55 protein-coding genes and 1 pseudogene (1 of these 56 cut by a window edge) are annotated in these 56260 nt (G+C 62.0%); 25 read left to right on the plus strand and 31 right to left on the minus strand.

What is annotated here, in order from left to right:
• The 9 genes and pseudogenes from ACIQUF_RS04460 to ACIQUF_RS04500 all read left to right on the plus strand — a co-directional run.
• Positions 1 to 360, plus strand: a 360-nt coding sequence (locus tag ACIQUF_RS04460) for a DUF2345 domain-containing protein (protein ID WP_403128910.1), incomplete at its 5' end; no start/stop codon positions are given.
• A 54-nt stretch (positions 361 to 414) separates the two neighbouring features.
• Positions 415 to 2112 carry an esterase/lipase family protein gene (locus tag ACIQUF_RS04465; protein WP_403128912.1) on the plus strand — a complete coding sequence of 566 codons (1698 nt, stop codon included), beginning with the start codon at positions 415 to 417 and terminating at the stop codon, positions 2110 to 2112.
• Between the two features lie 26 nt (positions 2113 to 2138).
• Entirely contained in the window at positions 2139 to 3119 is a 981-nt protein-coding gene (locus ACIQUF_RS04470; RefSeq protein WP_403128914.1) for a T6SS immunity protein Tli4 family protein, read from the plus strand.
• A 12-nt stretch (positions 3120 to 3131) separates the two neighbouring features.
• Positions 3132 to 3548, plus strand: a pseudogene (locus ACIQUF_RS04475) (contractile injection system protein, VgrG/Pvc8 family); the annotation flags it as partial.
• A 327-nt stretch (positions 3549 to 3875) separates the two neighbouring features.
• Positions 3876 to 4487: a hypothetical protein gene (locus ACIQUF_RS04480; RefSeq protein ID WP_403128916.1), complete on the plus strand. Its 612-nt coding sequence runs from the start codon at positions 3876 to 3878 to the stop codon at positions 4485 to 4487.
• Positions 4488 to 4513: 26 nt separating this feature from the next.
• A complete protein-coding gene (locus ACIQUF_RS04485; RefSeq protein ID WP_403130274.1) occupies positions 4514 to 4753 on the plus strand; it encodes a T6SS immunity protein Tli4 family protein in 240 nt (79 codons plus the stop codon).
• A 376-nt stretch (positions 4754 to 5129) separates the two neighbouring features.
• Positions 5130 to 6104 carry a T6SS immunity protein Tli4 family protein gene (locus ACIQUF_RS04490; protein WP_403128919.1) on the plus strand — a complete coding sequence of 325 codons (975 nt, stop codon included), beginning with the start codon at positions 5130 to 5132 and terminating at the stop codon, positions 6102 to 6104.
• Between the two features lie 263 nt (positions 6105 to 6367).
• Positions 6368 to 7207 (plus strand): T6SS immunity protein Tli4 family protein, encoded by an 840-nt coding sequence (locus ACIQUF_RS04495; protein ID WP_403128921.1) that lies wholly within the window; start codon positions 6368 to 6370, stop codon positions 7205 to 7207.
• A 50-nt stretch (positions 7208 to 7257) separates the two neighbouring features.
• A complete protein-coding gene (locus ACIQUF_RS04500) occupies positions 7258 to 7611 on the plus strand; it encodes a hypothetical protein (RefSeq protein WP_403128923.1) in 354 nt (117 codons plus the stop codon).
• 59 nt (positions 7612 to 7670) lie between these two features.
• Here ACIQUF_RS04500 and ACIQUF_RS04505 read toward each other — a convergent pair whose 3' ends face one another.
• Entirely contained in the window at positions 7671 to 7964 is a 294-nt protein-coding gene (locus ACIQUF_RS04505; RefSeq protein ID WP_403128925.1) for a hypothetical protein, read from the minus strand.
• Positions 7965 to 8153: 189 nt separating this feature from the next.
• On the opposite strand from ACIQUF_RS04505, the gene ACIQUF_RS04510 reads away from it, so the two are divergent.
• The 6 genes from ACIQUF_RS04510 to ACIQUF_RS04535 all read left to right on the plus strand — a co-directional run bounded on the left by ACIQUF_RS04510 (position 8154) and on the right by ACIQUF_RS04535 (position 14490).
• Complete coding sequence (locus tag ACIQUF_RS04510) at positions 8154 to 9803, plus strand: MFS transporter (protein WP_403128926.1); 1650 nt, start codon at positions 8154 to 8156, stop codon at positions 9801 to 9803.
• Positions 9800 to 10942, plus strand: coding sequence for an HlyD family secretion protein (locus tag ACIQUF_RS04515; protein ID WP_403128927.1), 1143 nt, complete (start codon positions 9800 to 9802; stop codon positions 10940 to 10942). The genes ACIQUF_RS04510 and ACIQUF_RS04515 overlap by 4 nt, the downstream gene beginning before the upstream one ends.
• A 103-nt stretch (positions 10943 to 11045) precedes the next feature.
• Positions 11046 to 11678 (plus strand): hypothetical protein, encoded by a 633-nt coding sequence (locus ACIQUF_RS04520; RefSeq protein ID WP_403128929.1) that lies wholly within the window; start codon positions 11046 to 11048, stop codon positions 11676 to 11678.
• Between the two features lie 484 nt (positions 11679 to 12162).
• Positions 12163 to 13467 carry an MFS transporter gene (locus ACIQUF_RS04525; protein WP_403128931.1) on the plus strand — a complete coding sequence of 435 codons (1305 nt, stop codon included), beginning with the start codon at positions 12163 to 12165 and terminating at the stop codon, positions 13465 to 13467.
• A gap of 111 nt (positions 13468 to 13578) precedes the next feature.
• Entirely contained in the window at positions 13579 to 13890 is a 312-nt protein-coding gene (locus ACIQUF_RS04530) for a hypothetical protein (protein ID WP_403128933.1), read from the plus strand.
• Between the two features lie 48 nt (positions 13891 to 13938).
• Entirely contained in the window at positions 13939 to 14490 is a 552-nt protein-coding gene (locus ACIQUF_RS04535) for a YbhB/YbcL family Raf kinase inhibitor-like protein (protein WP_403128935.1), read from the plus strand.
• 1 nt (position 14491) lies between these two features.
• Here the strand turns inward: ACIQUF_RS04535 and ACIQUF_RS04540 are convergent, their stop codons facing one another.
• Positions 14492 to 15424, minus strand: a complete 933-nt coding sequence (locus ACIQUF_RS04540; protein WP_403128937.1) for a LysR family transcriptional regulator — start codon at positions 15422 to 15424, stop codon at positions 14492 to 14494.
• Between the two features lie 130 nt (positions 15425 to 15554).
• On the opposite strand from ACIQUF_RS04540, the gene ACIQUF_RS04545 reads away from it, so the two are divergent.
• Positions 15555 to 15824, plus strand: coding sequence for a DUF2790 domain-containing protein (locus tag ACIQUF_RS04545; protein ID WP_400804187.1), 270 nt, complete (start codon positions 15555 to 15557; stop codon positions 15822 to 15824).
• A gap of 1 nt (position 15825) precedes the next feature.
• On the opposite strand, the gene ACIQUF_RS04550 is transcribed toward ACIQUF_RS04545, so the two are convergent.
• Positions 15826 to 16521: a tRNA (adenine(22)-N(1))-methyltransferase gene (locus ACIQUF_RS04550; RefSeq protein ID WP_403128939.1), complete on the minus strand. Its 696-nt coding sequence runs from the start codon at positions 16519 to 16521 to the stop codon at positions 15826 to 15828.
• 150 nt (positions 16522 to 16671) lie between these two features.
• Here ACIQUF_RS04550 and ACIQUF_RS04555 point away from each other — a divergent pair, with 150 nt between their 5' ends.
• The 3 genes from ACIQUF_RS04555 (at position 16672) to ACIQUF_RS04565 (ending at position 21408) form a co-directional block, all read left to right on the plus strand.
• Entirely contained in the window at positions 16672 to 17031 is a 360-nt protein-coding gene (locus tag ACIQUF_RS04555) for a RidA family protein (protein ID WP_403128940.1), read from the plus strand.
• A 67-nt stretch (positions 17032 to 17098) separates the two neighbouring features.
• On the plus strand, positions 17099 to 19198 hold the full coding sequence (locus tag ACIQUF_RS04560; RefSeq protein WP_403128942.1) for a TonB-dependent receptor family protein: 2100 nt from the start codon (positions 17099 to 17101) through the stop codon (positions 19196 to 19198).
• Between the two features lie 209 nt (positions 19199 to 19407).
• On the plus strand, positions 19408 to 21408 hold the full coding sequence (locus ACIQUF_RS04565) for a U32 family peptidase (protein WP_403128944.1): 2001 nt from the start codon (positions 19408 to 19410) through the stop codon (positions 21406 to 21408).
• A 113-nt stretch (positions 21409 to 21521) separates the two neighbouring features.
• On the opposite strand, the gene ACIQUF_RS04570 is transcribed toward ACIQUF_RS04565, so the two are convergent.
• The 3 genes from ACIQUF_RS04570 to ACIQUF_RS04580 form a co-directional block, all read right to left on the minus strand.
• Positions 21522 to 22904, minus strand: coding sequence for an aspartate aminotransferase family protein (locus ACIQUF_RS04570; protein ID WP_403128946.1), 1383 nt, complete (start codon positions 22902 to 22904; stop codon positions 21522 to 21524).
• 22 nt (positions 22905 to 22926) lie between these two features.
• Positions 22927 to 24417 carry an aldehyde dehydrogenase gene (locus tag ACIQUF_RS04575; RefSeq protein WP_403128948.1) on the minus strand — a complete coding sequence of 497 codons (1491 nt, stop codon included), beginning with the start codon at positions 24415 to 24417 and terminating at the stop codon, positions 22927 to 22929.
• Positions 24418 to 24486: 69 nt separating this feature from the next.
• Entirely contained in the window at positions 24487 to 25335 is an 849-nt protein-coding gene (locus ACIQUF_RS04580) for a LuxR C-terminal-related transcriptional regulator (RefSeq protein WP_403128949.1), read from the minus strand.
• Between the two features lie 122 nt (positions 25336 to 25457).
• On the opposite strand from ACIQUF_RS04580, the gene ACIQUF_RS04585 reads away from it, so the two are divergent.
• Complete coding sequence (locus ACIQUF_RS04585; RefSeq protein WP_346615500.1) at positions 25458 to 26369, plus strand: LysR substrate-binding domain-containing protein; 912 nt, start codon at positions 25458 to 25460, stop codon at positions 26367 to 26369.
• Positions 26370 to 26453: 84 nt separating this feature from the next.
• Here the strand turns inward: ACIQUF_RS04585 and madM are convergent, their stop codons facing one another.
• From madM to mdcA, 9 genes are read right to left on the minus strand one after another with little or no spacing between them, the layout of a single operon-like run.
• Complete coding sequence (gene madM / locus ACIQUF_RS04590) at positions 26454 to 27218, minus strand: malonate transporter subunit MadM (protein WP_403128951.1); 765 nt, start codon at positions 27216 to 27218, stop codon at positions 26454 to 26456.
• 5 nt (positions 27219 to 27223) lie between these two features.
• Positions 27224 to 27625, minus strand: coding sequence for a malonate transporter subunit MadL (gene madL / locus ACIQUF_RS04595; protein ID WP_403128953.1), 402 nt, complete (start codon positions 27623 to 27625; stop codon positions 27224 to 27226).
• A gap of 60 nt (positions 27626 to 27685) precedes the next feature.
• The gene (gene mdcH / locus ACIQUF_RS04600; RefSeq protein ID WP_403128955.1) at positions 27686 to 28606 is read right to left on the minus strand and encodes a malonate decarboxylase subunit epsilon; all 921 of its coding nucleotides are present in this window, start codon (positions 28604 to 28606) and stop codon (positions 27686 to 27688) included.
• Positions 28603 to 29217 carry a malonate decarboxylase holo-ACP synthase gene (locus tag ACIQUF_RS04605; protein ID WP_403128957.1) on the minus strand — a complete coding sequence of 205 codons (615 nt, stop codon included), beginning with the start codon at positions 29215 to 29217 and terminating at the stop codon, positions 28603 to 28605. The genes mdcH and ACIQUF_RS04605 overlap by 4 nt, the downstream gene beginning before the upstream one ends.
• Position 29218: 1 nt before the next feature.
• The gene (gene mdcE, locus ACIQUF_RS04610) at positions 29219 to 30010 is read right to left on the minus strand and encodes a biotin-independent malonate decarboxylase subunit gamma (protein ID WP_403128959.1); all 792 of its coding nucleotides are present in this window, start codon (positions 30008 to 30010) and stop codon (positions 29219 to 29221) included.
• Positions 30007 to 30855, minus strand: a complete 849-nt coding sequence (locus tag ACIQUF_RS04615) for a biotin-independent malonate decarboxylase subunit beta (protein ID WP_403128961.1) — start codon at positions 30853 to 30855, stop codon at positions 30007 to 30009. Before ACIQUF_RS04615 ends, mdcE begins: the two co-directional genes overlap by 4 nt.
• On the minus strand, positions 30848 to 31147 hold the full coding sequence (locus ACIQUF_RS04620) for a malonate decarboxylase subunit delta (protein WP_400804126.1): 300 nt from the start codon (positions 31145 to 31147) through the stop codon (positions 30848 to 30850). The genes ACIQUF_RS04615 and ACIQUF_RS04620 overlap by 8 nt, the downstream gene beginning before the upstream one ends.
• Position 31148: 1 nt before the next feature.
• The gene (locus ACIQUF_RS04625) at positions 31149 to 31991 is read right to left on the minus strand and encodes a triphosphoribosyl-dephospho-CoA synthase (protein WP_403130276.1); all 843 of its coding nucleotides are present in this window, start codon (positions 31989 to 31991) and stop codon (positions 31149 to 31151) included.
• 42 nt (positions 31992 to 32033) lie between these two features.
• Positions 32034 to 33695 carry a malonate decarboxylase subunit alpha gene (gene mdcA / locus ACIQUF_RS04630; RefSeq protein WP_403128963.1) on the minus strand — a complete coding sequence of 554 codons (1662 nt, stop codon included), beginning with the start codon at positions 33693 to 33695 and terminating at the stop codon, positions 32034 to 32036.
• Between the two features lie 317 nt (positions 33696 to 34012).
• Between mdcA and ACIQUF_RS04635 the strand changes: the two genes are divergently transcribed.
• Both ACIQUF_RS04635 and ACIQUF_RS04640 read left to right on the plus strand, forming a co-directional pair.
• Positions 34013 to 35083 carry an enoyl-CoA hydratase/isomerase family protein gene (locus tag ACIQUF_RS04635; protein ID WP_403128965.1) on the plus strand — a complete coding sequence of 357 codons (1071 nt, stop codon included), beginning with the start codon at positions 34013 to 34015 and terminating at the stop codon, positions 35081 to 35083.
• 16 nt (positions 35084 to 35099) lie between these two features.
• Complete coding sequence (locus ACIQUF_RS04640; protein WP_403128967.1) at positions 35100 to 36251, plus strand: acyl-CoA dehydrogenase family protein; 1152 nt, start codon at positions 35100 to 35102, stop codon at positions 36249 to 36251.
• 110 nt (positions 36252 to 36361) lie between these two features.
• Here the strand turns inward: ACIQUF_RS04640 and ACIQUF_RS04645 are convergent, their stop codons facing one another.
• The 5 genes from ACIQUF_RS04645 to ACIQUF_RS04665 form a co-directional block, all read right to left on the minus strand.
• Positions 36362 to 37318, minus strand: a complete 957-nt coding sequence (locus ACIQUF_RS04645; protein ID WP_403128969.1) for an AraC family transcriptional regulator — start codon at positions 37316 to 37318, stop codon at positions 36362 to 36364.
• Positions 37319 to 37499: 181 nt separating this feature from the next.
• Positions 37500 to 38555 (minus strand): GlxA family transcriptional regulator, encoded by a 1056-nt coding sequence (locus tag ACIQUF_RS04650; protein ID WP_403128971.1) that lies wholly within the window; start codon positions 38553 to 38555, stop codon positions 37500 to 37502.
• 123 nt (positions 38556 to 38678) lie between these two features.
• A complete protein-coding gene (gene proX, locus ACIQUF_RS04655) occupies positions 38679 to 39707 on the minus strand; it encodes a glycine betaine/L-proline ABC transporter substrate-binding protein ProX (RefSeq protein WP_403128973.1) in 1029 nt (342 codons plus the stop codon).
• Positions 39708 to 39764: 57 nt separating this feature from the next.
• Positions 39765 to 40718, minus strand: coding sequence for a glycine betaine/L-proline ABC transporter permease ProW (gene proW / locus ACIQUF_RS04660; RefSeq protein ID WP_403128975.1), 954 nt, complete (start codon positions 40716 to 40718; stop codon positions 39765 to 39767).
• Between the two features lie 22 nt (positions 40719 to 40740).
• Positions 40741 to 41901 (minus strand): glycine betaine/L-proline ABC transporter ATP-binding protein, encoded by a 1161-nt coding sequence (locus ACIQUF_RS04665; RefSeq protein WP_403128976.1) that lies wholly within the window; start codon positions 41899 to 41901, stop codon positions 40741 to 40743.
• A gap of 354 nt (positions 41902 to 42255) precedes the next feature.
• On the opposite strand from ACIQUF_RS04665, the gene ACIQUF_RS04670 reads away from it, so the two are divergent.
• The 3 genes from ACIQUF_RS04670 (at position 42256) to ACIQUF_RS04680 (ending at position 46045) form a co-directional block, all read left to right on the plus strand.
• Positions 42256 to 43230 carry a LysR family transcriptional regulator gene (locus ACIQUF_RS04670; RefSeq protein WP_403128978.1) on the plus strand — a complete coding sequence of 325 codons (975 nt, stop codon included), beginning with the start codon at positions 42256 to 42258 and terminating at the stop codon, positions 43228 to 43230.
• A gap of 82 nt (positions 43231 to 43312) precedes the next feature.
• Positions 43313 to 44842, plus strand: a complete 1530-nt coding sequence (locus ACIQUF_RS04675; RefSeq protein WP_403128981.1) for an FAD-dependent oxidoreductase — start codon at positions 43313 to 43315, stop codon at positions 44840 to 44842.
• 105 nt (positions 44843 to 44947) lie between these two features.
• Complete coding sequence (locus ACIQUF_RS04680; RefSeq protein ID WP_403128983.1) at positions 44948 to 46045, plus strand: alkene reductase; 1098 nt, start codon at positions 44948 to 44950, stop codon at positions 46043 to 46045.
• A gap of 61 nt (positions 46046 to 46106) precedes the next feature.
• Here the strand turns inward: ACIQUF_RS04680 and ACIQUF_RS04685 are convergent, their stop codons facing one another.
• The 11 genes from ACIQUF_RS04685 to ACIQUF_RS04735 all read right to left on the minus strand — a co-directional run.
• Positions 46107 to 46319, minus strand: a complete 213-nt coding sequence (locus ACIQUF_RS04685; protein WP_047229330.1) for a cold-shock protein — start codon at positions 46317 to 46319, stop codon at positions 46107 to 46109.
• A gap of 178 nt (positions 46320 to 46497) precedes the next feature.
• The gene (locus ACIQUF_RS04690) at positions 46498 to 47409 is read right to left on the minus strand and encodes a LysR substrate-binding domain-containing protein (protein ID WP_403128986.1); all 912 of its coding nucleotides are present in this window, start codon (positions 47407 to 47409) and stop codon (positions 46498 to 46500) included.
• A 67-nt stretch (positions 47410 to 47476) separates the two neighbouring features.
• Positions 47477 to 48178, minus strand: coding sequence for a TraX family protein (locus tag ACIQUF_RS04695; RefSeq protein ID WP_403128988.1), 702 nt, complete (start codon positions 48176 to 48178; stop codon positions 47477 to 47479).
• Between the two features lie 3 nt (positions 48179 to 48181).
• Positions 48182 to 49267 (minus strand): metal-dependent hydrolase, encoded by a 1086-nt coding sequence (locus ACIQUF_RS04700; protein WP_403128990.1) that lies wholly within the window; start codon positions 49265 to 49267, stop codon positions 48182 to 48184.
• A 92-nt stretch (positions 49268 to 49359) separates the two neighbouring features.
• Entirely contained in the window at positions 49360 to 50610 is a 1251-nt protein-coding gene (locus tag ACIQUF_RS04705; protein WP_403128992.1) for an OprD family porin, read from the minus strand.
• A 54-nt stretch (positions 50611 to 50664) separates the two neighbouring features.
• Positions 50665 to 51864: a benzoate/H(+) symporter BenE family transporter gene (locus ACIQUF_RS04710; RefSeq protein ID WP_403128994.1), complete on the minus strand. Its 1200-nt coding sequence runs from the start codon at positions 51862 to 51864 to the stop codon at positions 50665 to 50667.
• Positions 51865 to 51870: 6 nt separating this feature from the next.
• A complete protein-coding gene (gene catA / locus ACIQUF_RS04715; protein ID WP_403128995.1) occupies positions 51871 to 52785 on the minus strand; it encodes a catechol 1,2-dioxygenase in 915 nt (304 codons plus the stop codon).
• A gap of 39 nt (positions 52786 to 52824) precedes the next feature.
• Positions 52825 to 53115, minus strand: coding sequence for a muconolactone Delta-isomerase (gene catC / locus ACIQUF_RS04720; RefSeq protein WP_403128996.1), 291 nt, complete (start codon positions 53113 to 53115; stop codon positions 52825 to 52827).
• Positions 53116 to 53252: 137 nt separating this feature from the next.
• Positions 53253 to 54374 carry a muconate cycloisomerase family protein gene (locus ACIQUF_RS04725; protein ID WP_403128997.1) on the minus strand — a complete coding sequence of 374 codons (1122 nt, stop codon included), beginning with the start codon at positions 54372 to 54374 and terminating at the stop codon, positions 53253 to 53255.
• Between the two features lie 28 nt (positions 54375 to 54402).
• The gene (locus ACIQUF_RS04730) at positions 54403 to 55746 is read right to left on the minus strand and encodes an MFS transporter (protein ID WP_403128999.1); all 1344 of its coding nucleotides are present in this window, start codon (positions 55744 to 55746) and stop codon (positions 54403 to 54405) included.
• Between the two features lie 56 nt (positions 55747 to 55802).
• On the minus strand, positions 55803 to 56260 hold the 3' portion of the coding sequence (locus ACIQUF_RS04735) for a 1,6-dihydroxycyclohexa-2,4-diene-1-carboxylate dehydrogenase (protein ID WP_403129001.1). 304 nt of this gene lie beyond the right edge of the window; only the last 458 of its 762 coding nucleotides appear in the window; the start codon falls outside the window, past its right edge; the stop codon is at positions 55803 to 55805.

Genomic DNA, 56260 nt, shown 5'->3' on the forward strand with positions numbered 1-56260 from the left:
ATCGAAATTGCGGCCAAGGACGGGATTCTGCTCACCAGCGGTGGCGGGTATATCCGCATCAAGGGCGGCAATATCGAAATCCATGCGCCGGGGACTATTGATGTCAAAGGTGCAAAGAAGACCTTTAGTGGCGGTACCAGCCTGTCACACAGCTTCAACGAAATGCCCAAGACCGACTTTGCTGATCCTTATGTGATCAAGAAGCTCAGCACAGGCGAGCCTGCGTCGGGGGTGAAGGTCGAGATTACCAGGGCGGATGGCAGCGTGATGCAGTATGTGTCGGATGCGGCGGGGAAGATTCCGGTGCAGCAGAGTGAGATTGCAGAGTTCATTAAGATCAAAGTGTTGGGGGATGCATAGTGACTGGTCCCGCTAAGCCTCGTGCATCCACAGCTGGAAATAAGGAATCTTGCCATGGGAACTAAAACCTCGACGCCTAGAGATACCGCGTTGCACCTGCCTCAAGAATACGACGAGGATGGCATGCAGGCGGCCAATACCACACTTTCTTCATCCAAAGACTCCGTAGAGAAGTGTGTAACGTGCAAGCGTGACAAGGTAGTACCGATTATCTTCATTCCCGGGATCATGGGTACCAACCTTATGAACCTGAAGACCAAGAAGCGTGTCTGGGTTGCCCCAAACATGGATGGTGTATTCCCAGTGGTCAAAACACTCGGCCTGCTCTTCGGCAGCTGGTTCAAGTCGTCCAAACAGAGGCAAGCGGAACTCGACTCGACACCGGGGGCGGTGGGTGTCTATGAAGGAGGCGAGTTGGATGATGCCGGTAGTGGTCTTTCAAATGACCAAATGCGAATGCGCAAGTGGGGGGCAATCATGCGCTCTGCCTATCATCCGATCATGGGTGAGATGCAACGACAGATGAATGACATCATGCGCAACAACGATCTTCAGGGCGAATGGAAAGAGCGTGTGCACCAAGCACCGAGCGACTGGGGCGACTGGGAGAACAACCCCAGCCTTGAAGCATTGGGCGATGCAAGTGGGTTGAAAATTGCAGCGGAAACACAGTATGAGGTTTGGGCGGCGGGTTATAACTGGCTTCAGTCGAACCGCGACTCAGCAAAAGATATTATCAATTACATTAACAATATAGTGCTTCCGCATTACAACGGAAAAGCTGAAAAAGTAATCATCGTCACTCATTCAATGGGCGGATTGGTAGCCAGAGCAATTGTTGCATGCCATGGATTCAGCAAGTTATACGGGGTCATTCATGGTGCTATGCCCGCAACGGGAGCGCCTGCAAGTTACAAGCGAGTCCGAGCAGGCTTTGAGGCTCTTGCAGAGAAGAAAATTCTGGGGCGCGATGCCGCAGATGGGGTAGCGGTGATGGCATTCGCAAACGGCCCGCTTGAGCTATTACCTTCACACGACTATAACGACGGCGAACCCTGGCTCTTTACAAAAGACAAATCCAGCCTTGAGAGAGTGCTTCGCCTTCCCGAGAAGTGCCCTTATGAAGAAATCTACAAGTCTGAGAAATGGTGGGAATTGATCCCTGAACAAAATAATAAACTGTTCGATCCCGCAGGCATTATTTCTTCCAGGCAGCCAAAACCATCAAAATTGAAGCGAGTTGAGTCAACGCCGCCGTCTTTGCGACAAGAATTTTGCGACGTGATAGACGAAGTAAAGGTTTTTCACGCTGATATTGAGAAAAAATACCATACGAACACCTTCGTGCATTATGCTGCCGAATCGAAATCATCCAAACTTTATACGTGGGGAACAATTGAGTGGGCAGCTAATAACTTACAAGGCCTCGACATTAAAACTGCCAGCCTAAGCAGCGATAACCTGGACGCTGAAATCACGCTAAACGGCTTGTATACCTTGAGCATTGGGCCGGGCTACTACCCTGGCGACGGTACGGTTCCGGCATTTTCATCTACTGCACCTCGGGGTAAACCAGGTGTGCACGGCGCATTTGCTCACGGACAAAATGGCGGATTACTGAACCGTTACTGCAAGGAGGGAGCGTTCAATAATTCGGCGGGGTACGGCCACCAAGATGCTTACACTGATAAGGCGGGGCGAACGCAATTTGCCACCTTGTACAGCCTGATAAGAATTTCTAATAGCATTTAATATTTCGATAGCAAAAGGGGTCCAAGATGAATATAGCCTATCGATTGTTATTTGTTATAGCTTTAACATGCTTATCATTTTCCCTTTTCGCAGGCACCAGCAAAACAAGAGAGACCGACATGGCTGAAAACAACTGGAACACGCACTACTTTGGCCGCTTCCAATTATCGCTACCCCAAGGCTCGGAAATCGCTACTGACTACAAGATTTTTGATGAAAAACTTGAGTTAGTGAGCAAAAACGGAAAATCTCAACTGCCCGTCATTACTCAGCGCCTCATTGAAGATCTAGAAAAAGGAGTCGCTCGCGGGACAAGCAGCAAATACGAAAAAACAATTCAGCTCGACAATGGAAGCGTCCTTTTGCTTTCACGCCTCAGCACACTATACACTTTCAATGCATACTTGCTCACAAGTAAAAACACGCTGTATCACATGATGATCAAACGTGTCACACCAAACGGTGTGCCTGAAGCAGTAGAGAACATGCGGAAACTAAGCAATGCCATTTACTTCAGACGCCCTGATGCAGAGCCCCCGCGCGGCGCATTCGCATTGGAGGCGGGCTATTCGACGCTCCCAAATGATCAATTCTTCGAATCAATCTATATGGGTGCGCAAATTGAAGGCCATACAGGAAATTATGTAAGCCTTCTTACAAAAAGCATAACAGAGAAAGAGCCCAGCCTTCTGGAGCGATTCGAGCAAAAGGAATATGACCCCATAGTGGGTGAGTTGTCGAATAGTGGCCGCTTGCAAACCCTTCGAAAGAACAAACGAACTGCCGGCGGCATTGAAGGAGAAGAGGTGGCAGTTTGCACCATAATAGATGGCAAACCTTTTTATGCCTTCCAATTCGAATATGACGGAACATTAGAATCCAATACGCGCCCCTATATCGCAATTGAGTTAGGCACTCATGAGAACGGAAGCAACTTTAAATCGAATGAGGAAGCGCTGGCGTTTTGGGATGAACTGTTGCAGGGTTTCAAACCTCTTCCGGAGTGAATGGTGATTACGATGGCGAAGCAGTTATACATTTCGCCATACAGCCGCCTGATTCAGCTGACCACCCCTTTGGGCGCTGATCAGCTCCAGGCCCTGCGCGCCCACGGCGTCGAGCGCATCGGCCGCACCCCGCGCTACACCCTCGACGTGCTGGTGCAAGACACTGAGTACGACCCGGAAAAACTCATCGGCCAACCCGTCAGCATGGCCCTGCTCTGTGATGACGGCAGCCAGGCCCCGCGTCACGGCCTGGTCGAGAGTGTGCGCTACTTGGGCAGCGACGGCGGCCTGCATGACTGGCAGCTGGTGTTCGCGCCGTGGTTCAGCCTGCTCGAATACCGCAGCGACTGCCGCATCTGGCAGGACAAGAACCTGCCGGCGATCCTCGAGTCCGTGTTCGCTCATTACGAACAGGCCAAAGGCAATTATTCCCCAGGTGATGGTACCGTACCCCTCTGTTCGTCAGCGAGTTCAACAGACTTTCCTACCACACTGGCAGCCTTTGCAACGGCAGTAATAGCACACTTAATCCAGCGGCTTGTAGACAGGGAATCTACAATGACTCCACTGGCTACGAGCATCAAAGCTCATATAACGACACTAAAGGCCGCACGTTATTCGCCACTCTCTACAGTATCGTAAGAGTATCTCAACATGTCAAATTTTAGAAGCATAACAGACCACCAACGTTTTCGAGCAGTTATATCAATCACATTACTAACTTTGCTGTACTGCGTAGGCGCCGGGGCTCAAAACATGCCAAATGAGAAAAAAAACTTTTATTTCGGACGCTATTCTCTCGCAGTAGCTTCCGACGGACACGACATATGGTCCTCATATGAAGTTGTGAAAAAGAGAATTGAATTCATCAGCAAAAATGGCAAACGCGACCTTCCAAAAAATACCGCTAAAATAATTGCCACAATAAATAGCAAGCATGAAGCTGGCTACGATGACGCTTATGACCAAACACTTCCGCTTGACGGAGGCGGGGCGATTGTAATCTCAAAGGGTTATAATTACAATTTTTACATTTACTACCTAACCCAAAACAATACACTTTATCGCCAGCAAGTAGAATCCATACCATTTAGTGCTTTCGATAAAGCAATCGCTAGAGCAAAAGATCTAAACACTCTTGTCCATTATCGTAATCCTGCGGACCGGCCACCCAACAATACCTTTGCGATAGAAGCCGGATACATGAACTTACCTATAGACAAATTCGATGAGAAGGTTTCAATAGGTTTACCTGTCTCGTCGAGACCCGGAATCCACCTAACTTTCGACACACAGGTCATTGGAAAGCCAGAGCCGGGACTTCTCTCGAGATTTGAAGAAAGGTCAGGGGGGGCTTACCTCTTTTAAAAAACCTACTGACACGCTCGACCGTTATTAGGAAAGGCAAAAGAAATGTTGCTGGATTAAACTTTGAAGAACTATTATTAAAGACTAGCGCTGAAGGAAGAACCGTCTATGCGTTCCGGTTGGAATTCCCAGGCACACCCGAACTCAGCTTAGAACCGTATACGGTTCTTGAACTCAGCACAGTCGATGGTGGCCCGGGATTTGAGGGCGACGAGCAAGCCATCCAATTTTGGGATGAAGTAGTAGAAAGCTTGAAGCGAATATAAATACAGAAAAGTAGCCGCAGCGCGGGATGCAGTTTGAGGCCGTTTGCAGTCCCGCAGCTGATGGTAGGAATTCTTGACTATCCAAGGATTTATGGAATCGTACCGGGTGCGATGTCAGCAACCGGCGCTCCCTCCGTCACCCAGAAACGTATGTTCACCAAGAGAATGTTATGTATGTCCAGCAGGCTACCCGCGCCGGCCATTGTGGTGGGTTAAGGATACCAGGGCCAGTCCACCTAGGATTGGCAGGAGCGCGGTGACTGGCTCAGCCGAGTGAAGATGGAACAACGCGAGTTCCGAGGCCGTCAGCTTACAAGCTGCTAGGCGCCCGAACCTTACTTGCAAACACTCTTAAACATCGCGGGCATTCCCAACCATGTTAAATCTTAAAAGTAGACGCCCAAACAACGCAGAAATACTTATTATTTTTACGGCGATGTTATTAATGCCTTTCAGTGCAGCAGCGCAATCAGCGACTGAGTCAGCCTCCAGATTTTATTTTGGACGCTTTACCTTTGAAGCACCCAGTATTTCTCCGGAAATATGGTCTGCCTATAAAATTGGCGACAAAAAAATTGAATTGATCACCAAGAACGGGAAGAAAGAGATAGAGAACAAAATCACGACTACTATAAATGAGATAAACAAGCTTCACGAATCAGGATACCCAGCCTATGATCAAACCGTAAAACTCGAAGGCGGTGGGGCGGTGGTAGTCTCGAAATCCACCGACTATACATTTGACATTTTTTATTTAACAGCAAAAAACACAGCATACAAACAGCATGTCGAACTCATCGACTTTGACTCATTTGACAAAGCCATGTCCGTTGTAAGACAGATAAATTCCAGCATTCATGTTCGACCACCGGCTTCAAAACCCCCAACCAAAACGTTTGCCTTAGAAGCTGGCTATTTGGATATTCCTCTCGACAAATTTCCCGAGCAGGTATCCATAGGACTTCCAATAACGTCTAAACCTGGAATCCACTTGACTTTTGATACACAGATCATTGGCGTACCTGAGGAGGGTCTGATCACGCGTTATGAGAAGCGGTCATCAGGAGTAATCATGCCGCTTCTCAAAAGTGTTCTCTCACGAACAACTCTTCTACGAAAAAGCAAAAAATCAATTGCGGGACTGCCATTTGAAGAACTACTGCTCAAATCAAACGCTGATGGAAAAACACTCTATTCTTTCCGTCTTGAATATCCTGGCACACCAGAATCTAGTCTGGAACCCTACACTGTTTTAGAGCTAAGCACAGTGGAGGGAGGTCCTGGATTCAAAAATGATGAAGAGGCTTTAGGTTTTTGGGACGAACTGCTGGGCACCTTTGACCGCATCTAACTGTATGAAGCCTTTGTGCGAATCGCAGGATTGCTGAGGCGTGGACCGACTGACAAGCAGCCAACACCGTCAACGCTTGACACCGGCACTTGGAAGTGCCAAAAAGGTAGGATTTTCGTCCCATGTTGAAATTTAACAAAATTCAAGCAGCAGTGCGTACTACAGCAACCCACTGTGTAGTTGCAACTAGTCTTTGCTCAGGTGTCGTAGACGGCGCGCCTCATCCACAAACACCATAAACCCAATTTTATTTTGGCCGCTACATGCTTTCCGCACCCACAAACGGAAACGGCTCCTGGACATCTTACAAAGTAGTACAAAAAGACTTAGAGCTCATCAGCAAAAACGGCGCGCACGATATCAAATCAAAAGTTCAAGAATCCATATACGAAATAGAAAAATTGCACAAATCTGGTTACGAAGCTTTTGATCAAACCCTCCCGCTAGAGGGTGGCGGAATAATAGTCGCTTCAAAACTCTCAACGTACAACTTTAAGGTCTACTATCTAACATCGCACAACACGCTTTACCGTCAACGAGTAGAATCTATATCTCTTGACGCATTCAACAAAGCAGTCAAAGTTGCTCAAGACCTCAATTCATTCCTCCATTACCGCCACCCTGCTGAACGTCCGCCCCACGGGACTTTTGCGGTCGAGGCAGGCTATCTGACTCTACCTCTCGACAAATATCCAGAGCAAATTTCTATTGGCCTACCTATTTCAACGATACCCGGCATCCACCTAACTTTTGACACTCAGCGCGTTGGAAAGCCTGAACCGGGACTTATCGAACGCTACGAGCAGCGCACTTCAGGCATCATTACTCCAGCTTTGCACATGATTTTAACAAACTCAAAATTACTGAGAAAATCAAAGAGACAAGTTGCAGGATTATTATTTGACGAACTACTACTCAAAACAAGAACGAACGACAGGACTTTCTACACTTTTCGCATTGAGTTCCCAGGCACACCTAAATCGAGCAGGGAGCCCTATACCGTCCTCGAGATGAGCACGCTGGAAAAAGGCGAAAGCTTCAACAGCGATTCAGATGCCATTGAGTTCTGGGAAGCCTTAGTCAAAAGCATTAGACGAATTTAAACCAAGATCGAACTCCTCATCCATAATGACGCAGGAGAGGTATCCATAGTATGCGCATACTCAAGAATTCGATGATGCTCAAAATAACACCAGCCAAGACCTTTGCCGCTGTAGTGACCTTGTTATTCTGTGCCGAAAAGGTAGGTCAAAGCATGCCCTTTCCACCGAAAACCTTCTATTTCGGGCGCTACGCCATTACAGCCCCCACCAACGGCCTAGACATCTGGTCGTCATACGAAGTGGTCGAAGAACGCATCACACTGATCAGCCATAACGGGAAACGCGACCTCGCTGCACACACGACTGAATTGATTGCCACGCTTAACCGCGAGCATAACGCAGGCTACCTCGACGCTTATGATCAAACTGTACCGCTGGACACTTTTTTGGGATCAACTGGTTAACAGCTTGAGGCGCATCTAGCCCAATGCAGGTCGCGAGCTATCAGCGCCGCCTGCTGCACTCACCCTTCCACGAACAGCAACCCGATGCTCAGCAGCAACTGAATGCCCAAGGTCTTGGCGAGCCATCTGGGGCGCCTTCCGCACACCCAGACCAAGGCGTTCAGTACCAGCGTTATGGTGTTGGTGAGCCAGAAGAACGTCAGGCCCCACATGACGGGGTTGCTGTCAATCAGCAACGGCGAATAGCCGCCTGTTTCGAGTGCCGCATAAACCGAGAACAGCACACCCACTACCGCGATGGCGATGGATGTGAAACCGATGTAGCGGGTCAATCGTGATTGCAAAGGCGTCATGCGGGATCGTGCTCCTTGAAAAAAACACAGTCTACTCAGTAAGACTCGCTTCACAACCCGGTTCGCCTGCGCGTCTGGCGTTGGAATTCCTGCGCTGTAGGAACGGATTTATCCGCGAGGGGCCGGTGAAGCCACCGCGATCCATCAGGCATCTTTCAAGGTCCTCTCCCCTCAAGTACAGTCTGCGCCATGGACAAATACGCCCCCCGCCAGTGGCTGCCGCACGAACAGCCCAGCCTGCCCGGCTCCCCTTCCACGCCCCTGCACTCCCCGGGCAAACGCCTGGCCTTCGGCGTGGTGGGCTTGCTGGTGGCGATTACAGGCGGCCTGGGCAACGCGCTGGTCACCGCCAACCTGGTGTTCCTGCAGGGCGCCCTGGGTGCGACCACTGCAGAAATGGCCTGGCTACCCGCCGCCTATGTAATGACCAACGTGTCGATCAACCTGCTGCTGGTCAAGTTCCGCCAGCAGTTCGGCCTGCGCGCGTTCACCGAGGTGTTCCTGGTGCTCTACGCCCTGGTCACCTTCGCCCACCTGTTCGTCAACGACCTCAACTCGGCCATCGCGGTGCGAGCAGCCCACGGCATGGTCGGCGCCGCGCTCAGTTCACTGGGCTTGTACTACATGATCCAGGCGTTCCCGGCACAGTGGCGGCTTAAAGCAATGGTGCTTGGCCTGGGTGCTTCGCAGCTGGCACTGCCGCTGGCGCGGATTTTCTCCGAAGACCTGCTGCAGATTACCGAATGGCGCGGACTATATCTGTTTGAACTGGGCCTGGCGCTGGCCGCGCTGGGCTGTGTGCTGCTGCTCAAGCTGCCACCGGGGGATCGCTTCAAGACCTTCGAGCCTTTGGATTTTCTCACTTTCACCCTGATGGCCAGCGGCACTGCGCTGCTCTGTGCGGCGCTGTCGCTGGGGCGCATCGACTGGTGGCTGGACGCGCCGTGGATCGGCGTCGCGCTGGCGGCATCCATCGCCCTGATCTTCAGCGGCCTGGCGATCGAGCACAACCGCCAGAACCCGCTGCTGATGACACGCTGGCTGGGCAGTGGCGCGATCATCCGCCTGGGCCTGTGCGTGATCCTGATCCGCATGGTCACCTCCGAGCAGTCCACTGGCGCCGTCGGTTTTCTGCAAGTGCTGAACATGGGCAGCGAGCAGATGCGCACGCTGTACGGGGTCATGCTGCTCGGCGCGTTGGCGGGCCTGGCCAGCAGCGCGCTGACCATCAACCCCAATCACCTGGTGATCCCGCTGTTCATCTCGCTGCTGGCCATGGCCACCGGGGCGTTCATGGACAGCAGTTCGAGCAACCTTACCCGCCCTGAGCAGATGTACCTGAGCCAGTTCCTGCTGGCCTTTGGCAGCACGTTTTTCCTTGGCCCGTCGATGGCCCTGGGAATCAGCCACGTGCGCGCCAACCCGCGAAACCTGGTGAGCTTCTCGGTGTTGTTCGGCATCTGCAACAACCTTGGCGGGCTAATAGGCGCTGCGCTATTGGGCACCTTCCAGACCTGGCGCGAGAAGTTTCACTCCAGCCACCTGATGGATCGCCTCAGCTACCTTGAGCCGCTGGTCAACGCTCGCGTGCAAAGCGTTGGCGGCGGCTATGCCGGAATCCTCGCCGACCCGGCCCTGCGCAGCGAGGCCGGCATGCGTGTGCTGGCCAGCGCGGCAACGCGTGAAGCCAACGTAATGGCCTACAACGATGTCTTCATGTTGATCGGCTGCATTGCCGTGCTCACCATGATCTGGATTTGCATCCGCGGTTCCTGGCTGTGGTACTCCGCCCGCCAGGCCGCTTCACCTGACGCCACCCGCGGTACTGCCAACCGATGACCGACGATACCCGCACAACCACCACTACCGCCCTCGCCGAAACCCCGGAAGGCGCTACGCCGCCCAGCGAACCGACCAGCCCGGTGCGCACGCGGCGGGTGCGCATCCTGTCGTCGATCCTGTTCGCCAGCGTGGCCCTGGCCGGCATCCTTTTGGTGCTCTATGCCTGGCGCCTGCCGCCGTTCAGCAGTGCCATCGAAAGCACCGAGAACGCCTTGGTGCGTGGCCAGGTGACGATCATCGGGCCACAGCTGAGCGGCTACGTCGTCGATGTACCGGTGCACGACTTCCAGTTCGTCAAGGCCGGCGACCTGCTGGTGCAACTCGACGACCGCATCTACAAGCAGCGCCTGGCCCAGGCCATTGCCCAACTGCAGCAACAGCAGGCAGCGCTGGCCAACAACCTGCAGCAGCGCAACAGCGCCGACGCGACCATCGCCCAACGCCAGGCCGCCATCGGCGATGCGACGGCCCAGGCCGACAAGGCCCGTGCTGACCTGCGCCGCAGCCAGGCGCTGGTCAGCGATGGCTCGGTGTCACGCAGCGATTTTGACCTGGCCCGGGCCAGCCAGGCCGCCGCCGTCGCCACCCTGGCTCAGGCCAAGGCCGCGCTGGCCATCGCTCGCCAGGACCGCGAGACGGTGATCGTCAACCGCGCCGCGCTGGAAGCGTCGGTGGAAAACGCCAAGGCAGCGGTGGAGCTCGCTCGCATCGACCTGGACAACACCCGGGTGACGGCGCCGCGCGATGGTCAGCTGGGGCAGATCGGCACGCGCCTGGGCGCCTACGTCAATTCCGGCGCGCAACTGATGGCGCTGGTGCCCGATACCCTGTGGGTGATCGCCAACATGAAGGAAACCCAGATGGCCGATGTGCGCATCGGCCAGCCAGCGACGTTCACTGTCGATGCGCTGAACCACCTGAAGCTGCGCGGCCATGTGCAGCAGATTTCACCCGCTACCGGCTCAGAGTTCGCCTTGCTGCAGGCCGACAACGCCACCGGCAACTTCGTCAAGATCGCCCAGCGTATCCCGGTGCGCATCATCGTGGATGCCGACCAACCGGAAGCCAGGCATTTGCGACCCGGTATGTCTGTGGTGGTCAGCATCGATACGCGAATTGACGGCCAAGCCAAGTGAGAACCCCTTCCCGATGCCGACTTGCCACGATTGCGCCGCTCTAACCCGTGGGTTCTAATTCCGACCCATCGGTTTTATCTTCGCAATCCAAGGACGCTTGAACATGTACAGGAAGATCGTACCGCTGGCCCTGCTGGCCACCGTGGCCGGCTGCTCGGACAACAAGGGTGTCAGCGAAGCCACTTTCCACAAGGCCGCCCAGGCCTACCTCGACACCCAGTATCCACAATGCTTCGTGGTCAGTTCATTCCCTACCAAGACTCAGGACTTCGACGTCGACGGCACCAATAAAGCGCTGCATGCACTGGCGCAGGTCGGGGTGGTCAGCGAGAAGGAAATCTCCCGCACCGAGGTGCCAGAACGCCTGTGGCAACCCGCCCGCACCGACATCTATTACGCCTACGACCTGACCGACGAAGGCCGCAAGTACTACAAGGCCGACGCGCAGAAAATGCTCAACGGCAGCACCCGTGGCGGGCTGTGCTTCGGCAAGGCGCAGGTCACTGCGGTCGAAGGGTTCACCGAGCCGGCCGAGAAGATGGGGCAGACAATTTCCGAGGTGACCTATGCCTACAAGATCACTGGTTTGCCGGAATGGGCGGCCAGCACGGGAGTGAAGGCCAGTATTCGACAGTTGGGCGAGGCTGTGGCCACCAACGAAACGCCGGCCAAGGAAACGCGGGCAATGGTGCTGACCAACAAGGGCTGGGTACACGAGCGCTTGTTCGATAAATGATGGATGCTGCGCAACTTCTGCTGTAGGAGCGGCTTTAGCCGCGAAGCAAGCGACGCGGTGGATGGCACCGGCTTTGCCGGTGTTCGCGGCTGAAGCCGCTCCCACAGGGATGTGAGCTGCGCCCCAGATGTCGGATCCGGGCACAAAGCTGTCGCATTCCACCCTGCGGCGTCTGGTCGCAGCCCGTAACCTCTTGGGCAAATCGTGCGCAACCCGTAGAATCGCGCCTCCTTTTCGCCCGTCGCCTTGAACGGTGGCAACCGGCAGCAACGACAGAGTCCACGGCCTGACCACATGCAGCCCATGTGAAATAGGCTCAACCGACCCCGCCCCGGCCCAGCTTTTTTCAAGGCCAAGCGGTTGAGTCTTGCCCAGGTCGCATCCAGCCCAGGCACACCCGTGCATCCCTCCGGCCCCTATCGGGCCTGTTTGGCGTGCGCGTTCGAAGAGGCGTCCCCAACCGCCACTCCAACTTGAGGTATGTATGTCTCCGCGTTTGCTGGCCATGGCGCTGGCACCCCTGCTCGGGCTGTTCATCATCGCCCTGGGCAATGGTTTCATGTCTTCCCTGACCACCTTGCGCCTGGGCGCTGCCGGTGAATCGGCGACGATGATCGGTATCGTCTCGTCGAGCTACTTTCTCGGCCTGACCCTCGGCGCGATATTCAACGACCGCCTGATCCTGCGCATCGGCCACATCCGTGCCTATACCAGCTTCGCCGCGCTGATCGCCGCCACCATCCTGCTGCAAGGGTTGTTCTACGACACCACCTGGTGGTCGATCCTGCGCCTGATCAACGGCTGGGCCGCCGTGGGCGTGTTCCTGGTGATCGAGAGCTGGTTGCTGCTGGCCGGTGACGCGAAGATCCGCGGGCGTCTGCTGGCGCTGTACATGATCGCCTTCTACGGCGCCGGGGTGATCGCCCAGGCCGGTCTTGGCGAAATCACCCACCTGGGCGACAGTGCGCCGTTCATGTTGGCCGGCATGCTGGCTGCGCTGTCGGTGCTGCCGATCGTGATCCTGCCGCGGGTGTCCCCGCTGCTGGAGCAGGTCGAGCCGCTCAAGCCGCGCCAGTTGCTCGGCGTTGCGCCGTCGGGCCTGGTTGGTTGCTTCGGCTCGGGCGTGGCCATCGCCGGCATTTATGCACTGCTGCCGCTGTACCTGCAGCGCATCGGCCTGGACGTTGGCGAAGTCGGCAACATGATGGCCTGGGTGATCCTCGGCGCCATGCTGCTGCAGTACCCGGTGGGGCGCTGGTCCGACCGCAAGGACCGCCAGGATGTACTAATCGCGCTGGCCGCACTGTGCGTGGTGCTGTCGCTGATCACCGTGTTCCTGCCGTCGCAGTCGCCACTGCTGCCGGCGATGCTGTTCCTGCTCGGCGGCGGCGTGTTCACGCTGTACCCGGTGGCGGTCAGCCATGCCGCCGACCGTGCGCCGTCCGATGCGCTGGTACCGATGATCCAGGGCCTGCTGCTGATCAACTCGCTGGGCTCGGCCATGGCGCCGCTGGCGATCTCGCCAGCGATGACCGAATTCGGCGAAGCCGGGCTGTTCTGGGCCTTTGCCGTGGTCAACCTGGGCATGGTGTGCTTCTTCCTCTGGCGCCGTGGCAAACGCCCGGCAGCGGAGCACCCGGCGCCGTTCACGGCCTCGACCACTTTCTCGCCGACCGGCGCCGAGCTGCGGGTGACCGAAGACCTGATGCATGCCGCGCAGGAGCACCCTCAGGAGCATCCACCGCTGCAGCCTGCCGAAGCGCCTGCACCGCGCGCGCAAGCTGATTGAAATCGAAGGCCGCGTTTGCGGCCTTTTTTCTGACCGCTCGTCGCCCAGGGGGCACCCTGCCACCCTGCTCAAGCCAAACGAATGACAGATCATCCGCACAGGAGATTCGCCATGATCCGCATTCGCCCGCTCCCGCTACTGCTTGCCATGGCCCTGGGCCTCGGCTCGGCTACCAGCTTCGCCGCTTCCGACACCTCCAACACCAACACCGACGCCTACCCAAAAACCGATCAGCAAGGCGGCAAGACCGCCGGTGAAGGCAGCAGCGTCAACAGCCCCGGCAGCGGCCAGGACAACGACAGTGCCGATACCGGCAGCGACGCGGCCGACGGCGCCGCAGGTGGCTCCAACAGCACTGGCGAAGCGACCGGCTCCGGCGCCGGACACAGCGGTGGCACCGCCGAGGATCAGGACAGCCGCTAAGTTCAGCCTGGGCTACACTGCGGCCAATCGCCTTGCCAAGGAATCGCCATGAACTTCAAACCCTGGCTGTTCGCCGCTTTGTTGCCGGGTGCTGCGCTGGCTGCTGGTAATGGGTCCGGTGCGATGTCGATCAGTTCGTCTTCATTCACCGATGGCGGTGTGATGGCCTTGCAGCAGGTCGGGCCCGACCCGGCCTGTGGCGCAGGTGAAGAGCGTACGCCGCAGTTGAGCTGGAAGAACCTGCCGGCAGGCACCCGTTCGCTGGCCTTGGTGATGTTCGACCCCGATGGCGGCAAGGGCATTGGGGTGGTGCATTGGCTGGCCTACAACATCGATCCTGCACTCGATGGGCTGGAAGAAGGCAAGTTTGCGTTGACCACTGGGGAGGTGATGGTGGGGCGCAATTCGCGAGGCACCCTCACCTACCGTGGGCCTTGCCCGCCGGCTGGGGACAATCCGCATCACTATGCGTTGACGTTGATTGCCACCGATATACCTATCGGAACATTGCCTGAAGGGCTGGACCGCACTGGGTTAATGGAACTGCTACAAGGGCATGCGCTCGGTGCCCAGAGCCTGGTGGGCAAATATGGGCACTGAATCAACGCCAGTACTGCGGATCATCGACAATCCGCTCATGCCCGGCAAACAGTGCCGGCAGCTGTTCCTTGAGGTAGTCGATCCAGGTCCGCACCTTGGCATCCAGGTAATGCCGCGACGGATAAATCGCATACAACGCACTCTCCCGTAACCGGTACGGCGCCAGCAACCGCCGCAAGCGCCCCTGTTCGATCGCCTGGCTGGCCGTATAGAACGGCAACAGCCCAATCCCCATGCCTAGCTCGCTAGCCACCAGCATCGCGTCGGCGACGTTGGTCAGGAAGCTGTCGCGCGGAGCGATCACGCAGTGATCCAGGCCCTCCGGGAACACCCAGTCACCTTCATACATCGGATAGGCCATGCGCAGGCAGCGGTGCTCGTGCAGCTCTTGCGGCCGTTGCGGCACCCCATGGGCCTCCAGATAGCTGGGCGCAGCGCAAGGGATGCTGAAGATATTGCCGAGCGGCACGGCGATCAACTGCGAGTCGGGCAACGCCTCGTCTACGGTGATCACCACGTCGTGCCCTTCGGCCAACGGGTCGGGGTTGCGCTGCGACAGGGTCAGCTCGATCACCACGTCCGGGCACAGGGCGTTGTAGCCGGCCACCAGCGGCATCAGCAGCATCCCGAGCCCATGTGGGCAGTGCAGGCGCAGCCGGCCGCGTGGGGTGAGGTGTGCGCCGCGAGCCTCGCCCACGGCCTCTTCGGTCAGCAGCATGATCTGCCGCGAACGTTCGAGAAACCGCTCGCCCGCCTCGCTCATGCGCAGGCGCCGTGTGGTGCGGTGCAGCAGGCGGGTCTGCAGCTGGTTCTCAAGCTCGGCGACGATCCGCGACACCTGCGCGGCAGAGATGTCCAGGGCGTTGGCGGCGGCGGCGAAGCTGCCGCATTCCACGACCCGGGCGAAGGTACGCATGGCATGCAGCATGTCCATGGGGCTCGGCTCCTTGTGCGTTCTTATTCGTACGTTGCAGGCAGGAATCTATCACGGCTTAGCCCATTTATTGTGCCTGGCCAATGAATACATCATTGGTAAAACATCGAAAAAGGAGCCTGCCATGAACATCAAACGCTCGATCGCCCTGCTTACACTGACTGCCGCCTTTGCCTCGTTCGGCGCCCTGGCCGATCAATCCGCCAGCCAGTCGGTCGCCAGCAATAGCGCGAATTACGAATATGGCATGCCGCTGGACGTGGCCAAGGTCATCTCGATCACCCCGGCCAGCAACGCTGCCGACTGCCAGATCGGCACTGCACACATGGTCTATGTCGACCATCAAGGCCAGACCCGCGAGGTCAACTACCGCGAGATGGGTAACTGCTCCCAGCTGTGATTCAGGCCAGCACCTGGTTGATCCAACCTAGTTGCGTGGTGAAGGTACGACGCTTGCCTTCCGGGATCGCATCCCGAGCCCTCTCGAAGTTGGCCAATGCCTGCTGCTTCTGGCGCAACATACGCTGCCACTTGGTGATGAATGCCGGGCTTTTCTCACGCATCAGCAGCGGGCCGAAATACAGCTCTTCTTCGCTATAGGCCACTGTCCCTTCCGGCTCGGCCACAATGATCTCGTAGTCGAAGCGGTTTTCGCGCAACAGCTCTTCAATCACGATCCGGTAGCCGTTATCCATCAGCCAGGTACGCAGCTCGCGCTCGTCACCGTTGGGCTGCAGGATCAAACGTTCGCTGCCGTTGAGGTGCGCCTTGCCCCGTTCGAGGATTTCGCACATGGTCTTGCCGCCCATGCCGCAGAGGCTGACCGCCGAGATGCGGTCCTGGGCTTCGATGGCTGCCAGGCCATCGGCCAGGCGAACGGTGATGCGTTCCTGCAGGCCATTTCTGCGCACGTTGCGCTGGGCTGAGGCATACGGCGTCTGCGCCACTTCGCCGGCCACACCGGCTTCGATCACACCACGCAGCGCGAGGGCCACCGGCAGGTAGCCGTGGTCCGAGCCGATATCGGCCAGGCGCGCGCCCTGTGGTACATGCGCCGCCACACGCTCCAGGCGCACCGACAATGTCAGTTCGTTCAACTCATACCCCTTGCTCGACAATCGGCGCGATTCTGACGGCCATGGCGCGCTATTACAATGCGCGCAGGCCAGACGGTGCCCTGCGGCTCGACCCCTGCGCCGCGCTCGCGTAGGCTTGCGCCTTTCCTTCCGTTGCAAGGCAAACCTCCCATGGCAAACCTCGTCTTCACCCCGGATTCCGATGCCGAGTCCATTTCTTCCGACGTCGCCGAGTTCAACGGCATCCTGGTCACCACCCAGATCCCTGCCGACCTCGACGGCGACATCGTGCAGCAGAGCGAAAGCACCCTGCAGGCGCTGAAAGAGGCGCTGGAGAAGGCTGGCAGCGGCATGGACCGCGTCATGCACTTGACCATCTACCTGACCGACATGGCCGACCGCGCCGCGTTCAACGAGGTGTACCAGCGTTTCTTCAGCGAACCTTGGCCAGTACGTGCAGCGGTTGGCGTTGCTGCGCTGGCCTACCCGGAAATGCGCGTTGAAGTGACCGCGATGGCGGCCAAGCGCTGATAACGCTGTTGCCTTAAGATCATTGGGGCCGTGAAGCGGCCCCTACCAAGCAGGAATGCTGTTTTCGATGTCTCACCGTTTTTGCCGCAAGGCCGTCTGCGCCCTGGCACCTACCCTTGGCCTGTGCACCCTCGCCCACGCCGATTCCGCCACCACCTTCAACCTGCTCGAACCATTGGTGGTGACCGGCAGCTACGCACCCAACCCCAGCTTCGACCTGCCCTACTCCATCGACACCGTCGAGCGTTCGCAGATCGCCGATGGTCAGCTGGGCGTCAACCTGTCCGAAGCCCTCAACCGTGTCCCCGGCCTGGTGGTACAGAACCGCCAGAACTACGCCCAGGACCTGCAGATTTCTTCACGCGGCTATGGCGCCCGCTCGGCCTTCGGCATCCGTGGCATCAAGCTGCTCAGCGACGGCATCCCGGCCAGCACCCCGGACGGTCAGGGCCAGGCAGCCTCGCTCAACCTGGACGTGGCCGAGCGCATCGAAGTGCTGCGTGGCCCAGCCTCGGCCATCTACGGCAGCAATGCGGGCGGCGTGATCCAGATGTTCTCCCGCAATGGCTCGGGACCGCCCAAGGTCGGCGCCGAAACCACCTTCGGCAGCGATGGATTCAACAAAAACCACGTCTATAGCGAGGGCGGCAGTGAACAGGCGGGTTTTCTGGTCGATGCTTCGCGCATGGACACCGACGGCTACCGCGACCACAGCGCCGCGCGTCGCGACCAGACCTTCGCCAAGGTGCACGTCAAGCCCGATGAAGACAGCCGCCTGGCGCTGATCCTCAGCACCCTGGAGCAGAACGGCACCCAAGACCCGCTCGGCCAGACCTGGGACGCCTACAAGCACGACCCGCGCTCGGTGGCGTCACGCGCCGAGGAATACAACACGCGCAAGAGCATCCACCACCAGCAAGTGGGGATGAACTACGAGCGCTACTTCGGCGACGCGACCCTGCAGTTCAACCTGTATGCCGGCAAGCGCAGCGTCATCCAGTACCTGTCGATCCCCAAAGGCACACCGGCAAACAACCGCGGCGGTGGCGTGGTCGATTTCGACCGCGAGTTCCACGGCGGCACCCTGCGCTGGATCCAGCCGATCAGCGCCGCGCCCGGCAACCTGACGCTGACCTTCGGTGCCGACTACGACCGCAGCCGCGACGACCGCCGAGGCTTCCAGAACTTCAGCGGCGACACGCTCGGGGTGAAAGGCGAACTACGCCGCGACGAAAAAGACACCGCCACCAGCCTCGACCCTTATGTGCAGGCGCATTGGGAGCTGGAACGCTGGACCATCGATGCGGGCCTGCGCCACAGCAGCATGGAGATGGAAGTGGACGACCGCTTCCTGTCCAACGGCGATGCCAGCGGTTCGAAAAAGTACCAGCGCAGCACCCCGACCTTGTCGGTGATGTACGCCTTCACCCCCGACTTACATGGCTACATCAGTGCAGGCAAAGCCTTTGAAACCCCGACCCAGGCCGAAATGGCCTATGCCCCGGGTGCTGTTGAAGGCTTCAATTTCGGCCTGGAACCGGCCACCAGCACCCAGTACGAGCTTGGCCTAAAAGCTCGCCCGGACGAGCGTACGCGGATCAACGCGGCCATTTTCGAAATTCGCACGAAGGATGAGCTCGTCGTCGCGGCGTCAGAAGGTGGCCGTACCAGCTATCGCAATGCCGGCAAGACCCTGCGCCGAGGCTTCGAGCTGAGCGTGCAGCGCGAGCTGAACGCGCAGTGGCAGGCCAATTTGGCCTACACCCTGCTCGATGCCACTTATGACGAATCCTTCAACCAAGGCACCACGGCCATCGACAAGGGCAACCAGCTGCCGGGAGTACCGCGTAGCAGCCTGTTCGGCGAGCTGGTGTGGAAGCCGCGTGATGGCATCAGCATGGGTGTTGAGGGGCAATACCGCAGCAAAGTGTATGTCGAGGACACCAACGACCAGCATGCCGCGCCGAGTTATGCGGTGTTCAACTGGCGGACGCGGTTCGAGCAGCATGTGGGGCCGTGGACGTTCCATCAGCTGGTGCGGTTGGATAATTTGCTGGATCGGCAGTATGTCGGGTCGGTGATCGTGGGTGACGGTAATGGCCGGTATTACGAAGCGGCGCCTGGACGATCGTGGTATGCGGGGGCCGGGATGGAGTACGCGTTCTAGTTCACTGTGGGAGCGGCTTTAGCCGCGAACACCGGCGAAGCCGGTGCCATCCACCGCGTCGTTTGTTTCGCGGCTGAAGCCGCTCCCACAGGCAGGGATTTACGCAGCATTTGTTGGCTGCGTAAAACCTCCGGGCAGCCAAAGCATGCCACCCTCCGATTTCCCCGCTACAATGCCGCCCTACCGTGACAGCCCGAACCTATAACGACATGTCCCTTCCAAAGAATCACCTGGAACTGCTCAGCCCTGCCCGTGACGTGGCCATCGCCCGCGAAGCGATCCTGCACGGCGCTGATGCCATCTACATCGGTGGCCCGAGCTTCGGCGCGCGCCACAACGCCTGCAACGAAGTCGGCGAAATCGCCGAGCTCGTCGAGTTTGCCCGGCGCTACCATGCGCGGGTGTTCACCACCATCAACACCATCCTCCACGACAACGAGCTGGAGCCAGCGCGCAAGCTGATCCACCAGCTCTACGACGCCGGCGTCGATGCGCTGATCGTGCAGGACCTGGGGGTGATGGAGCTGGATATCCCGCCGATCGAGCTGCACGCCAGCACCCAGACCGACATCCGCACCCTGGCGCGGGCCAAGTTCCTCGACCAGGCCGGCTTTTCGCAGCTGGTACTGGCCCGTGAACTGAACCTGCAGGAAATCCGTGCGATTGCCGCTGAAACCGACGCGGCAATCGAGTTCTTCATCCACGGTGCGCTGTGCGTGGCCTTCTCCGGCCAGTGCAACATCTCCCACGCGCAGACCGGCCGCAGCGCCAACCGTGGCGATTGCTCCCAAGCCTGCCGCCTACCGTACACCCTCAAGGACGACCAGGGCCGGGTGGTGGCGTTCGAGAAGCACCTGCTGTCGATGAAGGACAACAACCAGACCGCCAACCTGCGCGACCTGGTCGATGCCGGCGTGCGCTCGTTCAAGATCGAAGGCCGCTACAAGGACATGGGCTATGTGAAAAACATCACCGCCCACTACCGCAAAGAGCTCGACGCCATCCTCGAAGACCGCCCGGCCCTCGCCCGCGCCTCCAGCGGCCGCACCGAGCATTTCTTCCTGCCCGACCCGGACAAGACCTTCCACCGTGGCAGCACCGACTACTTCGTCACCGACCGCAAAGTCGATATCGGCGCTTTTGACTCGCCAACCTTCACCGGCTTGCCGGTAGGCGTGGTGGAAAAAGTCGGCAAGCGCGACATGCAGGTGGTCACCGACGTGCCGTTGACCAATGGCGACGGCCTCAATGTACTGGTCAAGCGTGAGGTGGTGGGCTTCCGCGCCAACATTGCCGAGCCGCGTGGCGAGTTCGAGGAAGACGGCCAGAAGCGCTACCGCTACCGGGTCGAGCCCAATGAGATGCCGGAGGGCATGTACAAGCTGCGCCCGAACCACCCGCTGTCGCGCAACCTCGACCACAACTGGCAACAGGCCCTGCAACGCACCTCGGCCGAGCGCCGGGTTGGTGTGGAATGGCACGCCGTGCTCACCGAGCAACGGTTGATGCTCAGCGTCTGCAGTGAAGAAGGCGTCAGCGTACAGGTTGCCCTGGACGGCCCGTTCGGCGCGGCCAACAAACCGCAGCAGGCACTGGACCAGTTGCACGACCTGCTGGGCCAGCTGGGTACCACGATGTACCACGCCAACGCCATCGAACTGGATGCGCCACAGGCGTACTTCATCCCCAACTCGCAGCTCAAGGCCCTGCGCCGTGAAGCCATCGAAGCGCTGACCGAAGCGCGCATCAAGGCTCACCCGCGTGGCGGGCGCAAGGCCGAGACCACGCCGCCGCCGGTGTACCCTGAGTCGCACCTGTCGTTCCTGGCCAACGTCTATAACCAGAAGGCCCGCGACTTCTACCATCGCCACGGTGTGCAGTTGATCGACGCGGCATACGAGGCGCACGAGGAGCACGGCGAAGTGCCGGTGATGATCACCAAGCACTGCCTGCGCTTCTCGTTCAACCTGTGCCCAAAACAAGCCAAGGGCGTGACCGGCGTGCGCACCAAGGTGGCGCCGATGCAGCTGATTCAGGGCGATGAAGTGCTGACCCTGAAATTCGACTGCAAGCCGTGTGAGATGCATGTGGTCGGCAAGATGAAGAGCCATATCATCGACCTGCCGACCCCGGGCAGCGCGGTGGCCCAGGTGGTGGGGCATATCAGCCCGGAAGACCTGCTCAAGACCATCGTGCGGGCGCCGCACTGATCGCCACCTGGTAACGGCCATTCGCGGCTAAAGCCGCTCCCACTGGATGTGTGTTGCACATCACCCCGTAGGAGCGGATTCATCCGCGAATGGGCCGCCAAGCGGCCCCGCTTTTAAAGTACCCCCAGACCGCGAGCCGTACGATCCACGGCAATCCGGGTCTTCTCCACCAGCTCATCCAGCTCGCTGTGGTTGGCCACCAGCGCCGGCGCCATGATCATCCGCCCCAGCGTCGAGCGAATGATCACCCCCTCTTCGAAACCATACGTCCGGCACTGCCAAGCCAGGTCGTTCTCGTTGGCATAGCGCTTGCGGCTGCCCTTGTCCTCGGCAAACTGCAACGCCGCCACCAACCCCGCGCCCTGCACCTGGCCAATCAACGGATGGTTGGCAAACACCTCACGCAATATACGCTGCAGATACGGCCCGGTATCGTCCTTGACCTGGCGCACGATGCCTTCGTCGCGCAGCGCCTTGAGGTTGGCGATGGCCACCGCCGCCGCCACCGGGTGGCCGGAATAGGTCAACCCGTGGGCGAACACCCCGCCCCGTTCCACCAGCGCTTCGGCGATGCGTTTGCTCAGCACCAGCCCGCCCATGGGCACGTAGCCCGAAGTCAGGCCCTTGGCGATGGACAGGGTGTCGGGCTCGAAGCCGAAGTACTCATGGGCGAACCACTCGCCGGTCCGGCCAAAACCACCAATCACTTCGTCAGCGCACAGCAGCACGTCATATTGGCGGCAAATGCGCTGAATTTCCGGCCAGTAGCTTTCCGGCGGGAAGATCATGCCGCCCGCGCCCTGGAAGGGTTCGGCAACGAAACCTGCGACGTTTTCAGCGCCCAGCTCGAGAATCTTCTCTTCCAGTTGCAGGGCACAACGGCGGCCGAACTCGGCCGGCGTCAACTCACCGCCCTCGGCGTACCAGTACGGCTCGTCGATGTGCGCCACGTCCGGGATCATCCCGCCCATTTCGTGCATGAACTTCATGCCGCCCAGCGCCGTCGCCGCCAGGGTCGAGCCGTGATAGCCATTCCAGCGGCCGATCATGATCTTCTTGCTCGGCTGGCCGACTACCTGCCAGTAGCGGCGCACGGTGCGGATCAGCACCTCGTTGGCCTCGGAGCCGGAGTTGGTGTAGATGGCGTGGCTGTAGTGCCCGGGCAGCAGGCTGAACAGCAGCTCGGACAGCTCGATCACCGCCGGGTGAGTGGTGTGGAAGAACATGTTGTAGTACGCCAGCTGGTCCATCTGCGCGGCGGCGGCGGCGGTCAGGTCCTTGCGGCCGTAGCCGAGCTGGGTGCACCAGAGGCCGGACATGCCGTCCAGGTAGCGCCGGCCATCGTTGTCCCAGAGGTGCAGGCGTTCGCCACGGGTGATGACCCGCGGACCTTCGGCGTTCAGCGCCTTCTGGTCGAGGAAGGCATGGATGTGGTGGGCCGCGTCGCTGGCCTGGTAGTCGCGGGTCTCGCGTTGCGGCGTGAAGGGTGCGTTCATGGTCGTTCTCCGTGAGTGAGGGTCAGCGCAGCTGGAACCAGGTGGTCTTGAGTTGGGTGTACTTGTCGAAGGCGTGCAGTGAGAGGTCGCGGCCGAAGCCCGACTGGCGGCCTCCGCCAAAAGGCACCACCACGTCGAGGGCATCGACCGTGTTGACCGACACGGTGCCGGCCTTCAGGCGTCTGGCGACGCGGTGGGCGCGGTTGAGGTCGTCGCTCCACAGCGAGGCGGCCAGGCCGTAAACACTGTCGTTGGCCAGGCGCACAGCCTGCTCTTCGTCGTCGAAGGCGGTGATCGCCAGCACCGGGCCGAACACCTCATCACGGGCCAGGGCTGAATCGGGGTGTACGTCGGCGAACACCGTCGGCGCGATGAAGTTGTTCGAGCCGTTGAAACTCAGGCGCTGGCCACCGCACAGCAGGCGAGCACCGTCGCCCTGGGCCTGCTCGATGGCGGCCATGATGCGCGCACTTTGCGCCGCGTCGACGATGGCGCCGGCGCGGCTGGCTGGGTCCAGCGGGTCGCCGGGCAGCCAGTCGCGGGCCTTGGCCAGCAGGCGCTCGATGAATTCGTCGTGGATCGAGCGCTGCACATACAGCCGTGAGTTGGCCGAACAGACTTCGCCCTGGTTGAAGAAGATGCCAAAGGCGGCCTTCTCGGCTGCCAAGTCGAGGTCCTGGCAGTCGTCGAACACCAGGTTCGGGCTTTTGCCGCCGCACTCCAGCCACACCTGCTTGAGGTTGGATTGCGCCGAATACTGCATGAAGTACTTGCCCACCTGGGTCGAACCGGTGAACACCAGGCAGTCGACATCCGGGTGCAAGCCCAGCGCACGGCCCGCGCTTTCGCCCAGGCCCGGCACCACGTTGAGCACGCCTTCCGGCACGCCCGCTTCCAGGGCCAGCTCGGCCAGGCGCAGGGCCGAGAATGGCGACTGCTCGGCCGGCTTGAGCACCACGCTGTTGCCAGCGGCCAGGGCCGGTGCGACCTTCCAGGCGGCCATGTCCAGCGGGAAGTTCCACGGCACCACGGCGCCGACCACGCCCAGCGCCTCGCGGGTTACCGTGGCCAGGGCATTGTCGGCGGTCGGCGCCACCTGGTCGTAGACCTTGTCCAGCGCCTCGCCGTACCAGGCAAACACGTTGGCGGCGCCGGGGACGTCGATGGTGTAGGCATCCATCACCGGCTTGCCCATGTTCAGCGAGTCGAGCAGCGCCAGCTCTTCGCGTTGCGCCATCATCAGTTCGGCCAGGCGCAACAGCACACGCTTGCGTGCCGCCGGTGCCATACGGGCCCAGGGGCCTTGCTCGAAGGCGCGGCGGGCTGAACGCACGGCCTGGTCGACTTCGGCGTCGCCACAGGCGGCCACGCTGGCCAGCAATTGGTTGGTGGCCGGGTTGATGGCATCGAAGGTCACTCCGGACTGTGCCACCAACGGGCGACCATCGACCAAGGCCGTGGTGATGAAGCTTTGCCGTGCAGCGCGCTGCTGCCAATCACTTTTCGTATGCACGCAGGTCTCCCTTGCGGACGCGCGGGCGGCCGCTTGTGATGGTTTTTCGTAGGGGCGGATGTGGCGCTGTCAGCGCCTTCGCAGGTAGCTTTCCAGCGGGTCTTTGCTCAAGCCCTCCTGGGCCTGGGCCAGGGAGTCGATGAACAGCGAAAACAGCTCGGATTGCTTGGCGATATCGAGCTTGGTGTAGAGGTTCTTGCGGTGGGTCTTGACCGTGTCTTCGCTGATGCCGAGGCGCTCGGCCAGCGAGCGTGTCGAGTGGCCGCGCAGCAGGTATTGAGCGATGCGGCACTCACGCTCGGTGAGCAAGGACGAGCCGAAGTTGTTCAGGGCAGCGTTGATCTGTCGGCCCAGGGCGCTCTCGAAGCGTCCGCCCACGGCATCGACATCCAGGTGGCTCCACTGCCGCCGCACCACCGCCACCACCCAGGCCGCCACGCACTTCAGGTCGCTGACCTGCTGGCGGTCCAGGCGCCGGGTGCTGGCCAGGGCCACGGCGATGGTCAGGTGTTCACCCAGCGGCACGATGAAGTTCAACTCGTCCTCCAAGTGCGCGTGCTGGTAGAACGACAGGTAGTACTCACTGCGCTTGAAGTGGTCGGGGGCCACGTCGCTGAGGCGAAAGCAGCCAGCCGCCACGCCATCCATGCAGGCCCGGTAGAACGGGCACAGCAGGTAGTAGCCTTCAAGGTAGCGCTGCACGTTGCCTTCCGGCAGCCACGGGCCCTCCTCGTCCTTGACGAACAGCGCCGAGGGCAGGCCCTTGCGTGGGTAGAGGAACACGGTGATGGCCTGGCAAGGTGCGAGCAGCTTGAGCGCGGCGAACAGCGCCTCGACGAAGCCCGGCGTGCCCTGGGCGTCGATGACACGGGCCATCTGCGCGTACCAGTCGGGCGATTTCAGCCGGTCTTTGCTCATTGTCGTTGTCCCATGCCGGGTTGTTATGGTTGGGATTCTTGCATGGGTTGGCGAGGCCGGCCATCACCCTTCGGGGTGAGGTTGTGGCATGCTCTGCAGCACTTTCACTTCAGGGCCTGAACATGCTGATCGACGAAGAACTGACCCTGAAAAAACTCGAGACCTTCCTCGCCTTCATGCGCAGCGGCAACCTCGGCCGCGCCGCCGCCGAACTGTCTACCAGCGCGGTCAGCGTGCACCGCGCCATCCATTCCCTGGAAAGCGCCCTGCGCTGCCCACTGTTCAAGCACGAGGGCCGGCAGCTGATTCCGCTGGAAAGCGCCTATGTATTGGAAAAGAAGGCCCGCCAGCTGATCCAGGATGCCGAGCAGATGGTGCGCCAAACCCGCGAAGCCGCCGGCTTCTACGCCGAGCGCTTCCGCCTTGGGGCGCTGTATTCGTTGACCGTCAAGACGGTGCCGAAACTGGTGATGGGCCTGAAGCTTCGGCGCAGCGAGCTGAATATCGACCTGACCCTGGGCTCGAACGTCGACTTGCTGCAACGCCTGAAAAACCACGAACTAGAGGCGATGCTGGTGTCGCTGGACGAAAGCGTGGCGGACCCTGCCTGCGAGCAACTGCCGTTGTTCTCCGACGATATCTTCCTGGCCGTGCCCACCGATTCGCCGTTCGCCGAACAACAGGAAGTCGACCTGGCCGACCTGGCCGACTCGACCTTCATCACCCTGACCCAAGGCTTCGCCACCCACCGTGATGGCGCGCGGGTGTTCCAGCAGGCGGGGTTCGAGCCGAAGGTGGCAATGCAGGTGAACGATATCTTCACCTTGCTGAGCATGGTCAGCTCCGGCGTGGGGTTCGCCCTGTTGCCGGGGCGGATTGCGGCGGTGTACGAAAACCGCGTGAAGCTGATTGCGCTGCAGGCGCGGTATCGCTTGCAGCAGCATATCGGGGTGGTTTTTCTGAAGGCTCGGGAGCGGGAGCCGAATTTGCTGGCATTGCTGGCGGAATGCCGGATGTATAGCAGGGAGAATTGAGTTGCCCTCTTCGCGGCTGAAGCCGCTCCTACAGACAGGCCACTGTACCTGTAGGAGCGGCTTCAGCCGCGAAGAGGCCCGCGCTCACGCCACCAGGCCACGCATGCAAAAGTACAGCAGTGAAGGCCCGAGCAGGCAGCCCAGTGCGGTGTAAAACGCTGCCGTCAGGCAGCCATAGGGCACCAGCTTGGGGTCGGTGGCCGCCAAGCCACCCGCCACGCCACTCGACGTGCCCATCAAGCCACCGAAGATCACGGCGGTGCGTGGGTTGTTAAGCCCGATCATCGGCGCCACGAACGGCGTCACCACCATCACCAGAATGGCTTTGACCAGGCCGGCGGCAATCGACAGCGCCATCACCTCGGAGCTTGCGCCAATGGCAGCCCCTGTCACGGGCCCGACAATGTAAGTCACGGCCCCAGCGCCGATGGTGGTCAGGCTGACCGCATCGGTGTAGCCGAACGTCATCGCCACGCCTACACCTGCGACGAACGAGGTAGCGATGCCGAAGAACAGTGATATCACCCCGGACACCCCTGCGCGCTTGAGCTCTTCGATGTTGACGCCGAAGGCCGTGGCAACGATGGCGAAATCACGCAACATCGCCCCGCCCAGCAGGCCGATACCCGACAACAGTGGAACATCCACCAAACCTTTTTGCCCGCCCGTGTACACCCCGCCCACATAGGACAAGACCAGGCCAAGGAAGATGGCGATCGCCGAACCGTGCAGACGCCCACGGGTCAACTTGTCGGAGAGCCAGTAGGACAACCACATGGTCACGCCAATGACCGCAAAGCCACTGATCAGGCCGTAGCCGCTGATCACTTTCATCATGGATTCGTACATGGCGGTCACCGTTGCGGGGCAGTCAGGGGTTTGTCGGTGCCCGCCTCAGGCTTCTTTTGCCCAATGCGGTCCAGTAGCGGAACCATGGCAAAGCTTGCGACCACGGCCACCACGCCAGCGAGAATTGCCATAGGCCCGCCCGACAGCGCGCCGAGCACGTTCTGCTGGGCAGCCATGGCGACCACGATGGGGATATAGATGGCGCTCCAGAATTCCACGCCTTGCTCGGACTTGGCTTTGATCAGGCCGCGCTTGTTGAGGTAGCTGCCGATGAAGATCAGCAGGAGCATGGCGATGCCGACACCGCCGACGTTGGCTGGCACGCCCAGGAGCTTGCCCAGGAGTTCGCCGATGAACAGGCCGACAAGGGTACACAGGGCCAGGAAGGCCACACCGTAGATAATCATTGTTATTGTCCTCGCGTTGGGTCGAAGTTGCTTGTTGTTGTCCTTCGAAAAACACGGCAGTTATGGGCGCTGGTTTACCTCCTGACGCAGCAGCGCGTCGACTGTATCGAATCGGGTTTGCTCCAGCGCAACCACCCTGCCCTGTTCGAACATCGGGCGGGCCAGGCCGCTTAGCACGCTGCCAGGGGGCATCTCCAGATGCAGGCGCACGCCGCGTTCATAGGCAGTGCGCAACGTAGCACGCCAGTCGACGAGCCTGGCCATATTGCCGGCCAGGTCATCTCGCAGGCGCTGTGGATCATGGATCGGTCGGGCGCTGCTGCCACTCAGGTAGGTGATGCGTGGGCGCTGCAAGGTAACGTCTGCGAATGCGCGTGCCAGCTCTGCAGCCGGGGCGTCGAGCAGGCAGCAATGGGATGGGACGCTGACCGCCAGGCGCCGGGCCACACCCTGGCCACGGCTGCGCGCACGGGCAGCGACCTCGGCCATGGCGGTATCGCTGCCGGCGATAACGATCTGGTTGTCGCTGTTGAGGTTGGCCAGGTACACGTTGCCACCGACCTCCGCCAGCAAGCGTTCGACGCTGGCCAGGTCGAGGCCGCTGAGGGCGGTCATGCCGTAGCCTTGCGGGTAGGCGCGCTGCATCAGCTCACCGCGCAAGGCCACCAGGCGCACGGCGTCCGGCAGTGCCAATGCCTGGGCTGTGACGGCCGCGGGATAGGCGCCGATCGACAGGCCCGCCACGTAGTCCGGCGCTGGGCTGCGCTGCAGCAACCAGCGCGCCCAGGCGACTCCCGCCAGCAGCAGGCACAACTGCACCGCGCGGGTCGATTGCAGCGCCTGTTGGCTGTCCAGTGCCAGCACCTGTTCGCCGAGGGTGTCGCTGGCCTCCTCCAACAGCGTGGACGAGCCCTCGGGCAATTGATGCAGCATGCCCGGTTGCTGTGCGCCCTGGCCTGGGAAGGCGAACAGGCTGCTCACGCTGCACGCTCCAGCAGGTTCCAAGGGTCGGCCACCAACCGTGCGCCATGCGCCGACTTGAGCAGCACACGGCGCGCCATCCCGGCCCATTCGCGCAGAGCGACGGCGCCAGCGGGGGTTTCCAGTTGCACATCGATGCGGCACGGGCCGCAGTCGAGGATATCAAGCAGCTCTCGCGCCTTGGCACGTGTCAGGGGCTGGGGGGTGCGCAACACCAGGTCGAGATCGCTGACGGCGTGAAGCACATCGACGCCGCTGGCAAGCTGGTACCCCACCCCACCCGTCGGCCCCCAGGCCAGTCCGCTGGCGTCGAGTACCGGGGCCACGGAGGCCAATGCCTGTAGCGCGGGCCAGGGGCTTTCACCCTGCCAGCGCAAGGCTTCGGGCCTCAGTTGTCGACGGATATCGGCGAGCCGCATCTGCGCCGCCAGACGCCGCGCCCGCCCTTCCCCACGCAGGCCCACCGCCACCCAGCCTGCCGCACAGGCAGCACGCCGTACCACCACCGGTTGCCCGGCCGACAGCACCTCTGAGGCCCAGTCTGGCGCATCGGCAGGCAACGCCGCCGGGGTCATTCCCCAGAGCAGATCATGGGGTTGCGGGGCATTCATCTCAGGCCTCCCGCCACTGGCTACGCAGGCGCGAACGCACGTCGCGCGAGGCACTGCGGTGTTCGCCGGCCAAGCGTGAAGAAAGATCGGTGGAGCTGCCGATATCGCGCACGGCCTCGGCCAGGCAGGCACGCACCTGCGCAAGGTCGGCGCTGCTTGGCGTGTCGGCGTTGTCCACACTGAGGCGCCGCCACAGCAGGCCCAGCGATGCATAGCTGGCCAGGTCATAAGCCATCGGCGGCACTTCAGCAGCCAGCGCTTCGAGCTGTTCGACACTGCGCAAGGTGATGCGCGCGGCGGCTGCCTTACCCATCGCGTGCACCATCACCCCGCTGTCATCCAGGGCTATCAATCGCTGAGCCTGATAACCGTGGGCGAGGAAGGCGCCGGACATCGCCTTGCCCACCAGCAGGCCGATCACCGGGTGCCCGGCCAGGCGTGCCTGGGCATAGGCCTGCACCGCGGCGGCCAGGGCCTGGTGGATGCCCAGGGCTTCCTCACGGCGACCATAGGCCTGGCTGGGGACATCGATGACCGCAATGATGGCACGCTTCTCGCCGTGGCGATCCAGCTCGACCGCTTCGCTCACCGCCTTGGCCAGGCCCCAGCCTTCGAGCAGGCCGACCTCGCCAGCGCGCGCCCGGGGGAAGGGGCTGTGCGCATCCGGTACCACGGCGATGAAGCGCGCCAGGCGATTGTCCAGCTCGCCGTCGATCACCCGCAAGGAGGCGGGAAAGCCTGGCAGTGCTTCGCCACCGGCCAGGCCGGGTAGCCAGTTCAGGGCACGGTTCATGAGGCATCTCCTTGGTAAAGGGCGCGCACGGCGGCGGCATCCAGTTGCGGGCAGTCGCCGCCGAGGCTTGCCAGGCGTTCGAGGTACCAGGCGTGGCGGCCCGCGCGGTTGGCGGCTGGCGTGTCGAGCAGTTGCAGCAACTGCTGGCGGATGCTGTCGACGTCATCGGCTACATAGCCGTCTACGAGGCCGCTGGCGTAACGCTGCTCGCCACCGGTCAGGCTCCAGATGAACGGGCGGTCTTTGGCATCGTATTCGCTGATCCCCGCTTCCTGCTCGATCACCTGCGGGCCGTTGAGGCCCAGGCGCGCTTCGCGGGTGACCAGCAAGTGGCTGCACAGGCCGGCGGCGATGGACATGCCACCGAAGCAGCCGACCGAGCCGGTGATCAGGCCGATCACTGGCTGATGGGCGCGCAGTTCGACGATTGCTGCTTGAATCTCGGCAATCGCCGCCAGTCCCAAGTTGGCTTCCTGCAGGCGCACACCGCCGGTTTCCAGCAGCAGCACGGCGCAGGTCGGGATGCCGTTGCGGTTGTCTTCGATGGCCAGTTCCAGCGCGCCGGCAATCTTGGCGCCGCCGACTTCGCCCATGCTGCCGCCCTGGAATCCGCCTTCGATGGCTGCAACCACTGTATTTCGGCCATCGAGCAGGCCCTTGCCGATGATCACGCCGTCGTCGGCCTGGGGCACGATGCCCTGGCGCGGCAGCCACGGTGACATCAACCGGTCGAACGGGCCGAGCAGTTCGCGGAAACTTCCAGGGTCGAGCACGGCGCGGGCGCGTTGGCGTGCACCCAGTTCGACGAAGCTGCGGCTGCGCAGCAGGCGTTCAGTGTCAGTCATGGGCGATCTCCTCGAACGCTTGCTCCAGGCGCAGACGGACAACGCCAGGGGTAGCGCCGAAATCATGGATGTCGAGCTTGACGGCTGGCCAGGCGCGGCCTTCGAACAAGCGCTGGAACAGCTGGTCCCAGCGCGCGCCGCTGCCGTTGACCGAGGTCACCACCTGGATCTCCAGGCGGCCGGCAGTGCCGGGTTCTATCAGCACTTCCAGGTCGCCGGAGCTGACGCAGCCTACCAGGGTGCGGCCACGGCCCGGCTCGGCGGCGGGGAATTGAAAGGTCAGGGTTTCCATGTCACAGGCTCCCGGCTTTATCGAGGAACAAGCAGGCGGCCAGCAGATCGGCGGCGCCGCCCGGTGAGGCGTTGAGGCGTAGCAACTGGGCGTCCAGCTGGCGCAGTTGGCGGCGGCCAGCGAGTGTGGCGCTGCCGCCTGCGGTCAGCACGTTGCGGGCGCCCTGTTGCAGGGTTTGCAAGCCTTCTGGGCCAGCACGCCAAAGCACGCAGGTGTCGCTGAGTGACGCCATGATCGCCAGCAAGGCATCGAGCTGAGCGTGGTTCTCGCTGGCGCCGGCAGCACGGCTGCGGCGCAGTTGCGGCAGGCCGTGTTGGATCACGGCGGGGAAGCCTTGCTGAGCTTGCTCGCGGGCACCGCTGGCGCCGTAACGGCGACGGACCTGGGTGCCGTGGCTGTCCTGAACGCAAGCTGCGGGGTCGTCGATCAGGGCGATGCGACCGGCACGGGCGGCGATGGTGACTGTGTCGGCCTGGGCATCGAGTGCACGCGCCGCAACCAGCAGACCCAGCGCCCAGATTGCACCACGATGGGTATTCACACCGCCTGTAGCAGTCAGCATGGCGGCCTCACCTTCGCGGCCGATGCGACCGAGTGCAGCACGCAGCGGCAGGCCGATTTCGCCGTGGATCTGCGCGGCTTCGGCCATTTGCCGCAGGCAGGGCCACAGGGCCAGCGCCGAGGCATGCATCAGGGGCAGGGTCATGTCGCTGTGCGCGCCGCTGCTGCGGCGGTCGACCAGACCGGGTTTGGGGGACAGGTCGGCTTCGTCGATCAGGGCTTCGATGGCCAGGTCGGCAAGGTGGTCGGCCAGGGAGAGCTGGGTTGGCTGTGCTGGCCTCATCGCGGCTGAAGCCGCTCCTACGGGGATCGCTTGTGCAGTCATTTACCAGCTCCTGAACCGTGCGGGTGGGTTGTAAAGGCCACCGGACCACTCGACCAGGTCGGCGATGCTGCGTGCGGCCAGCAGCTCGCGGCTGGCGTCGGTGCGGCGGATGCCGAGGTCTTCAGGCAGGGCCACCAGGCCTTGCTGGCGCAGGCGCAGGGTGTCCTTGGGGTCATGGCGCAAACCGATGGCGGTGACCCCGGCCACGGCGGCAATCATCTGCTGGCGCTCCTCCAGGCTGCGGGCCTTGTACAGGTAGGCGATGCCTTCTTCGGTGAGCAGGTGGGTGACGTCGTCGCCGTAGATCATCACCGGTGCCAGCGGCATGCCGGCCTTTTTCGCCACCTCGACGGCATCAAGGGTTTCGACGAAAGTGGGTTTGCCGCCTTCCTGGTAAGTCTCGACCATCTGCACCACCAGCTTGCGGCCGCGCTCCAGCATTGTGTCCGGCACGGTCATGTCGAGCCAGGCCGGGGTGGCGTGGCGTCGGCCGCGGGGGTCGTGCCCCATGTTCGGCGCGCCGCCGAAGCCGGCCAGGCGACCGCGCGTGACTGTCGAGGAATGGCCATCGCCATCGACCTGCAAAGTGGCGCCGATGAACAGGTCGACCGCGTACTGCCCGGCCAGTTGGCACATCATGCGGTTCGAGCGCAATGAGCCGTCGCGGCCGGTGAAGAACACGTCCGGGCGTTGCGCGATGTAATCCTCCATGCCCAGTTCGGTGCCGAAGCAGTGCACACTTTGGACCCAGCCGGTTTCGATGGCGGGGATCAGCGTCGGGTGCGGGTTGAGCGTCCAGTTGCGGCAGATCTTGCCTTTCAGGCCCAGCGACTCGCCGTAGGTCGGCAGAATCAGTTCTATGGCGGCCGTGTTGAAGCCAATGCCGTGGTTGAGCGACTGCACCTGGTGTTTTTCATAGATGCCGCGGATCGCCATCATCGCCATCAGCACGTGCACGGGTTTGATATGGCGCGGGTCGCGGGTGAACAGCGGCTCGATGTAGAACGGCTGGTCGGCGACCACCACGAAGTCCACCCAGGAGGCGGGAATGTCCACGCGCGGCAGGTCGTCGACCCGGTCGACCAACTTGTTGACCTGGGCGATGACCAGGCCATCGCTGAAGGCAGCCGGCTCGACCAGTGCCGGGGTGTCCTCGGTGCTGGGGCCGGTGTACAGGTTGCCGTCGCGGTCGGCCATGAAACCGGCGACCAGGGTGACGTTAGGGATCAGGTCCACCAGCAGGCGCGAATAGAGTTCGATGTAGGTGTGGATGGCGCCGACTTCGAGCAGGCCGTCCTCCAGCAATTGGCCGATGCGCAGGCTTTGCGGGCCGGCGAAGGAAAAGTCGAGCTTGCGGGCGATGCCGCGTTCGAATAGGTCCAGGTGCTCGGCGCGGCTGACGCTGGGCATGATCATGTGCAAGTCGTGCAGGCGCTCGGGGTCGGCTTTGGCCAGGGAGCGAGAGAGGAAATCAGCCTGTTTCTGGTTGTTGCCTTCGAGCACTACCCGGTCGCCGGGGGCGATCAGCAGTTCGAGCGCTTCGACAATGCGCTCGGTGGGCAGCACCACACCGTCGGCCAGGTGTTTGACGCGGTCCAGGCGGCGCTGTTTTTCCGCGCGCCGCCTCGACCATTGCGGCGGTGGATTCTTCGTTATGGTCATTGGGTGACTCCACGGGTTCGCTGTCGTGGAGCCACCTTAGGGCGGTGGACGATGGGCGATCAATCAAGCAGGAGGGGTGATCGTTACGCTAAGGTTAATGGATGTAGGAGCGGCGGTGCGGCGATCCGATTCATACGCGATGCGCCGCGCGGCGGCGCTCGATCTAAAGTACGCTACAAAGCCCAAGCCGCATAAATGCACGACCCCCCTGCAGATTTGCCAATTGTGCCAGGCAAATTTGCATGACAGGATCCTGCAATACTCCGACGCACTCCAAACTTCACTTGGAAAATCAATAACAAAGCAGGGAGAACGCGATGACCGCGCATGCTCACATCTCGGCAACGGATCATGTCTTGGCCGAGGTCCGTAACCAGATTGGCCACCTCACTCTCAACCGCCCCGCCGGCCTCAACGCCCTGACGCTGGAAATGGTGCGCAGCCTGCGCCAGCACCTCGACCGCTGGGCCGAAGCCCCCCAGGTGCAGGCCGTGGTCCTGCGCGGCGAAGGCCCCAAGGGTTTCTGCGCCGGCGGTGATATCCGCTCGCTGTACGACAGTTTCAAGGCCGGCGAGACCCTGCACGAAGACTTCTTCGTCGAGGAATATGCGCTCGACCTGCTCATCCACCGTTACCGCAAACCGGTGCTGGTGCTGATGGACGGCTTTACCCTCGGCGGCGGCATGGGGCTGGCCCAGGGCTGCGACCTGCGGGTGGTCACTGAACGCAGCCGCCTGGGCATGCCCGAAGTCGGCATCGGTTATTTCCCGGACGTCGGCGGCAGCTATTTCCTGTCGCGCGTCCCAGGCGAATTGGGCACCTACCTGGGCGTCAGCGGCGCGCAGATCCACGCCGCCGATGCGCTGTACTGCGGCTTGGCCGATTGGTTTGTGCCAAGCGAGAAGCTCGCCGCGCTGGACGAAGGCCTCGACCGCCTGAGTTTCGGCGACCATCCGCTCAAAGACCTACAGAACCTGCTGGCCAAGCTGGGCAGCCAGGTGTTGGAAGATGCCCCTCTGGAGCAGTTGCGCCCAGTCATCGATCACTTCTTCGCCCTGCCTGACCTCGCGGCGATCATCGAGCAGCTGCGCGCCGTCAGCATCGGCAACAGCCACCAATGGGCACTGGCCACCGCCGATCAGCTGGAAAGCCGCTCGCCACTGGCCATGGCCGTTACCCTGGAGATGCTGCGTCGCGGCCGTCACTTGGCACTGGAGGACTGCTTTGCCCTGGAGCTGCACCTGGACCGTCAGTGGTTCCAGCACGGCGACATCATCGAGGGCGTGCGCGCTCTGATCATCGACAAGGACAAGCAGCCGCGCTGGAACCCGCCAACCCTGGCCGGCCTGCAACGCCAGCGGGTCGACCAATTCTTCGAAGGCCTGTGAGCCGGGGAGTACGCAGATGCAAGACCTCGAACTGAACGAAGAGCAGATCATGATCCGCGACATGGCCCGGGACTTCGCCTGCGGCGAGATCGCCCCGCATGCCCAGGCCTGGGAAAAGGCCGGCTGGATCGATGACGGCGTGGTGCGCAAGATGGGCGAACTGGGCCTGCTGGGCATGGTGGTGCCCGAGGACTTCGGTGGCAGCTATACCGACTACGTGGCCTATGCCCTGGCGGTAGAAGAAATCGCCGCCGGCTGCGGCGCCACTGGCGCGATGATGAGCATTCACAACTCGGTGGGCTGCGGCCCACTGCTGGCTTATGGCACGCCCGAGCAACAGCAGGCCTGGCTGCCACGCCTGGCCAGCGGCGAGGTGATCGGCTGCTTCTGCCTGACCGAACCGCAGGCCGGATCCGAAGCGCACAACCTGCGCACCCGTGCCGAGTTGATCAACGGCGAGTGGGTGATCAATGGCGCCAAGCAATTCGTCAGCAACGCGCGCCGCGCGGGCCTGGCAATCGTCTTCGCGGTGACCGACCCGGAGCTGGGCAAGAAAGGCCTGTCGGCGTTTCTGGTGCCGACTGACAACCCGGGGTTCAAAGTCGACCGCAGCGAGCACAAGATGGGCATCCGCGCGTCCGACACCTGCGCCGTCACGTTCGACAACTGCCGCATCCCGGCGGCCAACCTCCTTGGCGAACGCGGCAAGGGCCTGGCCATTGCCTTGTCCAACCTCGAAGGGGGGCGCATCGGCATTGCCGCCCAGGCACTGGGCATCGCCCGTGCGGCGTTCGAAGCGGCGCTGGTGTATTCCCGCGAACGCATCCAGTTCGGCAAGCCAATCAATGAGCACCAGAGCATCGCCAACCTGCTGGCCGACATGCAGGTGCAGGTGAACGCCGCCCGCCTGCTGATCCTCCACGCCGCCCGCCTGCGCAGTGCCGGCAAGCCGTGCCTGTCTGAGGCCTCTCAGGCCAAGCTGTTCGCGTCCGAGATGGCTGAGCGGGTGTGTTCGATGGCGATCCAGGTGCATGGCGGGTATGGCTACCTGGAGGATTACCCGGTGGAGCGGTATTACCGCGATGCGCGGATTACCCAGATTTATGAGGGGTCGAGCGAGATCCAGCGGATGTTGATTGCGCGGGAGTTGAAGCACTATCCCTTGTAGTTCGGACTCGCTCTGTAGGAGCGGCTTCAGCCGCGAACACCGGAGAAGCCGGTGCCAGCCACCGTGTCGGCTGCTTCGCGGCTAAAGCCGCTCCCACAGGTTGATTGCATTCAGCGTCGCTGTTTGAAAGTTTCCGAAGGCAACAACCCAAAGCGCTGCCGGTAGATCTCCGAAAACCGCCCCAGGTGCAAAAAACCATAATCCATCGCCAGCTCGGTGACGCTGCGCACTGCGCAGCTGCCATCGCTGAGGCACGCATGCACCCGCTCCAGCTTGCGCTGGCGCACATACTGCTTGGGCGTGGTGCCCAGGTGGCGGTCGAACAGCGCATACAGCGAACGCACACTCATGCACGCCTGCTCCGCCAGGGTCTCTGCGGCCAGCTCCAGTTTCAGGTTGCGGTCGATGTAGTCGAGGATCCGCTCCAGGCTCGCACCCGGCGTTCCCAGGCTCTCGCGGCGGATGTTGGTGCTCATCAGCGTGAGCAGTTTGCTGGCAACGATCTGGCTGTAGTGCCCCTGCACCCGTGGCAATGAATCACTGACCTCAGCCTCATGGCAAACCATGGCCAGCAGGTTGACGAAGCCGTCCAGTTCCTCCAGCCGGTAGTGGTTGCGCAAGAACCGCACACCGCCGTCCGGCCGCTGCCAGCGCTGCTCCTCGCAAATCGAGTCGAGCATGTGCGTTGGCACCTTGAGAATGAATTTCTCGCAGTCTTCCGAGTAGGTGAGGTCGACCGGATCGTCGGGGTTGATCAGCAGCAGCTCGCCCGGCACCAGGTGGTGCTCGCGCTGATGCCCGCGCCACAGGCAATTGCCGTTGAGCAGCACCTGCAGGTGATAGATGGTTTCCAGGGCCGGCGAGGTAACCCGCACGCTGCCGCCGTAGCTGATGCGGCACAGGTCGAGTTCGGCGAACTTGCGGTGGCTGAGGCTGGCCTGGGGATGGGTGGTGCGCGACAGGCCGATGCAATGCTGGCCCACGTGCCGGTTGACGTAGTCGGACACGGCGTAGGGGTCGGCGTGATGGAACACGCTACTGCGCTCGCTCAGCAGGCGGCTTTCCATAGGCAAGGCACTCGGAATCGTTATTGTTCTGGTCGCCGCTTCCTACGGGCCTAAGGGCCTGTGGTTGCGGTCGTTCACGGTCATTGACGCTTACACACTAAGCAAAAGGCGGGGGCTGGGCAATGAGATGTTGGTATTGGGTGGGCGGATAACGGACAGCCGGGCACAAGCTATCGGCCGATTATCGAACGCTGGCTTCCTGCCGCCCTGCCCACCCTTGGCTGCGCGCCCGGAACTGGCGTGGGGCGATGGCGAAGAGCTCACGAAAGCGCCGGTAGAAATGCGGGAAGCTGACGAACCCGCTGGCCACCGCCACTTCGGTCAGCGACTTGCTGGTGTGCTGCAGCAACTGCCGGGCGTGGGTCAGGCGCAACTCCAGGTAATAACGCGGTGGCGTGGCCTGTACATGGCGACGGAACAGGCGTTCCAGGTGGCGGCGGGACAAACCGGCGTGCTCGGCGATTTCGTCGATGCCGATCGGGTCTTCGATGTTCGCGTGCATCAGCTCCAGCGCCAGGCGTACCCCGCGCGGCAAGCTAGGGTCGATGTCCGGGGCGCTGGCGGGGGCATCACTGAGAATCCGCGAACGGTCGCAGGCCAGCATCTGCTCCACTGCACGGCGCAAGCCATTGCCGCCCAGGTGTTCAAGCAGTGTCAGCATCATGTCCAGCGCACTGCTGGCGCCGGCGCAGCTCATGCGCCGGCGGTCCAGGACATGGGGCTGGCGACTGATGCACACCTTGGGGAACAGTTCGCTCATCATCGCCCGGCCATCGGGGTGGAACGCGCAGTCGTGATCGTTGAGCAAACCTGCCTCGGCCAGGAAATAGGCGCCATTCCATAAGCCGCCCAGCAGGCAACCGAGGTGGTCTGCCTGGCGCAACTTGGTGCGCAGCAAGGGGGCGGACTCCAGGCGTACGCGGAAACCGCCGCACACCAGCAGGCTGTCCAGGCCCTGCACGTCCAGGTCGGCCAATGCCGTGTTGACCGGCAGCGCGATGCCCAGGTCGCTCATTACCTGCTCGCCCTCGCCCACCACCTGGATGTGGAACAGCGGCGTGGCGCTCATGAGGTTGGCGGTGACCAGGGTGTCCATGGCGGCGGTGAAGGCCATCATCGAGAAATGCTCGCGCAAAACGAAGGCTACGCGCTGGCAGGGCAATGACAGCGGGGTTCGGCCAGCCGGGTCTAGGTGGGCCAGGTTGGTGTTTTTGAGGATGCTTTCGAAGTGGCTCATGGTGTTGACTCAACAGCGGGGATCGCGGTGAATTTTTCGCGGGGCAAGCCCGCTCCCACAGGTCTGAGGTCCACCCTCGATCTCTGTGGGAGCGGGCTTGCCCCGCGAAGGGCTCACCTCTTTTTACTTACTGGCCTGGGTAGCCGCCGCACGCGACGCCTGCAGCCACTGGTCGAACTGCTGACGATGCGCCGCAACCCATTCCTTGGCATGGCGGGTGATGTCGGCAGGCTTCTTCTCGCCCTGCTGCATCTTCAGGTTCTGCGCACTTTCGTCGGCCGTGGTGATCTGCATCAGCGAGAGGAACTTGGTGGCCGCCGGGTTCTCTTCGGCGAACTCCTTGTTCAGCACCGCCTCAACCTTGTCGACCGCGAAGCCCAGGTTCTTGCCCTTGTACATGGTGTCGACATTGTTGTTGCCGTCAGGCAGGTCGGTCTTCGGCACTTCCAGCCAGACCACGTCCTTGTCTTCGACCAGCACGGTGGAGATCCACTGCGGCACCCAGGTGAAGTACAGGATCGGCTTGCCTTCCTTGTAACGGGTGATGGTGTCGGCCATCAGGGCAAAGTACGAACCCTGGTCGACGTGCACGCTTTTATCCAGGTCATAGGCCTTCATATGGTGCGCGATGACCAGCTCGCAGCCCCAGCCGGGGTTGCAGCCGGTGAGGTTGGCCTTGCCATCGCCATCGGTGTCGAACAGCTTGGCGATTTCCGGTTTCTTCAGGTCGGTGATGTACTTGATCTTGTACTGCTCGGCAGTCTTCTTGTCGATCAGGTAGCCCTGCAGCACGCCAGGCATGATATCGCCGGCCTTGACCATCACGTCGTTGCCACCGGCCTGTTGGTAGAACTTGTCGTGCAGCTTGTCCCACAGGTGCACGGTGAAGTCGGCATCGCCGTTGGCCAGGGCCACCATCATCACGCCGTATTCGGTTTCCTTCGGTTCCTGAACCTTGTAGCCCAGCTCGCGCAGGCCCTCCATGGCGACTTCGCCACGGAAGCGCTCTTCGGCGATGGAGGGGAAGATCGGCGTCACCTTGACGCCCTCGCCCGGCTTGTCGGCCGAGGCATTGGCGGTGAGCGAGGCGATCACCAGGGCCAGGGCGCCGGCGCCTTGCAGGATGCTGCGGGAGAACTTGGATTCCAACATCGTCGCGTACCTTCTTCTGGTTTTTATAACGTGTGCGGCAGTTCGAATACGTGTGTTTCAGGCGGTCTTGCGCCGCTCTGCAGCCTGGCCCGCACCACACAGGCGCAGCACCACGCCGACCGGGCCGGTGTGGTACCAGCGCACGCTCGGGTCGGCGCTGCTGCGTGCACCCATGGCCTGGGTCAGGCGGTCGAGGAAGATCGCCAGCAGCACCAACCCGACGCCACCCACGGTGGCCAGGCCCATGTCCAGTCGGCCGATGCCCCGCAGTACCATCTGGCCCAGGCCACCCACCGAGATCATCGAGGCGATCACCACCATCGACAGCGACAGCATCAGGGTCTGGTTGAGGCCGGCCATGATGGTCGAGGTAGCCAGCGGCAGTTGCACCCGGGTCAGCATCTGCCGGGGCGTGCAGCCGAAGGCGCGGGCGGCCTCGATCTTGTCTTCCGGCACCTGGCGGATGCCCAGGTTGGTCAGGCGCACCAGTGGCGGCAAGGCGAACACGATGGTCACCAGCACCCCAGGCACATTGCCGATGCCGAACAGCATCACCACCGGCACCAGGTAGACGAACGCCGGCAGCGTCTGCATGGCATCGAGGATCGGCCGGATGATGCTTTCCAGGCGGTTGCTGCGGGCGCAGATAATGCCCAGCGGGATGCCGATGACGGCGCAGAAGAACACCGAGGTGAGTACCAGCGCCAAGGTGGTCATCGACTCCGACCACACCCCGATCAGCCCCAGCAAGGTCAGGGTGATGAAGCACAACAGCGCCATGCGCTTGCCCGCCAGCTGCCAGCCGAGCAAGGACGACAGCAGGATGCCGATGGTCGGTGGGATGCTCTGCAGGGTGAATTCGATGCCGTTGAGCACCTGGTCGATCGGCCAGCGAATGGCGCGGAACACTTCGCGGAAGTTGTGCACCAGGAAGTTGAGGGTTGCGGTGACCCAGTCGCCCAGGGGGATGGTGGCCGCCTGGAAGGGGTCGAGAAGGCTGAACTCGGACATGAGGGCTTACCTCTTGTTGTAATTAGTTGCGGCTCAGGGTCTGCAGCAGCTCGTTCTTCGACAGGGTGCCCTTGAAGGCCCCTTCGCGGTCGAGCACCGGCACCGGGTACGGCAAGTCGGCCGCGATCCCCAGCACTTCGTGCAACGGCGTGTCGGTGTACACCGGCTGGCGCTCGTGCAGGCTGTAGCGGTCACTGGCGGTGCCACCGCTGGCGTCGGTGTCGACCACCCCCAGCAGCTGGCCGCGGTCGTCGACCAGGTAGCCAAACGGTACGCCGGCCTGGAAGCTCGGCGCCTTGCCGTTGACCTTGCACACCACCGCCGGGTCGAACTTCGCCACATCCCCGGCTTTGAGCACCCGCGAGCTGTCGAAGCTCTTGAAGAAGGTGCGCACGTAATCGTTGGCCGGCTGGTTGATCAGCTCCTGCGGCGTGCCGATCTGCACCACCCGGCCGCCTTCCATGATCGCGATGCGGTGGCCGATGCGGATGGCTTCCTCGATGTCGTGGGAAATGAAGATGATGGTGCGCTGCTGCTCGGCCTGCAGGCGCATCAGCTCGCCCTGCATTTCGCTGCGGATCAGGGGGTCGAGGGCCGAGAAGGCTTCGTCCATCAGCAGAATCGTCGGGTCGTTGGCCAGCGCACGGGCCAGGCCCACGCGCTGCTGCATGCCGCCAGACAACTGGTGCGGGTAGCTGTGCTCGTGGCCGGCCAGGCCGACCTGGGCCAGTGCCTCGCGGGCACGGCTGTGGCGCTCAGCTTCCGACACACCGGCGATCTCCAGGCCAAAGGCGGTGTTCTGCAACACGCTCATGTGCGGCATCAGCGCAAAGGACTGGAACACCATGCCCATGTCCTTGCGGCGCACGTCGAGCAGGTCTTTATCGGAGAGGCCGGTGATTTCGCGGCCGTTAAGGTGGATGCTGCCGGAAGTGGGTTCGATCAGGCGATTGAACAGCCGCACCATGGTCGACTTGCCCGAGCCGGACAGGCCCATGATGACGAAGATCTCGCCACGCTTGACGGAAAAGCTTGCATCGAACACGCCGACGACGTGGCCGGTCTTGCTGAATATTTCGTTCTTGTCGGCACCCTTGTGGAGCATCTCCATGGCCATGTCCGGGTTGGGACCGAACACTTTGAAGATGTTTTTTACCGAAAGAATCTCATCGGCATGGCTCATACGACCCTCTTTATTATGCTTATTAACCAATCTATCAACATCGCACTTTCAATAAGGCGGGTAGATCAGTGCGAGTACGCTTGGCAGTCCGTTCAAATTCGAACGTGAGTCGGAACCGGCACGCAGAATGTCCTGCTTCAAATTATCGACATCGATGTCTCAATGCCGCGCCGTAGCTTCAACGTTAGGCCCTGATCCAGACAGGGTCCAACGACATTTGCATGGCGCTAACCATTACCTGAAGTTATCAATCACGCTACAGCCGTTGCGGCAGACCGCCTGCGCATTTACCGCCGGCCGTGCAACAGGCTAGAGTGACTCACCTGGCGAGACGAAGGACCTCACCCCACCATCATGGTCAGACACTCCGAACCCGATCAGACGCTGATCAAGATGCCTTCGCTGCGCGCGGTGAAAGTCTTCGTCGCGGCCGCCAAATACCAGAACTTCACCCGCGCCGCCGAAGCCCTGTGCGTGACTCAGGCAGCGGTCAGCCGGCAGATCCGCGAGCTGGAAACCTACCTGGGCGCCGAGCTGTTCGACCGGGTTGGGCGCGCCGTGGAACTGACAGTGGCCGGCTCGATCTTCTTCGATGCCGTGCAGTTATCGTTCGTCAACATCAGCCAGGCCGCCGAGCGCATTCGCAGCAACACCAACACCAAACACGTGGTCACCCTGTGCTGCTCGCCGGCCTTCGCGGCGCTGTGGATGGGCCCACGAATGCCGAAGTTCTTCGAAGAAAACCCGGATATCGACATCAACCTGGTGACCACGCAGAACTTTCTGGCGATGGAGCCGGGAGTGCGGCCGGACATCTACATCACCAAACTGGGCAAGATCCAGGCGGGTTACAGTTGCCACCCGCTCAACCATGACGTGATCTACCCGGTATGCGGCCCGCAGTACCTGGCCCAGCACCCGGAACTGGCCACCTTGGAGGGCATCCGCGATGGCTCGTTGCTCAACCTCAGCCCCTACGGCCGCTCCCAGGTCGCAGAACACGTCGACTGGAATGTCTGGTTGGCCTTTCACGATGTCGACTTGAAATCCCGCGCCAACACCGCGCCGCATTTTTTCAATGCCAACGACTACAACCTGCTGGTGCAGCTGGCCTTGAGCAACCAGGGCGTGGCGCTGGGCTGGCACCACCTGGTGGCGCCGCTGGTTGCCCAGGGCTTGCTGGTGCGGCCGGTGGAACAGCAGTTGGTACTGAAGGACACCTTCCACTTCCTCGCCTTCAACGAAGACAAGGAACACGACTCCAGCTGTCGACGCCTGCGCGACTGGCTGCTGCAGGAATTCCAGCCGTTGCTGGACGCCAGCGCGTAACGCGGCTCCGATCGTCAGTTCGACGCATTATCCCTGTGGCACAGGCGTCAAATGATTCCAAAGGCCCCTTTGGAGAAGCCCAATGACCCAGCACGCCGTGGCCCGCCTAGAGCAGCTCGACCCCAAACGCCCCCTGCGCGTACAGGCCGGCAACGAAGAAGTGATCCTGATTCGCCAGGGTGACCGGGTCCACGCGTATCAGGCCAATTGCCCGCATGCGGGCGCGCCACTGGACGAGGGCGTGATCTGCAACGGCCTGCTGGTCTGCCCCTGGCACAAGGCCGCCTTTGCCGTCGACGAAGGCGCGGTGTGCGAACCGCCGGCACTGACCGACCTGCGCCGCTATGCCGCAACGGTCAAGGACGGCGAAATCTGGGTTGACGATCAGCCCCTTCCACACGCCGAACCGCCGCGCCATAGCGATGCCCGCTGCTTCGTCGTCATCGGTGCCGGTGCCGCAGGCTCGGCCGCGGTCGCAACGTTGCTGGCGCATGGTTTTGGCGGTCGTCTGGTGTGGATCGACCAGGAACGCAAGCCCGCCTACGACCGCACCGCACTGAGTAAATTTGTCATCGCCGGGGAGATGCCGCCGGATGAGGTACCTGCGCTGCTGGAGGCCGACCAGTTGCGCAAAGGCCAGTTGGAGAGGTGTTTCGGCAAAGTGCGTGCGCTGGACGTGAAGAAGCGCCAGATCACCCTGGCCGATGGCAAGCGCATCGACTATGACGCGGCGTTGCTGGCCACGGGCGGCAAGCCACAGCGCCCCGACCTGCCCGGTGTCGACCTGGCAGGCATCGTCACGCTGCGTTCACGCGAGGACGCCGCGCGCCTGCTGGATGCCGCCGAGCCTGGGCAGCCGGTGGTGATCGTCGGCGACAGTTTCATCGGCCTGGAGGCTGCCTCGGCCTTGCGCAAATATGGCGCTCAAGTGCACGTGGTGACCCGCCATGAGGTCCCGTTGAGCAAACAACTGGGTGAGCGCATCGGGCGCAGTATCCGCGAGCTGCATGAGCGCAAGGGCGTGGTGTTCCATGGCCCCACCGAGGTCGAAGGGTTTATCGGTGAGGAGCGGGTCGAGGCTGTGCTGCTGGCGAATGGCGAAAAGCTGGCGACGCCATTGGTGCTGCTCGGCACCGGGGTCTCGCCGGCCACCGGGTTCGTGCAGGGTATGGCGTTGGCCGAGGACCGTTCGTTACGGGTCGACGCAGAACTGCATGCCGGCGAGCGGCTGTGGGCCGCCGGCGATATCGCCACCTTCCCGCTTGCCGGCCGCCCGGTGCGTATCGAGCACTGGCGCCTGGCCCAACAGCACGGCGTGATCGCTGCGGCCAACATGCTCGGCGAGCAACGCCGGTACGCGGATGTGCCGTTTTTCTGGACCTATCAACATGGGCGCACTTATGAGGTGCTGGGACATGCGCACGCTTGGGATCGCATCGAATTCGTCGGGGAGCCGGAGAAAGGCGATTTCATAGCCTTGCAATGTGTGGGTGAACAGATCGAGGCGGTGATCGCCAAAGGTTATTCGGATGCCATGGCTCAATTGTCGCAGCGGATGAAGCGGCCGTTGAGCCTGGATGAGGCGCTACGACTCATTGATTGCCCCGTCTAGTTATCCAGTGCTCACTGGGGACCGTACCGCCAGAGTGCCGGTCCCCCCTTTCCCCAATCATCCCGGTATCGTGCCCGCCATCGATTTTTCATCTTTGGAGCGGCAATGAAACTCTTCCAACCCCTGCAAATCGGCCCACTGACACTGCCCAACCGCGTATTCATGGCTCCCCTCACCCGCCTGCGCAGCCGGGAGCCGGGCGATGTGCCGACGCCGATGATGGCCGAGTACTACGCGCAACGCGCCAGCGCCGGGCTGATCATCACCGAAGCCACGCAGATTTCCTTCCAGGCCAAGGGCTACTCGGGCTCACCCGGCATCCACAGTGCCGAGCAGATCGCTGCCTGGCGCCTGGTCAACGAAGGTATCCACGCGGCTGGCGGCCACAGCGCCGTGCAGGTCTGGCACACCGGCCGGATATCCCACACTTCGCTGCAACCGGGAGGCGAAGCGCCAGTCGCGCCGTCCGCCCTGCCCGCCGATGCCCGTACTACGTTGCGAGACGAGCACGGCAACCTGGTACGTGCCGAGACCTCAGCACCGCGCGCATTGAGTGAAGCGGAAATCGCCGGCATCGTTGCCGATTTTGGCCAGGCCGCCGTGAATGCCCGCGAGGCTAATTTCGATTTCATCGAGCTGCACGCCGCCCACGGCTACCTGCTGCACCAGTTCCTCACACCGAGTGCCAACCAGCGCGAAGACCGTTATGGCGGCAGTGTCGAAAACCGTGCGCGTATCGTGCTGGAGGCCGTGGATGCGGCGATTGCCAGCTGGAGCGCTGACCGTGTGGGTATCCGGATTTTCCCGCTGGGTGGCTTCAACGGTGTGGACAATGGCGAGGATCAGGAAGCTGCAGGGTTGTACCTAATCGAGCAACTGGCCAAGCGTAACCTTGCCTACCTTCATCTGTCCGAACCAGATTGGGCAGGGGGCAAGCCGCTGCGTGACACCTTCCGTGAGGCAATTCGCGCGGCCTACCCTGGAGTGATCGTGGCGGCTGGGGCGTATACGGCCGAGAAGGCTGAAGACTTGATTGAGCGCGGGTTGATCGATGCAGCCGCTTTTGGCCGCAGTTTCATTGCCAACCCCGACTTGGTGGAGCGGTTCCAGGCAAATGCCCAATTGAATGAACATCGGGCGCAATTCGACTATGCCAATGGGCCTGAGGGCTACACAGACTACCCGTTCCTGCAGCGGGCCTGAGCCGGCGCTACGGCAGATATGAAACGGGGCCTTCAAGGGCCCCGTTTCATTGACGTCCGACTTACTCAGGACGTACTTGAGCAGCCTGCATACCCTTCTGCCCTTTTTCGGCAACGAAGCTGACGGTCTGGCCTTCTTTCAAAGACTTGAAACCATCCGACTCGATTGCCTTGAAATGAACGAACAGGTCATCACCACCCCCTGTCGGGGTAATGAAACCAAAGCCTTTTTCATCGTTGAACCATTTAACAGTTCCGGTCTGTCTGTTGGACATGCGCTGAATCCTCGATCGCTATCTGCGTGTTGCATTGGGTGAACGTGGCGGGTATCTGGTCGTTTGACAAGCCCCGGTGCGTACCAGTGTCGACCATCCAATGCGAAGGCGCCACTGGCAATTTACCCAGCCTTGATTCAAGCGCCCACCGGCACCTTTCAACTGCGTCTTTTCCCAATCATCGCTCCCAAGGCACGCCCTCCTGCCAACTTGCCACCAACAGGTCGATAAATCCGCGCACCCGTGGTGACAGGTGGCGCTTGCTCGGGTAGACCACGCGGATCGGGTCCGCCGGTGGCCGGTAGGCGTGCAGCACTTCGACCAAGGTACCGGCGCGCAGGTCGTCAGCGGTGATGTAAGTGGGCAGGTGAATCAGCCCGAAACCCGCCCGCGCACCGTCGAGCATCGCTTCGGAACTGTCGATGTTCAGGCGCCCAGGTTCCTCGCACAGGTGCAGGCCCTCGGCCGTATGAAAGCGCCACGGCATGGATTTTTCGCCAGCGAGAAAGGCAATCTTGTCATGCCCGTAGAGGTCCGCTGGCACCTGCGGTACCCCATGCTGGCTCAAGTAATCCGGCGAGGCGCAGGTGACGAACTGCTGCCAGCCCACCGTGCGGGTGAGCAACTGCGAATCCTCCTTGGGTGCGCCGATGCGCACGGCGATGTCCACGCCCTCCTCGACCAAGTCGACGAACCGGTCGGTAAAGCGTATGTCGGCACGCAGTTCTGGCCATTGCTTGAGGTAGGCATCGAGAATCGGCCGCACATGGCGCTGGCCCAGCGACAGCGGCGCGGTCAGGCGCAGGGTGCCGGTGGGTTTGCCGCGTCGCAGGGCCATGGTGCTTTCGACCTCGTCCAAGTCGTCGAGAATCTGCCGCCAGCGCTCGAAGGCCACCAGGCCTTCGTCGGTCAAGCTCAGCTTGCGCGTGGTGCGGTTGAGCAGGCGAACCGCCATGCGCGCTTCCAGCCGGGCGATGCTCTTGCCCACGGCCGAGCGCGTCAGCCCAAGGCTTGCCGCTGCGGCGGTGAAGCTGCCGGCTTTGGCGGCACTGACGAAGGCCGCGATGTCGCCGAAGCGGTTGGGTTCCATGGCAGGCTCCTGCGCAGAGTGAAGACCCGCTTAGATGGGTGCATTTTGGCGCATTGCAAGGGCATGGCTACAACAGCCCTTGCAACCCTTTGATGGCCAGCAGGTGCAGCGGGTAGAACAGATAGCCCCACTTGCCCACCACCGGCATTGGCCGATGATCGCAGCGCAGCAGTCGGCTGCCGATAGGGATGGCCAATGTGGCGGCAGCCAGGGTCAGCAGGGTGAATGGCGCCGTCAGGTGCCCGAACAACCAGCTGTTGGTCAGGTTGCCGGCCACGGCCAACAGGCAAGGTAGCAGCCAGGCGGCACTGCCGCGGTTGCGTGCCATGAGCCAAGCCGCCGGTAGCAGTACACCGGGCAAGCCGTACATCACTTGCGCACCGAACAGGGTCGCGATCAGTAAAGCACCGAGCCCGATCAACCGTGCCGGCAGTTGCGGGTGCCGCACGCCCCAGGCCACCAGCAACCCCAAAGTCAGCGTGGGGATCACGCTGAGGGTCTGGGTGGCGGGGTCAAGCCAGCGGTAAGGCCCTTCGGACAGCACCGCAAAGGCCAGCATCCAGCCCAGGTAGCGCAGGTTGCCACGGGTGAACAGGCTACCCGCCGGGCTGCGCCCGACATTTACCGCAATGGCCAGGCAGAACAGCGGAAACGCCAGCCGGCCGACAATGAACAAGCCATCGGCGGCCGGCCAGAGATAACGCAGATGGTCCGCGACCATGGTCACGATCGCGGTCCACTTGACCAGGTCGAGGCCCGCCGAACGCATCGTTCAACGCCCGGGTACGGCGGTTTGGCCCAGGTACTTGCTGGTCCACGCAGCCAACGGCAGCGGCGGTTGCTGATCAAGGATGCGCCGCCAGATCAACGCCAGGTCGTGGCTGTTGAACATCGAGCCTACGCCGGCGCCCCGCCACGCGGTTGGGGTGTTGGCAACCCACTGCCCCTGCGCGTCACGGTGAGCCATGTTGAAGCGGAAGGTGTAGTTGCCGGGAATGCCCATGCGCAGGTCAGTGACCACCAGCGCGCCGTCCACCTCGTCGTAGCGCAACCAGTCATCGGTAAACCAGCGCAGGCGCTGCAACAGTGGCACATCGGCAAGCGCGTCAGCGAGCGGAAGGTTCAGCGCCAAGCGCTGCATCTCGGGAGGCTCGTGATCGAAAACGCTGCTGACGCCTTCGTAGTAGTCTCCGTCTGGGGTCTTGGCCAGCACCCGCCAGACCAGACTGTTGAATGCGATTGGGACGGCGCGCACGTGGCTGACGACAATGCCCTGCTGGTCCAGCGCAGCCTGGAAACGCTGCTCCGCAGCCATGCGCCCAGCCAAGCCGAAACCCAGATAGGCCGTGCTGAACACCAGCGCCAGACTCAACAGGCGCAGCGCCCTGGCACTGATGCCCTTGAACGCTGCGTAGAGCACGGCGGCTAACAGTGGCAGGGTGTACACCGGGTCGATGATGAACACCGAGGCCCAGCTTTGCGGCGTGAACTGTAACGGCCAGAACAGTTGCGTGCCGTACACCGTGAATGAATCGAGAATCGGGTGGGTGACCAGCACCAGCCAGAACGCCAGGAACAGCCTCGGCAAGGTATAGCCCTTGTCGGGCCAGTACTTATGTCCAAGCCCGTTGACCAGCCAGGCGAGCAACAGCGCCAGGCCGGTCAACACGAAGATGGAGTGGGAAAAACCCCGGTGGTAGGTCATCTGCGACACCGGGTCGGCGTAACGGATGACCACATCAAGGTCCGGCACGGTGCCCAGCAGAGCACCGTAAAAGAGCGAACGACGGCCCTGGATGCGGCCGAGTACCGTGCCCTGCAGGGCGGCGCCAAGTACGGCTTGGGTGATGGAGTCCAAGGGAAGGCTTCCTGAATGGGCAATAGCGGAAACCTAACCCTCGAACGCTTCACGGTGCAAATGCTGCTGTGTGACAACGCGTGGCTACAGCCTCAGAACAGCTGCCAGGTGTACACCAGAATCAGTCGGTTCTCATCGATATCACTGCGGTAGTTGGACCGCGCCATGGCATTCCTCACCCGGATTCCCAGCCCCTTGAGCAGCCCGCTCTGCACCGCGTACCCCAGGTCAATGTCACGCTCACGATCCTTGCCTTCGAATCCCAGGCCGGTGTCAACGTTGTTACCGGTGATGTAGCGCACCGTCGCTGTCAGCCCTGGAATGCCCATGGCCGCGAAGTTGTAGTCATAACGCAGCTGATAGGAACGCTCGTCGGTATAGGCAAACTCATAGGTGGGCACCTCGTTGCCCAATGGCGAGATGTTGGCGAAGACCCTTGGGAACGGGCTGTCGCCATAGATACCTTGGTAGCCGACATGGACACTGTGCCCGCCGCGCCTGGCCGTGAGCAGCGAGAAGAACGCCTGGTTGTCGATGCTGCCCAGTAGCGCGTCGCCGTCTTCGCGGGCGGTGAAGTAGCCGAGGTTGGCACTGAGCACCCAGTCCCCCAGTGGTTTGCTGTGCTTGAGGCCAATGAAACCTTGCTCGTAGCTATCTTCCAGTTGTCCGTACCAGAGGCTGACACTGCTCTGGTTGGCGTTGAACGCATAGTCGCCACCTGCGTAGTTGAAACCATCGCTCTCGGCCTGGCGTTGAGGTACATGGCCGAGCATGGCGTTCATCTTGCCGTCGCCGCCTTCGTTGCGCAGGTGCGTAGACCTCAGATGCCCGGCCTGCAGCGTCAAGCCGTCCAGCTCGGCCGAATTCAGGCTCACGCCCTGGTAAGTCGGCGGCAGCAGGCGGATGTCGCTGAAGGTCAGCACGGGCAGGTTGGGTTGCAGCTCGCCGACGCGCAGTTCGGTCTTCGACAGCTTGGCCTTGAAAGTCGGTGCCAGGCGACTGTAATTGTCGGCGGCGCGGCCATCGCCCTGCACCGGCAGCAGGCCGGTGTTGACCCGGTCCGGGCTGCTGTCGAGCTTGATGCCGAGCAAGCCCAGTGCATCCACGCCAAAACCGACGGTCCCCGGCGTGTAGCCGGACTTGAAGTCGAGGATGAAACCCTGGGCCCACTCTTCGGCCTTTGACTGCTGATTGGCACCGACGATGTCGGAATAGTCGCGGCTGAAGTAATAGTTGCGGGCGCTGAGGCTGGCTTTGGCATCCTCGAAGAAGCCGCCTTCGGCGGCGAGCAGCGGTTGGCTGAGCAAGCTCAGCCCAATGGCGACGCAGGGGGTGTGGTTCATTCCGAAGCTCTCTTGATCTTGTTTTTATGGATAAAGCGCGGGGAACACGGTTTTTCAGGGAACGCGACGCAGGGCCTCCCGTGTTTGCGGCCGGCGCAGGCTCAGAAGCGCATGCGCCAGCAGGCCGAACAGCAGGCCCCAGAACGCTGCCGACAGGCCAAGGAAGGACACCCCCGAAGCGGTGACCAGGAAGGTGAACAGCCCGGCATCGCGCTCGGTCGGCTCAGCCAGGCTGCGGGCCAGGGCCTCACTGATCGCGCCGTACAGGGCAAGCCCGGCCAGGGCGGCGATCAGCGCGGCGGGAAAGGCGGCGAACAGCGACATCAGCGTCGCCCCCGCTATGCCCAGCAACAGATACAACCCGCTGCCTGCCAAGGCCGCGATATAGCGGCGGCGCGGATTGGCATGGGCCTCATGGCCGGTGCACAGGCTGGCGGTCACGGCCGCTAGGTTCAGGCCGTGGCAACCGAAGGGCGCCAGCAAGGCGCCGCCGATGGCGCTGGCACTGATCAACGGGCTGGCGGGGATGGCGAAACCGGCATTGCGCAGCACCGCCATGCCTGGCATGAACTGCCCAGTCAGCGCCACCAGCACCAGCGGAAGCGCCAGGCTGAACAGCGCCGCCACGCTGAACTGCGGGATGATCCACTGGGGCGAGGCCAGCTCCAGTACCAGCGCTTCGCTACGCAACGCCCCGCTGGCGACCGTCACCAAGGCGCCCACGCACAGCACCGCTGCCACCGCATAGCGCGGCTGCAGCCTGCGCATCAGCACGTAGGTGACGAACATCGCCAGCACCAACACCGGCTGCAGCGGCAGCGCGCGAAACACCTCGGTACCGAAGCTGAAGAGGATGCCGGCTTGCATGCCTGCCGCGATCGAACCTGGCAGGCGCGCAATGATGCGATCGAAAGCCCCGCTGATGCCGATCAGCAGCAGGACTCCATTCGCAATCAAATAGGCGCCCACGGCCTGTTCCAGGCCAAGCTGGGGCAACGCCGTGACCAGCAGCGCCGAGCCTGGGATGGACCAGGCGATCACCACCGGCACCCGGTAACGCAGGCTGAGCACCGCGCCAAGCACGGCGCTGCCCATGGAGATCGCCCAGACCCAGGAAGACAGCAGGCCGTGGGACAGGCCCGCAGCCTCGGCGGCGTGGAAGATGATCACCAGTGGGCCGGCGTAGGAAATCATCGTCGCGATGCAGCCGGCGACGATGGCTGAGAGCGAGCAGTCCTTGATCAGGGTTTTCATGAGGCCTCAGCCTTCCTGCAATGCCCGAGGCCGTCCGCTGCGCTGCTCATCCACGCTTTCCTGAGCTTTCTGCAGCTGGAAATCGAACTTCAACTCGGCATAGCGCCCCTCGCTGCCTTCATGGAACACCACCTCTCCTACCAACCCATCGCGCGTGGCATAGGCGAAGTCGTCCCACAGGTACTTGTCGCCGGACAGGTTGATCTGCGTGGTCAGGTGCCGATGACCTGGCGCCGAGATGAAGAAGTGCACATGCGCCGGGCGCTGGCCGTGGCGGCCGAGCAGGTCCAGGCACTCCTGGGTCGGCCCCTGCGGGTCGCAACCGTAACCGGACGGCACGATGGTGCGCGCGCGATAACGCCCTTCGGCATCGGTGACGATGCGTCGGCGCAAGTTGTATTCAGACTGGCTCTGGTCGAAGAACGAATAGGTGCCACGGGTGTTGGCGTGCCAGAGGTCGACCGTGGCACCGGCCAGCGGCTGGCCCTGCGGGTCGAGTACCTGGCCTTCGAGGAACATGAGCGTGGCCACGCCCTCTTCGCTGCCATCGTCCATGCGCACTTCGCCCTGGGCGATGGGTGCGCCAGCGACGTAAAGCGGACCTTCGATGGTGCGCGGGGTACCGCCGGTGAGACCGGCCTCGGCGTCCTTGGCATCCTGCAGCAAGTCGAGGAAATGCTCGATGCCCAGGCCCGCCACCAGCAGCCCGGCCTCGCCGCGCCCGCCCAGGCGATTGAGGTAGTCGACGGCATGCCAGAACTCGTCCTCACTGATCTCCAGGTCTTCGATCAGGCGGGCGGTGTCCTGCAGCAGGCGCTGGATGATGCGCTTGAGGCGCGGGCTACCTTCGTCATTGCCAAAGCCTGCGGCTTCCTCGAAAAACTTCTGGGCTTCGGCAGTGTGGGAAATTTTCACGGTCATGGGGGATACCTCGTCTTGTTCTTGTGCAGAAGGCTGGGTTCATCGGTCGTCGCTGTGGATCGACGACGGGTGACGGCACAGGCCATCGACCTCGATGTCCATGTAGGGGAACAGCGGCAGCTGCATCAGCGTGTCGTGCAGCGCCTCGACACTGGGCACGTCGAACACGCTGTAGTTGGCGTAGTGCCCGGCGATGCGCCACAGGTGGCGCCAGGTACCCTCGCGCTGCAGGCGCTGGGCTAGTTCCTTTTCGTCGGCCTTCAGTTGGGTGGCCTTGGCCGGGTCCATGTCGACCGGCAGTTTTACGGTCATCTTTATGTGGAACAGCATGCTTTATCTCCTTTCTGCGTTCTGGCTCGGATACTGTGGGAGCGGCTTCAGCCGCGAACACCGGCAAAGCCGGTGCCATCCACCGCGTCGCCTGTTTCGCGGCTAAAGCCGCTCCTACAGGGGGATGTGTGCTTCCTTCAGTGGCGGGTGAAGCGGGCGAGCTGCGCTTCGTTCAGGCTCAGGCCCAGGCCCGGGGTACGCGCCACGTGCAGCTGGAAGTCGCGGTACTGCGGCGCCTCGTTGACGATTTCTTCAGTCAGCAGCAGTGGGCCGAACAGCTCGGTGCCCCAGGTCAGCTGGCGCAGGGTGAGGAAGGCATGCGCCGAGGCCAGGGTGCCGATCGAGCCTTCGAGCATGGTCCCGCCATACAGGGCGATGCCGGCCGCCTCGGCGATCTGCGCGGTGCGCAGCACGGCACGCGGGCCGCCGTTCTTGGCGATCTTCAGGGCGAAGATGCTGGCAGCACCCTCGGCGGCCAGGCTGAAGGCGTCCTCGACGCTTTCGATGGATTCGTCGGCCATGATCGGCGCCGGGCTGCGCTGGTTCAGACGGATCTGCCCACTGCGGTTGATGCGCGAAATCGGCTGTTCGATCAGGTCGATGCCGTTGTCACCCAGCACCTGACAGGCGCGGATGGCCTGGGACTCGTCCCAGTACTGGTTGACGTCGACGCGCACACTGGCACGCTCGCCCAATTCGCGCTTGATCGCTACCACGTGTTTGAGGTCCTGCTCGACCGGATTGGCGCCAATCTTCAGCTTGAACACCCGGTGGCGGCGGATCTCCAGCATGTGCTGGGCCTCGGCGATGTCGCGCGCGGTGTCGCCGCTGGCCAAGGTCCAGGCCACTTCCAGGCTGTCCCGCACGCGCCCACCGAGCAGCTCGCTGACCGGCAGGCCCAGGCGCTTGCCCTGGGCGTCGAGCAAGGCGCTCTCGATGCCGGACTTGGCAAAGGTGTTGCCCTTTGCCAGCTTGTCGAGCTTGAGCATGGCGGCATTGATGTTGTCGGCGGCCATGCCGAGCAGTGCGGGTGCCAGGTGCGCGTCGATATTGGCCTTGATGCTTTCAGGGCTTTCGTAGCCATAGGCCAGGCCGCCAATGGTGGTGGCTTCGCCGATGCCTTCGACGCCATCGCTGCAGCGCAGGCGCAGCACCACCAGGGTCTGCTGCTGCATTGTATGCATAGCCAGCTTGTGCGGGCGGATGGTCGGCAGGTCGACGATCAACGCCTCCAGCCGTTCAATGGTCGGGCTTGTCATGCAAGAGCTCCAGTTCAGTCAAAGAAGGTCAGGCCGTCGCCGCCAGGGCGTGACGCCGGCCGCTGGCCAGGTGCACGGCCATGGCCAGTGCGGCGATCGCGCCGGGGATGGCGAAGGCGATGAAATTGAGTTGCAGCGGCAGGTTGATGCCCATCAGCGCACCGCCCAGTAGCGGCCCGACGATGGCGCCGTTGCGGCCGATACCCGAGGCCCAGCCAAGGCCGGTGGAACGCACCGACAGGCCGTACAACTGGGCGGCGCCGGCATACAGGAGGATCTGTGTGCCGATGGTGCTGGCGCCGGCGATGAAGATCAGCAGGTACAGCACCGGCATCGGGCTGTTGACGCCCAGCAGGCTGATCGACAACGCCGCTGCCAGGAAGAACGCCACCTTGACCTTGACCAGGTTGTAGCGGTCGCCCAGCCAGCCGCCAAGAATCGCCCCGGCCATGCCACCGAAGTTCAGGGCCAGCAGGAACGACAGGCTCGAACCCAGGCTGTAACCGGCATTGGCCATCAGTTTTGGTAGCCAGCTGCTGAGCGCGTAGACCATTAGCAGGCAGCAGAAGAATGCCAGCCATAAAGCCAGAGTTCGGGTGGCCAGGCCGTTGCGGAACAGGTCAAGGACGGCGCTGAATCGGCCGGCCCTTTCGCGGGGCAAGCCCGCTCCCACAGTGAACTGCAGGGTGTCATCTGGTTGGACATCACAGCCAGGATCAAGGCGCTTGAGCAGCATGCGCGCCTCGTCGCTGCGCCCCTGGCGCACCAGGAAGCCGATGGATTCCGGCAGGCAGTAGAGGATCACCGGCAACAGCAGCAGCGGCACGGCAGCGGCGAAGAACATCGACTCCCAGCCAAAACGCGGCAGCATGAAGATGCCCACGCCCGCCGACAGCATGCCGCCCAGCGAATAGCCGCTGAACATGATCGCCACCAGCGTGCTGCGCAAGCGCTTGGGTGCGTATTCGTTCATCAGCGCCACTGCGTTGGGCATCAGGCCGCCGCAACCGAGGCCGGCGATGAAGCGGTAGATGCCGAATTCGCTCGGGCTGCTGGCAAAACCATTGAGGATGGTCGCCCCCGAGAACAAGGCGAAACAGATGGCGATCCCTTTCTTGCGCCCAATGCGGTCGGCCAGGCTGCCGAAGGCCAGCGCTCCGAACATCATGCCGAACAGCGCGTAACTGCCCAGGGCGCCGGCCTGCAACGGCGTCAGGGCCCACTCTTTCATGATCACCGGCAGCACCACGCCGTAGATGAACAGGTCATAGCCGTCGAAGATCAGCAGCAGGCCGCACAAGGCCATGACTCTCCAATGGAAGGCGCTGAAGCGGGCGTTGTCGATGATCGGGTGCACGTCGAGGGTTCGCATGGCATCTGTCGCTCTTGTTGTTTTTGTGGAGGAAAAGCGTGCCTGGAGGGTGAGCCTCAGCCGAGGTCACCGCCCCCTACCGGCAGGGTCACGCCGGTGATGTAGGAGGCCTCCTCGGAGGCCAGGAAAAGGATCGCGCCGACCTGTTCGTCGATGCTGCCGTAGCGGTGCATCAGGCTGCTGTCGAGGGTCTGTTCGACGATCTGCTGGTACCAGACCTTGTCCTGCTCACCCTGCGCGGCGTCGTTGCGTGGCACCCGCCGAGGCGGCGCTTCGGTGCCACCGGGCGCGGTGGCGTTGACGCGGATGCCGCGGCCGGCGGTTTCGAAGGCCAGGCAGGCGGTCAGGGCATTGACGCCGCCCTTGGCCGCGCCGTAGGGCACGCGGTTGACGCCGCGGGTGGCGATGGACGAGACGTTGACGATGGCGCCGCTGCCGCGTTCGAGCATGTACGGCAGCGCGGCATGGCAGCACCACAGGGTGGGGAACAGTGAGCGGCGCACCTCGGCCTCGA

Origin of the sequence: Pseudomonas sp. NPDC090233 (assembly GCF_044772285.1) — a bacterium.
Taxonomy (GTDB): domain Bacteria; phylum Pseudomonadota; class Gammaproteobacteria; order Pseudomonadales; family Pseudomonadaceae; genus Aquipseudomonas.

Bases quoted from the DNA above. Each gene is read 5' to 3' on its own strand.
- ACIQUF_RS04465 (WP_403128912.1), top strand. From the start codon at position 415: ATGGGAACTAAAACCTCGACGCCTAGAGATACCGCGTTGCACCTGCCT.
- ACIQUF_RS04470 (WP_403128914.1), top strand. From the start codon at position 2,139: ATGAATATAGCCTATCGATTGTTATTTGTTATAGCTTTAACATGCTTA.
- ACIQUF_RS04480 (WP_403128916.1), top strand. From the start codon at position 3,876: ATGCCAAATGAGAAAAAAAACTTTTATTTCGGACGCTATTCTCTCGCA.
- ACIQUF_RS04490 (WP_403128919.1), top strand. From the start codon at position 5,130: ATGTTAAATCTTAAAAGTAGACGCCCAAACAACGCAGAAATACTTATT.
- ACIQUF_RS04495 (WP_403128921.1), top strand. From the start codon at position 6,368: ATGCTTTCCGCACCCACAAACGGAAACGGCTCCTGGACATCTTACAAA.
- ACIQUF_RS04500 (WP_403128923.1), top strand. From the start codon at position 7,258: ATGCGCATACTCAAGAATTCGATGATGCTCAAAATAACACCAGCCAAG.
- ACIQUF_RS04505 (WP_403128925.1), bottom strand. From the start codon at position 7,964: ATGACGCCTTTGCAATCACGATTGACCCGCTACATCGGTTTCACATCC.
- ACIQUF_RS04510 (WP_403128926.1), top strand. From the start codon at position 8,154: ATGGACAAATACGCCCCCCGCCAGTGGCTGCCGCACGAACAGCCCAGC.
- ACIQUF_RS04515 (WP_403128927.1), top strand. From the start codon at position 9,800: ATGACCGACGATACCCGCACAACCACCACTACCGCCCTCGCCGAAACC.
- ACIQUF_RS04520 (WP_403128929.1), top strand. From the start codon at position 11,046: ATGTACAGGAAGATCGTACCGCTGGCCCTGCTGGCCACCGTGGCCGGC.
- ACIQUF_RS04525 (WP_403128931.1), top strand. From the start codon at position 12,163: ATGTCTCCGCGTTTGCTGGCCATGGCGCTGGCACCCCTGCTCGGGCTG.
- ACIQUF_RS04530 (WP_403128933.1), top strand. From the start codon at position 13,579: ATGATCCGCATTCGCCCGCTCCCGCTACTGCTTGCCATGGCCCTGGGC.
- ACIQUF_RS04535 (WP_403128935.1), top strand. From the start codon at position 13,939: ATGAACTTCAAACCCTGGCTGTTCGCCGCTTTGTTGCCGGGTGCTGCG.
- ACIQUF_RS04540 (WP_403128937.1), bottom strand. From the start codon at position 15,424: ATGGACATGCTGCATGCCATGCGTACCTTCGCCCGGGTCGTGGAATGC.
- ACIQUF_RS04555 (WP_403128940.1), top strand. From the start codon at position 16,672: ATGGCAAACCTCGTCTTCACCCCGGATTCCGATGCCGAGTCCATTTCT.
- ACIQUF_RS04560 (WP_403128942.1), top strand. From the start codon at position 17,099: ATGTCTCACCGTTTTTGCCGCAAGGCCGTCTGCGCCCTGGCACCTACC.
- ACIQUF_RS04565 (WP_403128944.1), top strand. From the start codon at position 19,408: ATGTCCCTTCCAAAGAATCACCTGGAACTGCTCAGCCCTGCCCGTGAC.
- ACIQUF_RS04570 (WP_403128946.1), bottom strand. From the start codon at position 22,904: ATGAACGCACCCTTCACGCCGCAACGCGAGACCCGCGACTACCAGGCC.
- ACIQUF_RS04580 (WP_403128949.1), bottom strand. From the start codon at position 25,335: ATGAGCAAAGACCGGCTGAAATCGCCCGACTGGTACGCGCAGATGGCC.
- ACIQUF_RS04585 (WP_346615500.1), top strand. From the start codon at position 25,458: ATGCTGATCGACGAAGAACTGACCCTGAAAAAACTCGAGACCTTCCTC.
- madM (WP_403128951.1), bottom strand. From the start codon at position 27,218: ATGTACGAATCCATGATGAAAGTGATCAGCGGCTACGGCCTGATCAGT.
- madL (WP_403128953.1), bottom strand. From the start codon at position 27,625: ATGATTATCTACGGTGTGGCCTTCCTGGCCCTGTGTACCCTTGTCGGC.
- ACIQUF_RS04605 (WP_403128957.1), bottom strand. From the start codon at position 29,217: ATGAATGCCCCGCAACCCCATGATCTGCTCTGGGGAATGACCCCGGCG.
- mdcE (WP_403128959.1), bottom strand. From the start codon at position 30,010: ATGAACCGTGCCCTGAACTGGCTACCCGGCCTGGCCGGTGGCGAAGCA.
- ACIQUF_RS04615 (WP_403128961.1), bottom strand. From the start codon at position 30,855: ATGACTGACACTGAACGCCTGCTGCGCAGCCGCAGCTTCGTCGAACTG.
- ACIQUF_RS04620 (WP_400804126.1), bottom strand. From the start codon at position 31,147: ATGGAAACCCTGACCTTTCAATTCCCCGCCGCCGAGCCGGGCCGTGGC.
- ACIQUF_RS04625 (WP_403130276.1), bottom strand. From the start codon at position 31,991: ATGAGGCCAGCACAGCCAACCCAGCTCTCCCTGGCCGACCACCTTGCC.
- mdcA (WP_403128963.1), bottom strand. From the start codon at position 33,695: ATGACCATAACGAAGAATCCACCGCCGCAATGGTCGAGGCGGCGCGCG.
- ACIQUF_RS04635 (WP_403128965.1), top strand. From the start codon at position 34,013: ATGACCGCGCATGCTCACATCTCGGCAACGGATCATGTCTTGGCCGAG.
- ACIQUF_RS04640 (WP_403128967.1), top strand. From the start codon at position 35,100: ATGCAAGACCTCGAACTGAACGAAGAGCAGATCATGATCCGCGACATG.
- ACIQUF_RS04645 (WP_403128969.1), bottom strand. From the start codon at position 37,318: ATGGAAAGCCGCCTGCTGAGCGAGCGCAGTAGCGTGTTCCATCACGCC.
- ACIQUF_RS04650 (WP_403128971.1), bottom strand. From the start codon at position 38,555: ATGAGCCACTTCGAAAGCATCCTCAAAAACACCAACCTGGCCCACCTA.
- proX (WP_403128973.1), bottom strand. From the start codon at position 39,707: ATGTTGGAATCCAAGTTCTCCCGCAGCATCCTGCAAGGCGCCGGCGCC.
- proW (WP_403128975.1), bottom strand. From the start codon at position 40,718: ATGTCCGAGTTCAGCCTTCTCGACCCCTTCCAGGCGGCCACCATCCCC.
- ACIQUF_RS04665 (WP_403128976.1), bottom strand. From the start codon at position 41,901: ATGAGCCATGCCGATGAGATTCTTTCGGTAAAAAACATCTTCAAAGTG.
- ACIQUF_RS04670 (WP_403128978.1), top strand. From the start codon at position 42,256: ATGGTCAGACACTCCGAACCCGATCAGACGCTGATCAAGATGCCTTCG.
- ACIQUF_RS04675 (WP_403128981.1), top strand. From the start codon at position 43,313: ATGACCCAGCACGCCGTGGCCCGCCTAGAGCAGCTCGACCCCAAACGC.
- ACIQUF_RS04680 (WP_403128983.1), top strand. From the start codon at position 44,948: ATGAAACTCTTCCAACCCCTGCAAATCGGCCCACTGACACTGCCCAAC.
- ACIQUF_RS04685 (WP_047229330.1), bottom strand. From the start codon at position 46,319: ATGTCCAACAGACAGACCGGAACTGTTAAATGGTTCAACGATGAAAAA.
- ACIQUF_RS04690 (WP_403128986.1), bottom strand. From the start codon at position 47,409: ATGGAACCCAACCGCTTCGGCGACATCGCGGCCTTCGTCAGTGCCGCC.
- ACIQUF_RS04695 (WP_403128988.1), bottom strand. From the start codon at position 48,178: ATGCGTTCGGCGGGCCTCGACCTGGTCAAGTGGACCGCGATCGTGACC.
- ACIQUF_RS04705 (WP_403128992.1), bottom strand. From the start codon at position 50,610: ATGAACCACACCCCCTGCGTCGCCATTGGGCTGAGCTTGCTCAGCCAA.
- ACIQUF_RS04710 (WP_403128994.1), bottom strand. From the start codon at position 51,864: ATGAAAACCCTGATCAAGGACTGCTCGCTCTCAGCCATCGTCGCCGGC.
- catA (WP_403128995.1), bottom strand. From the start codon at position 52,785: ATGACCGTGAAAATTTCCCACACTGCCGAAGCCCAGAAGTTTTTCGAG.
- catC (WP_403128996.1), bottom strand. From the start codon at position 53,115: ATGCTGTTCCACATAAAGATGACCGTAAAACTGCCGGTCGACATGGAC.
- ACIQUF_RS04725 (WP_403128997.1), bottom strand. From the start codon at position 54,374: ATGACAAGCCCGACCATTGAACGGCTGGAGGCGTTGATCGTCGACCTG.
- ACIQUF_RS04730 (WP_403128999.1), bottom strand. From the start codon at position 55,746: ATGCGAACCCTCGACGTGCACCCGATCATCGACAACGCCCGCTTCAGC.